This is a genomic window from Burkholderia metallica (genome assembly GCF_001718555.1).
Taxonomy (GTDB): domain Bacteria; phylum Pseudomonadota; class Gammaproteobacteria; order Burkholderiales; family Burkholderiaceae; genus Burkholderia; species Burkholderia metallica.
The window spans coordinates 112,758-168,130 of record NZ_CP013403.1 but is presented as its reverse complement, the minus strand read 5'-3'; the positions used below and the strand labels follow the sequence as shown (position 1 = coordinate 168,130).

At 67.8% G+C, this 55,373-nt stretch carries 57 protein-coding genes (1 of these 57 only partly in view); 33 read left to right on the top strand and 24 right to left on the bottom strand.

Annotated features, from left to right (window positions below; genetic code table 11):
- Positions 1-6: 6 nt before the first annotated feature.
- Both WJ16_RS20645 and WJ16_RS20640 read left to right on the top strand, forming a co-directional pair.
- Positions 7-1,032: a fatty acid desaturase gene (locus WJ16_RS20645; RefSeq protein ID WP_069258972.1), complete on the top strand. Its 1,026-nt coding sequence runs from the start codon at positions 7-9 to the stop codon at positions 1,030-1,032.
- Positions 1,033-1,215: 183 nt separating this feature from the next.
- A complete protein-coding gene (locus WJ16_RS20640; RefSeq protein ID WP_069258971.1) occupies positions 1,216-2,418 on the top strand; it encodes a benzoate/H(+) symporter BenE family transporter in 1,203 nt (400 codons plus the stop codon).
- 28 nt (positions 2,419-2,446) lie between these two features.
- Here the strand turns inward: WJ16_RS20640 and WJ16_RS20635 are convergent, their stop codons facing one another.
- Positions 2,447-3,334, bottom strand: coding sequence for an NmrA family NAD(P)-binding protein (locus WJ16_RS20635; protein WP_069258970.1), 888 nt, complete (start codon positions 3,332-3,334; stop codon positions 2,447-2,449).
- 252 nt (positions 3,335-3,586) lie between these two features.
- Complete coding sequence (locus WJ16_RS20630) at positions 3,587-4,504, bottom strand: AraC family transcriptional regulator (RefSeq protein ID WP_069258969.1); 918 nt, start codon at positions 4,502-4,504, stop codon at positions 3,587-3,589.
- 193 nt (positions 4,505-4,697) lie between these two features.
- Between WJ16_RS20630 and WJ16_RS20625 the strand changes: the two genes are divergently transcribed.
- Positions 4,698-4,901, top strand: coding sequence for a hypothetical protein (locus WJ16_RS20625; RefSeq protein WP_069258968.1), 204 nt, complete (start codon positions 4,698-4,700; stop codon positions 4,899-4,901).
- Between the two features lie 34 nt (positions 4,902-4,935).
- Here WJ16_RS20625 and WJ16_RS20620 read toward each other — a convergent pair whose 3' ends face one another.
- Positions 4,936-5,889 carry a LysR family transcriptional regulator gene (locus tag WJ16_RS20620; RefSeq protein WP_069258967.1) on the bottom strand — a complete coding sequence of 318 codons (954 nt, stop codon included), beginning with the start codon at positions 5,887-5,889 and terminating at the stop codon, positions 4,936-4,938.
- Positions 5,890-5,989: 100 nt separating this feature from the next.
- Between WJ16_RS20620 and WJ16_RS20615 the strand changes: the two genes are divergently transcribed.
- From WJ16_RS20615 to WJ16_RS20600, 4 genes are all read left to right on the top strand, one after another.
- On the top strand, positions 5,990-7,348 hold the full coding sequence (locus WJ16_RS20615; RefSeq protein WP_069258966.1) for an NAD(P)/FAD-dependent oxidoreductase: 1,359 nt from the start codon (positions 5,990-5,992) through the stop codon (positions 7,346-7,348).
- Between the two features lie 326 nt (positions 7,349-7,674).
- On the top strand, positions 7,675-8,109 hold the full coding sequence (locus WJ16_RS20610; protein WP_069258965.1) for an HAD family hydrolase: 435 nt from the start codon (positions 7,675-7,677) through the stop codon (positions 8,107-8,109).
- A gap of 182 nt (positions 8,110-8,291) precedes the next feature.
- Positions 8,292-9,917 carry a histidine-type phosphatase gene (locus WJ16_RS20605; RefSeq protein ID WP_069258964.1) on the top strand — a complete coding sequence of 542 codons (1,626 nt, stop codon included), beginning with the start codon at positions 8,292-8,294 and terminating at the stop codon, positions 9,915-9,917.
- Positions 9,918-10,155: 238 nt separating this feature from the next.
- Positions 10,156-10,530 carry a hypothetical protein gene (locus WJ16_RS20600; RefSeq protein ID WP_069258963.1) on the top strand — a complete coding sequence of 125 codons (375 nt, stop codon included), beginning with the start codon at positions 10,156-10,158 and terminating at the stop codon, positions 10,528-10,530.
- Here the strand turns inward: WJ16_RS20600 and WJ16_RS20595 are convergent.
- Positions 10,527-11,513 (bottom strand): sterol desaturase family protein, encoded by a 987-nt coding sequence (locus tag WJ16_RS20595; protein WP_069261053.1) that lies wholly within the window; start codon positions 11,511-11,513, stop codon positions 10,527-10,529. The genes WJ16_RS20600 and WJ16_RS20595 overlap by 4 nt on opposite strands.
- Positions 11,514-11,607: 94 nt before the next feature.
- Here WJ16_RS20595 and WJ16_RS20590 point away from each other — a divergent pair, with 94 nt between their 5' ends.
- Together WJ16_RS20590 and WJ16_RS20585 are read left to right on the top strand one after the other, a co-directional pair.
- The gene (locus WJ16_RS20590) at positions 11,608-12,654 is read left to right on the top strand and encodes an AraC family transcriptional regulator (protein WP_069258962.1); all 1,047 of its coding nucleotides are present in this window, start codon (positions 11,608-11,610) and stop codon (positions 12,652-12,654) included.
- Between the two features lie 74 nt (positions 12,655-12,728).
- Entirely contained in the window at positions 12,729-13,034 is a 306-nt protein-coding gene (locus WJ16_RS20585; RefSeq protein ID WP_069261052.1) for a hypothetical protein, read from the top strand.
- A 35-nt stretch (positions 13,035-13,069) separates the two neighbouring features.
- Here the strand turns inward: WJ16_RS20585 and WJ16_RS20580 are convergent, their stop codons facing one another.
- Positions 13,070-13,462, bottom strand: a complete 393-nt coding sequence (locus WJ16_RS20580) for a hypothetical protein (protein WP_236858359.1) — start codon at positions 13,460-13,462, stop codon at positions 13,070-13,072.
- Positions 13,463-13,780: 318 nt separating this feature from the next.
- On the opposite strand from WJ16_RS20580, the gene WJ16_RS20575 reads away from it, so the two are divergent.
- On the top strand, positions 13,781-15,355 hold the full coding sequence (locus tag WJ16_RS20575) for an EAL domain-containing protein (RefSeq protein ID WP_236858393.1): 1,575 nt from the start codon (positions 13,781-13,783) through the stop codon (positions 15,353-15,355).
- 96 nt (positions 15,356-15,451) lie between these two features.
- On the opposite strand, the gene WJ16_RS20570 is transcribed toward WJ16_RS20575, so the two are convergent.
- The 8 genes from WJ16_RS20570 to WJ16_RS20540 all read right to left on the bottom strand — a co-directional run bounded on the left by WJ16_RS20570 (position 15,452) and on the right by WJ16_RS20540 (position 18,377).
- The gene (locus WJ16_RS20570; protein ID WP_107310704.1) at positions 15,452-15,766 is read right to left on the bottom strand and encodes a hypothetical protein; all 315 of its coding nucleotides are present in this window, start codon (positions 15,764-15,766) and stop codon (positions 15,452-15,454) included.
- A gap of 50 nt (positions 15,767-15,816) precedes the next feature.
- On the bottom strand, positions 15,817-16,023 hold the full coding sequence (locus WJ16_RS20565; protein ID WP_069258959.1) for a hypothetical protein: 207 nt from the start codon (positions 16,021-16,023) through the stop codon (positions 15,817-15,819).
- A 9-nt stretch (positions 16,024-16,032) separates the two neighbouring features.
- Positions 16,033-16,245, bottom strand: a complete 213-nt coding sequence (gene rpsU / locus WJ16_RS20560; protein ID WP_069258958.1) for a 30S ribosomal protein S21 — start codon at positions 16,243-16,245, stop codon at positions 16,033-16,035.
- Positions 16,246-16,279: 34 nt separating this feature from the next.
- A complete protein-coding gene (locus tag WJ16_RS20555) occupies positions 16,280-16,489 on the bottom strand; it encodes a hypothetical protein (RefSeq protein ID WP_069258957.1) in 210 nt (69 codons plus the stop codon).
- A 47-nt stretch (positions 16,490-16,536) separates the two neighbouring features.
- Positions 16,537-16,815: a hypothetical protein gene (locus tag WJ16_RS20550; protein ID WP_069258956.1), complete on the bottom strand. Its 279-nt coding sequence runs from the start codon at positions 16,813-16,815 to the stop codon at positions 16,537-16,539.
- Between the two features lie 411 nt (positions 16,816-17,226).
- Positions 17,227-17,382, bottom strand: coding sequence for a hypothetical protein (locus tag WJ16_RS35340; RefSeq protein WP_167375390.1), 156 nt, complete (start codon positions 17,380-17,382; stop codon positions 17,227-17,229).
- A gap of 233 nt (positions 17,383-17,615) precedes the next feature.
- On the bottom strand, positions 17,616-17,819 hold the full coding sequence (locus WJ16_RS20545) for a cold-shock protein (RefSeq protein WP_069258955.1): 204 nt from the start codon (positions 17,817-17,819) through the stop codon (positions 17,616-17,618).
- A 273-nt stretch (positions 17,820-18,092) separates the two neighbouring features.
- The gene (locus WJ16_RS20540; protein WP_069258954.1) at positions 18,093-18,377 is read right to left on the bottom strand and encodes a hypothetical protein; all 285 of its coding nucleotides are present in this window, start codon (positions 18,375-18,377) and stop codon (positions 18,093-18,095) included.
- A 352-nt stretch (positions 18,378-18,729) separates the two neighbouring features.
- On the opposite strand from WJ16_RS20540, the gene WJ16_RS20535 reads away from it, so the two are divergent.
- The 3 genes from WJ16_RS20535 (at position 18,730) to WJ16_RS20525 (ending at position 22,830) form a co-directional block, all read left to right on the top strand.
- Complete coding sequence (locus WJ16_RS20535) at positions 18,730-21,108, top strand: DNA polymerase II (protein WP_069258953.1); 2,379 nt, start codon at positions 18,730-18,732, stop codon at positions 21,106-21,108.
- A gap of 153 nt (positions 21,109-21,261) precedes the next feature.
- Positions 21,262-21,594, top strand: coding sequence for a DUF4148 domain-containing protein (locus tag WJ16_RS20530; protein WP_069258952.1), 333 nt, complete (start codon positions 21,262-21,264; stop codon positions 21,592-21,594).
- A 108-nt stretch (positions 21,595-21,702) separates the two neighbouring features.
- The gene (locus WJ16_RS20525) at positions 21,703-22,830 is read left to right on the top strand and encodes a J domain-containing protein (RefSeq protein ID WP_069258951.1); all 1,128 of its coding nucleotides are present in this window, start codon (positions 21,703-21,705) and stop codon (positions 22,828-22,830) included.
- Positions 22,831-22,912: 82 nt separating this feature from the next.
- On the opposite strand, the gene WJ16_RS20520 is transcribed toward WJ16_RS20525, so the two are convergent.
- On the bottom strand, positions 22,913-24,289 hold the full coding sequence (locus tag WJ16_RS20520; protein ID WP_069258950.1) for a pectin acetylesterase-family hydrolase: 1,377 nt from the start codon (positions 24,287-24,289) through the stop codon (positions 22,913-22,915).
- A 64-nt stretch (positions 24,290-24,353) separates the two neighbouring features.
- Complete coding sequence (gene plcR / locus WJ16_RS20515) at positions 24,354-25,067, bottom strand: phospholipase C accessory protein PlcR (protein ID WP_069258949.1); 714 nt, start codon at positions 25,065-25,067, stop codon at positions 24,354-24,356.
- A gap of 358 nt (positions 25,068-25,425) precedes the next feature.
- On the opposite strand from plcR, the gene WJ16_RS20510 reads away from it, so the two are divergent.
- The 5 genes from WJ16_RS20510 to WJ16_RS20490 all read left to right on the top strand — a co-directional run bounded on the left by WJ16_RS20510 (position 25,426) and on the right by WJ16_RS20490 (position 31,769).
- Entirely contained in the window at positions 25,426-26,652 is a 1,227-nt protein-coding gene (locus WJ16_RS20510) for an amino acid deaminase/aldolase (RefSeq protein WP_069258948.1), read from the top strand.
- Between the two features lie 74 nt (positions 26,653-26,726).
- Complete coding sequence (locus tag WJ16_RS20505) at positions 26,727-28,133, top strand: D-arabinono-1,4-lactone oxidase (protein ID WP_069258947.1); 1,407 nt, start codon at positions 26,727-26,729, stop codon at positions 28,131-28,133.
- The gene (locus tag WJ16_RS20500) at positions 28,130-29,314 is read left to right on the top strand and encodes an MFS transporter (protein WP_069258946.1); all 1,185 of its coding nucleotides are present in this window, start codon (positions 28,130-28,132) and stop codon (positions 29,312-29,314) included. Before WJ16_RS20505 ends, WJ16_RS20500 begins: the two co-directional genes overlap by 4 nt.
- A gap of 138 nt (positions 29,315-29,452) precedes the next feature.
- A complete protein-coding gene (locus tag WJ16_RS20495) occupies positions 29,453-30,649 on the top strand; it encodes a porin (RefSeq protein WP_069258945.1) in 1,197 nt (398 codons plus the stop codon).
- A gap of 100 nt (positions 30,650-30,749) precedes the next feature.
- Positions 30,750-31,769: an AraC family transcriptional regulator gene (locus tag WJ16_RS20490; RefSeq protein ID WP_069258944.1), complete on the top strand. Its 1,020-nt coding sequence runs from the start codon at positions 30,750-30,752 to the stop codon at positions 31,767-31,769.
- 28 nt (positions 31,770-31,797) lie between these two features.
- On the opposite strand, the gene WJ16_RS20485 is transcribed toward WJ16_RS20490, so the two are convergent.
- From WJ16_RS20485 to WJ16_RS20460, 6 genes are all read right to left on the bottom strand, one after another.
- On the bottom strand, positions 31,798-32,703 hold the full coding sequence (locus WJ16_RS20485; protein ID WP_069258943.1) for a LysR family transcriptional regulator: 906 nt from the start codon (positions 32,701-32,703) through the stop codon (positions 31,798-31,800).
- Between the two features lie 76 nt (positions 32,704-32,779).
- Complete coding sequence (locus tag WJ16_RS20480; RefSeq protein WP_069258942.1) at positions 32,780-34,024, bottom strand: acyl-CoA dehydrogenase family protein; 1,245 nt, start codon at positions 34,022-34,024, stop codon at positions 32,780-32,782.
- A 33-nt stretch (positions 34,025-34,057) separates the two neighbouring features.
- Complete coding sequence (locus tag WJ16_RS20475; RefSeq protein WP_069258941.1) at positions 34,058-34,816, bottom strand: SDR family NAD(P)-dependent oxidoreductase; 759 nt, start codon at positions 34,814-34,816, stop codon at positions 34,058-34,060.
- A gap of 7 nt (positions 34,817-34,823) precedes the next feature.
- Positions 34,824-35,588 carry an SDR family oxidoreductase gene (locus WJ16_RS20470; protein WP_069261050.1) on the bottom strand — a complete coding sequence of 255 codons (765 nt, stop codon included), beginning with the start codon at positions 35,586-35,588 and terminating at the stop codon, positions 34,824-34,826.
- A 54-nt stretch (positions 35,589-35,642) separates the two neighbouring features.
- Positions 35,643-36,674, bottom strand: coding sequence for a phosphotransferase (locus WJ16_RS20465; RefSeq protein WP_069258940.1), 1,032 nt, complete (start codon positions 36,672-36,674; stop codon positions 35,643-35,645).
- 19 nt (positions 36,675-36,693) lie between these two features.
- Entirely contained in the window at positions 36,694-37,368 is a 675-nt protein-coding gene (locus WJ16_RS20460) for a histidine phosphatase family protein (protein WP_069258939.1), read from the bottom strand.
- Between the two features lie 209 nt (positions 37,369-37,577).
- On the opposite strand from WJ16_RS20460, the gene WJ16_RS20455 reads away from it, so the two are divergent.
- Both WJ16_RS20455 and WJ16_RS20450 read left to right on the top strand, forming a co-directional pair.
- On the top strand, positions 37,578-37,733 hold the full coding sequence (locus WJ16_RS20455) for a DUF3309 family protein (RefSeq protein WP_069258938.1): 156 nt from the start codon (positions 37,578-37,580) through the stop codon (positions 37,731-37,733).
- A gap of 172 nt (positions 37,734-37,905) precedes the next feature.
- A complete protein-coding gene (locus tag WJ16_RS20450; RefSeq protein ID WP_157126838.1) occupies positions 37,906-38,244 on the top strand; it encodes a hypothetical protein in 339 nt (112 codons plus the stop codon).
- Positions 38,245-38,376: 132 nt separating this feature from the next.
- On the opposite strand, the gene WJ16_RS20445 is transcribed toward WJ16_RS20450, so the two are convergent.
- Positions 38,377-39,390, bottom strand: a complete 1,014-nt coding sequence (locus tag WJ16_RS20445; RefSeq protein WP_069258936.1) for an NAD(P)H-quinone oxidoreductase — start codon at positions 39,388-39,390, stop codon at positions 38,377-38,379.
- Positions 39,391-39,563: 173 nt separating this feature from the next.
- Between WJ16_RS20445 and WJ16_RS20440 the strand changes: the two genes are divergently transcribed.
- The 3 genes from WJ16_RS20440 to WJ16_RS20430 all read left to right on the top strand — a co-directional run bounded on the left by WJ16_RS20440 (position 39,564) and on the right by WJ16_RS20430 (position 42,390).
- Positions 39,564-40,457, top strand: coding sequence for a LysR family transcriptional regulator (locus tag WJ16_RS20440; protein WP_236858358.1), 894 nt, complete (start codon positions 39,564-39,566; stop codon positions 40,455-40,457).
- Positions 40,458-40,562: 105 nt separating this feature from the next.
- The gene (locus WJ16_RS20435) at positions 40,563-41,300 is read left to right on the top strand and encodes a response regulator (RefSeq protein WP_107310687.1); all 738 of its coding nucleotides are present in this window, start codon (positions 40,563-40,565) and stop codon (positions 41,298-41,300) included.
- Positions 41,301-41,304: 4 nt separating this feature from the next.
- Positions 41,305-42,390 (top strand): ATP-binding protein, encoded by a 1,086-nt coding sequence (locus WJ16_RS20430; RefSeq protein ID WP_069258934.1) that lies wholly within the window; start codon positions 41,305-41,307, stop codon positions 42,388-42,390.
- Between the two features lie 43 nt (positions 42,391-42,433).
- On the opposite strand, the gene WJ16_RS20425 is transcribed toward WJ16_RS20430, so the two are convergent.
- Positions 42,434-43,120: a hypothetical protein gene (locus tag WJ16_RS20425; RefSeq protein WP_069258933.1), complete on the bottom strand. Its 687-nt coding sequence runs from the start codon at positions 43,118-43,120 to the stop codon at positions 42,434-42,436.
- Between the two features lie 191 nt (positions 43,121-43,311).
- On the opposite strand from WJ16_RS20425, the gene WJ16_RS20420 reads away from it, so the two are divergent.
- Positions 43,312-44,580 carry an MFS transporter gene (locus WJ16_RS20420; protein ID WP_069258932.1) on the top strand — a complete coding sequence of 423 codons (1,269 nt, stop codon included), beginning with the start codon at positions 43,312-43,314 and terminating at the stop codon, positions 44,578-44,580.
- Between the two features lie 264 nt (positions 44,581-44,844).
- Here the strand turns inward: WJ16_RS20420 and WJ16_RS20415 are convergent, their stop codons facing one another.
- Positions 44,845-45,792, bottom strand: coding sequence for a LysR family transcriptional regulator (locus WJ16_RS20415; protein ID WP_069258931.1), 948 nt, complete (start codon positions 45,790-45,792; stop codon positions 44,845-44,847).
- Positions 45,793-45,907: 115 nt separating this feature from the next.
- On the opposite strand from WJ16_RS20415, the gene WJ16_RS20410 reads away from it, so the two are divergent.
- From WJ16_RS20410 to WJ16_RS20370, 9 genes are all read left to right on the top strand, one after another.
- Entirely contained in the window at positions 45,908-46,963 is a 1,056-nt protein-coding gene (locus WJ16_RS20410; protein WP_069258930.1) for a 4-hydroxythreonine-4-phosphate dehydrogenase PdxA, read from the top strand.
- Positions 46,964-47,013: 50 nt separating this feature from the next.
- Positions 47,014-48,186 carry an L-rhamnonate dehydratase gene (locus WJ16_RS20405; protein ID WP_069258929.1) on the top strand — a complete coding sequence of 391 codons (1,173 nt, stop codon included), beginning with the start codon at positions 47,014-47,016 and terminating at the stop codon, positions 48,184-48,186.
- 8 nt (positions 48,187-48,194) lie between these two features.
- Complete coding sequence (locus tag WJ16_RS20400) at positions 48,195-49,112, top strand: dihydrodipicolinate synthase family protein (RefSeq protein WP_069258928.1); 918 nt, start codon at positions 48,195-48,197, stop codon at positions 49,110-49,112.
- Between the two features lie 134 nt (positions 49,113-49,246).
- A complete protein-coding gene (locus tag WJ16_RS20395; RefSeq protein WP_069258927.1) occupies positions 49,247-50,539 on the top strand; it encodes an MFS transporter in 1,293 nt (430 codons plus the stop codon).
- Between the two features lie 43 nt (positions 50,540-50,582).
- On the top strand, positions 50,583-51,530 hold the full coding sequence (locus WJ16_RS20390; RefSeq protein WP_069258926.1) for a YncE family protein: 948 nt from the start codon (positions 50,583-50,585) through the stop codon (positions 51,528-51,530).
- Between the two features lies 1 nt (position 51,531).
- Positions 51,532-52,491 (top strand): amidohydrolase family protein, encoded by a 960-nt coding sequence (locus WJ16_RS20385; protein ID WP_069258925.1) that lies wholly within the window; start codon positions 51,532-51,534, stop codon positions 52,489-52,491.
- Between the two features lie 189 nt (positions 52,492-52,680).
- Complete coding sequence (locus WJ16_RS20380) at positions 52,681-53,946, top strand: ABC transporter substrate-binding protein (RefSeq protein ID WP_418219887.1); 1,266 nt, start codon at positions 52,681-52,683, stop codon at positions 53,944-53,946.
- Positions 53,930-54,898 (top strand): carbohydrate ABC transporter permease, encoded by a 969-nt coding sequence (locus WJ16_RS20375; RefSeq protein ID WP_226243243.1) that lies wholly within the window; start codon positions 53,930-53,932, stop codon positions 54,896-54,898. Before WJ16_RS20380 ends, WJ16_RS20375 begins: the two co-directional genes overlap by 17 nt.
- Positions 54,886-55,373: the 5' portion of a carbohydrate ABC transporter permease gene (locus WJ16_RS20370; RefSeq protein WP_069258923.1), read on the top strand. Its footprint extends 355 nt past the window's final position; only the first 488 of its 843 coding nucleotides appear in the window; its start codon is at positions 54,886-54,888; its stop codon lies beyond the right edge, outside the window. Before WJ16_RS20375 ends, WJ16_RS20370 begins: the two co-directional genes overlap by 13 nt.

Below are 55,373 nucleotides of genomic sequence, written 5' to 3'. Positions count from 1 at the left end.
AACGCCATGGCCGAATACTTCGACGTCGACCACGCGCGTGCGATCGCCGCGCTCGACACCCGCTTCACCGCGCGCACCGAGTGGCCGACCTGGCTGCTGGTCGTCGCGATCTACGGCGGCTGGCTCGCCGTGCTGCTGCTCGTGCGCGACGGCACCCTGTCGCTCGCGGCCGCGACGCCGCCGCTGATCCTGCTCGGCGCGTGGCATCTGTCGCTGCAGCACGAGCTGCTGCACGGCCATCCGACGCGCTCCGCGCGCGTGAACCAGCTGCTCGGCTATCCGCCGCTGACGGTCTGGTATCCGTACACGCTGTATCGCGACACGCATCTCGACCATCATCGCGACGAAGACCTGACCGTGCCGGGCGTCGATCCCGAAACGAACTACGTCACGCGCGAGCGCTGGGCGCAGTTGCCGCGCTGGCGCCGCGCGCTGACGCTCGCCCGCAAGACCTTCGTCGGACGCTTCGTCGCCGGGCCGCCGCTGAGCATCGCCGCGATGGGCGTCGACGCATGCGCATCGTTTCGTCGCGGCGATTTCCGCTATCTGCCGATGTGGGCAACGCACGTCGCCTGCGTGGCCGCACTGCTCGCGTGGCTGCAATGGGTGATCGGCGTGCCATGGTGGTACTACCTGCTCGCGGTCACGTGGCCCGCGTTGTCGATCGCGATGATCCGCTCGCTGTACGAGCATCGCGCCGCGCCGCATCCGAAGGCGCGTATCGCGATCAACGAAGCCGGCTTCGCGATGCGGCTGCTGTACCTGAACAACAACTATCACCTCGTTCATCACGACCTGCCGAAGCTGCCGTGGTACGACCTGCCGCGTGCCTACCGGATGCGCCGCGACGCGTATGCGCACAAATGCGGCGGCTTCGTGATTCGCGGCGGGTATCGCGAGCTGCTGGCGCGCCACGCGTGGACGCCGACCGATACGCCCGTGCATCCGTTCGACCAGGGCACCGCATCGTTGTCGACGGGAAGCGGCGTGAAGGTGGCGGTGGTCGACGAGGTGTTGCAGATCAGTACGTGACGTGCGGCGAAGGCGACGATTCGTCCGCCCGCCATACCTTCCTTACGAAAATCTGACAACGTCTCTCGCGCCCGCGCATTGCCAATTACGGCGGCCATGCGCAGAATGGCGGCTCGTCCGGGGCTTCCAACAATCATTCGCCCCGGCTCCGTTCCCGGCCGCGCGCCGCACTTTCCCACGACGATGCAACCGAACACTCCGCCCGGCGCGATCCGCGCGATCGGCAACGACTGGTCCGTTTCCGCGACGACCGCGGGCTTTCTCGCGGTATTGATTTCCTACGCGGGCCCGCTCGCGATTTTCTTCCAGGCCGCGCAGGCGGCACATGTATCCGACGCGATGGTGTCGTCGTGGGTATGGGCGATCTCGATCGGCGCGGGCGTGTCGGGCCTGTTCGCCAGCTGGAAGCTGAAGGTGCCGGTCGTCACCGCATGGTCGGCGCCAGGCACCGCGCTGCTCGTCGGCCTGTTTCCGCAACTGACGCTCAACCAGGCCGTCGGCGCGTACATCACGGCCGCGCTGATCATCCTGCTGATCGGCGTGACCGGCTATTTCGACCGGCTCGTGCGCCACATTCCGCGCGGCATCGCGTGCGGGATGATGGCCGGCATCCTGCTGCCGTTCGGCACGCATGCGTTCGCGGCAGCGTCGCAACAGCCCGCGCTCGCGTTCGGCATGATCGCGGCCTACGTGATCTTCAAGCGCCTGCTGCCGCGCTACAGCATCGTGCTCGTCCTGCTCACGGGCGCCGCGCTCGCGACGCTGCTCGGGATGACGCATCTCGGCAGCGTGTCGGCGAGCCTCGCGCACCCGATCTTCATCGCGCCCGAGTGGACGCTCGGCACGACGCTCAGCCTCGCGCTGCCGCTCGTCGTCGTGAGCCTCACCGGCCAGTTCCTGCCGGGCATGACGATCCTGCGCGTGTCCGGCTATCACACGCCGGCGCGACCGATCATCACGGCAACCAGCGTGATGTCGCTCGTGGTCGCGTGCTTCGGCGGGATCACGATCGTCGTCGCGGCGATCACGGCCGCGCTCTGCACCGGCAAGGACGCGCATGAAGACCCGCGCCGCCGCTATGTCGCCGGACTCGCGAACGGCGCGTTCTACCTGATCGGCGGGCTGTTCGCGGGCACGATCGTCACGGTGTTCTTCGCGCTGCCGAAGGCATTCGTCGCGATCCTCGCGGGGCTCGCGTTGATCGGTGCGATCGGCGCGAACGTGCACGGGATCTTCGAGGACGAGAACCACCGGGAAGCGTCGCTGATCACGTTCCTCGCGACCGCGTCAGGCATGACGTGGCTCGGGCTCGGCTCCGCGTTCTGGGGCATCGTGATCGGGTCGCTTTCTTATGCGGTACTGAACAAGGTGCGGCGGCCGGCGTGATGCGCCGCGCGCGTCGCCGCCGCTTCTTTTACCGCGCGTGCCCGCGCACCAGTTGCGCGAGCGCGTCGGCCAGCGTCGTCGTCCCGTAAAGCCGCTCCGACACGCCCGCCTCGACGTCGATCTGCCCGGCGTTGTGCACGTCGTAGAGATCGACGATCAACTGCGCATGGCGTTCGCTCAGCCCCGCGCGCAACAGCGTCGCGGTCCACGTGTCGCGCGGCAGCTCATGCGCGACGATGGGCCGGCCGGCCGCCGCCGCGAGCGTCTCGGCGATCGCCGTCACGCTCACCCGCGTCGGCCCTTCGACGCTGACGATGCGCGGCCCGCTGCCGCCTTCGGGCGCATCGAGCAGCAGCCGCGCCGCCACGACGCCCACATCGGGCGCCCAGACGGTCGGGAACACCTTGCCGACCGGGTGATGAAAGCTCGGCAGCACGCCGGTGCCGAGCGCGACCGGCAGCACGCGCGTCCAGTTCTGCAGATGCTCGGCCGAACGCAGCAGCGTCAGCTGCGTCGAGATCGTCCTCAGCCGTGCCTCGAAGTCATGAAACAGGCGCGTGATGCCCGTATTGCCGTCGCGCTCCGCGCCGTAGTCCGACAGCGCGAGCAGTACCGGCGGCGGGTTGGCCGCGAGCGCGGCGGTCGCGACGTCGATCGTGCGCGTCATCGTCGCGGCCGGATCGGGGTCCGCGACGGGCACCGGGCACAGTAGCTGCACGGCCTGTGCGCCGTCGATTGCCGACGCGATCGCGTTCGCGTCCGTCAGTTCGGCGATCGCGACGTCGCAGCCGAGCCGCGCGAAACGTTCACGATGGCGGGCGTCGTGCAACACCGCGCGCACGGGATGACCGGCGTTGCGCAAGGTTGTTACGGCCGACTGGCCGACATGGCCGGATGCACCGAAGATCACGAACACGATTCGCTCCTGGGGGAATGAAGGTGGGGTGATTGTCGGGTGGCGCGGACGACACGGCGCACACGGAAGGATGAATACAGCAGGAAAAGATGACGGGGATCGATGGCCGTTGCCGTGCGCGTTGCCTGTCGCTTCGCATCGTGCGGTCTGCCGCCGGCCGAACGCGCGCGCGGCAATTGCCCGACAGCCTGTTGGAGCATCGCCTCGGAACCCAACTCGACACGTCGTCTCCCGCGCGGCGCCGTCGCGCCGTTACGCCACGCTCTCGCCGCCGTCACCGTCGTACGCCAGCCGCAGCCCCCCACGCGCCCCCGACCGCGCGATCTCCATCGGCGTCGCGCCCAGCACGCGATTCATCCAGTTCGCCATGTGGCTCTGGTGTGCAAATCCGGCTTCGAGCGCGATCTGGCTGATGCTGAGCCGGCCTTCGAGCAGCAACGCCTTCGCGCGCTCGACCCGGCGCCGCACGACGTACTGGTGCACGGGCATCCCGAGCGTTTCGCGGAACAGCACCTTGAAATGCGGCACGCTGATCGACACGAGCGCCGCGAGTTCGGCCAGTGTCATGCGCCGCTCGAGGTTCGCTTCGACATAGTCGATCACACGCGCGGCCGCCTTCGGCGCGAGCGTACGGCGGCGCTCGCGGAACGCCGGCCGGCCGTCGACCAGCCGCGCGACGAGCGCCGTGCACAGGCTTTCCGCATAGAGCGGATCGGACGCGTCTTCCGCTTCGAGTTCGGCGGCCATCGCCCATGCGATGTGCTGCAGGCGCGGGTCGCGCACCTGCAGCCGGCGGCGGATCTGCCCCTGCGACGGCTTCAGCTCGAGCTGCTCGACCGTGCGCCGCACGAACGCGTCGCTGAGCGCGATATGGAGGATCCGGCAGTCGGCGCTGTCGGTCCATTGGCCGGGCAGGCCGGCCGGAATCACGTCGACGTCGCCATGCGCCTGGATGCGCGACACGCGCTCGCCGTCGCACACGCAATCCGCGCGAACGGGCGACCCGATATGCACGCCGATCCGGTGATGCTCGGCCGCCGGAATCCGGTACGTGCCCGCGCGGATGTCCAGCAGCGACGCGCCGAAGCCCTGCCAGCCGAACCCGCGGCTGGAGCGCAGGCTGACCGGAACGCCGTTGTCCGTCGGCGCCGCGAGAATCGCATCGCTCATGGCCTTCCTCCCGTGGATGGGGTGTCGATCGCACATTGTGACGCGTTTTCGGGCCGCTTGCCGGGCCGGCAGGCGGCGCGGCCGGGTCGAGCAGAAAAAGATCATCCGTTTCTGCTCGGGGCCATCCTTGCGTGCGCGCCGGCCGCCGCGGCGGCGCTTACGATGGCCTCATCCGACACCTACGGAGACCGTCATGCCCCATCATCCATGCGTGGTTCGATCCGCGGCGTTCATCGCGCGCTCGCCTTCCGCCGCCCCCCGCCCGTCATCCGGCTCCCGCTCCCGCACCGCCCGCACGACGATCGCCGCCTGGTGCCTGCGCATCGTCGGCTGGTACCGGCTCGAACGGCTGCTCGCGTCGATCCCCGACAGCAACGACGACTTCGGGCTCGTCTGACCGGCCGCACGGCCGCCCGACCACCGTCGCCTGCCTACTTGCGGCGCCGCTCGTGCGGCGCGGCCGTCGCGCCGTCGATCACCGGCGCACCCTGCTTGATCAGGAAATCGCGGAACAGCCCCGTGACCTGCGAGATGCGGCGGTCGGCGAGCGTGACCACATACCATTCGCGCTCGATCGGATTGCCGGGGAACGGCAGTTGCCCGAGCAGCCCGGTGCGCAGTTCGAGCGCACACGCGTGCAACGACAGGAACGCAACCCCGAGCCCCGCTTCGGCCATCTGCTTGATCGCTTCGTTGCTCGACAGTTCGGAGCCCACATGGAACCGGTGACCGGCGTTCTTGAACAGGCTCTCGACGGTCGAGCGCGTCCCCGCGCCGCGTTCGCGCACGAGCAGGTGGGCGGATTCGAGATCCTTCAGCGCGACGCGCTTGCGCTGCATCAGCGGATGGCCGGGCGCCGCGACGAACACCATCGGATGCTTCGCGAACTCGACCGCATGCGTGCGCAGCTCCTTCGGCGCGCTGCCCATCACCGCGAGATCGATTTCATGCGTCGCGAGCATGCGGATGATGTCGTCGCGATTGCCGACCTTGAAATAGGTCTTCACATGCGGACGCGTCGCGGTGAATTTCACGAGCAGCGGCGGAATCAGGTACTCGGCCGTCGTGATCGCGCCGATCCGCAGCGTGCCGCCGAGATCGCCGGTCAGCGCGGCCACTTCATCGCCGGCCTCGCTCCACAGATGCAGGATCTCGCGCGCGTAGCGCGACACGATCTCGCCGGCCGCGGTCAGCTGCACGCCGCGCCCCACCCGCTGCAGCAACGCGGCGCCTACCGCCTCTTCGAGCAGGCGAACCTGCAGCGACACGGCCGGCTGCGTCAGGTTCAGCTCCTCGGCCGCACGCGACACACTGCCGAGCCGCGCAATCATGTCCAGCGCCTTCAACTGCCGGAACGTCGCGGTCTTTCCTATAAGTGAATACATATGAGTCGCTTATAAACATTAAATTGTTCGAGTGGGTTCGAAACTATATCGTCGGTTCTTGAGCAATGTCATCCGAATCGTCATTCAGCGGGAGCCCAACATGGACAACACCACGCCCCATCCGGCAACGGACCGCGCACCGCGCCTGCCGCGCATCGTGATCGTCGGCGGCGGCGCCGGCGGCCTGCACCTCGCCACGCGTCTCGGCGATACGGTCGGACGCCGCGGGCAAGCGGAAGTCGTGCTCGTCGACCGCTATCCGACGCACTTCTGGAAGCCGCTGCTGCACGAAGCCGCATCGGGCCATCGCGACCCGGCCTCCCACACGATCGAATACGCGGCGCAGGCGAAGGGCCACGGCTTCCGTTTCGTGCAGGGCGCGCTGCAACGGGTCGACCGCGCGGCACGCACGGCGACGATCGCGGCCGTGCACGACACGGACGGCACGGAAATCCTGCCGCAGCGCGAGCTCGGCTATGACGACCTCGTGCTCGCCGTGGGCAGCGTGACGAACTTCTTCAACGTGCCGGGTGCGGCGCGCCACGCGCTGCCGCTCGAAAATCTCGACCAGGCCGAGGATTTCCGCCGGAAGTTCCTCGCGGCCTGCACGAAGGCGAATCACGCGGCCGAGCAGCAACCCGCGCGGCGCGCGGTGCCGATCTGCATCAACGTGATCGGGGCGGGCGCGACGGGCGTCGAGCTGGCCGCGGCCTTGCGGCATGCGATCCAGCAACTGACGACGTACCGCTTCAAGGCACTGGTGTCCGCGCGCGACGTGCACATCCGGCTGATCGAAGGCGGCCCGCGCATCCTGCCGGCGCTCGACGCGCGGCTGTCCGGCAAGATGCACGCGCAGCTTCGCGCGCTGAACGTCGACGTGCTGACCGATACCCGCGTGGCGGAAGTCGGCGCAAACGCCGTGACGACCGCGACCGGCGAACGGCTCGCGAGCGACATCACGATCTGGGCGGCCGGCGTCGCGGGCCCCGCGATGCTGCGGGAGATCGGCGACATCGCGCTCAATCGCTCGAATCAGGTGATCGTGACCGATACGTTGCAGACGCCGGACGATCCGCACGTGTATGCGTTCGGCGACTGCGCCGCGTGCCCGACGGCCGGCGCGAGCGGGTTCCTGCCGCCGCGCGCGCAGGTCGCGTACCAGCAGGCCGTGTACCTGGTCGACGCGTTCGCGCGCCGCGCCGCCGGCAAGCCGGTGGCCGGCTTCACGTTCCGCGATGCGGGCACCGTCGTGTCGCTCGGGCATGCCGGCGCGGTGTACCAGGCCGACATCGGCGTGCGTCCGCGCTCGCTGATCGTCGACGGGTTCGCCGCGATCGGACTGTACAAGTTCCTGTATCGCAAGCACCTGTTCAGCGTGGTCGGCGTGAAGCGCGCGCTGTTCCAGTCGCTGAGCCACTGGCTGCAAAGCCGCAACCAGCCGTCGATCAAGCTGCACTGATCGCGCCGCTTCGCACGCGGCATCCCACGACGGCATATCGGGCGTGCATCGCTCGATATGCCGTCTTTTCATATGCATATGCCCGATGCATTCAGTTCGTGCGCCACGTCGGTGCATCGCATCGAAGGCCGTCGATGCGATGCAATTCAAGAGGAACGTACTGCATGACACGCATCCCGCGCCCACGTTGGCTCACCCCATGATTCATTAGTCGAATCGTATGAGTCGCATATAAATATTAATTGGTCGCGTTTTCCGGATCGACGCTAAGGTGTGTGGCATTCCCGTCGGCGAACGGATCATCACGTTTCTGAAGAGGAATCACCGTGGTTATCGAAGCCATCGTCACCCGTCTCGACGCTGCATTCGCGCAAATCGAAGCAACACCGGATTCACACGAATCGCGCCATCAACGCGACGCGATCATCCAGTGGCTCGACCGGGCATCGGAAGAAGGATATCGACTCGGTCTCGTCACGACGCTGCCGGCCGCCCGGCTCAGCGACATGTTCGAAGGCCAGTTCGGCCGCGCGAACCTCGATCGTTTCTCGGTCGTCGTCACGGACGCCAATCAGCAGGACTCCGGATCGAATCAGCATCCTATCGACATCGCGCTGCAAGCACTCGGCGTCCCGCCCGAACGCGCGGTGGCGATTGCGAGCAGCGAACCGGAGCGCCGCGAAGCCGAGCACTTCGGGCTGTCGCGCTGCGTGAACATCACCGACACCGTGCGCTCGATCGCATCGGCCGGCCTGCACTGAAGCACGGCCGCACACGGGCCGGCGGCGGCCGGCCTCGCGCGATCCGGCGGCAAACCGACGATCGCCCGACCGAATTCTGACATTCTGCTGTCAAAGTAGCTTGCAACACTTCCGGGCTTGACCGATCCCTCCCGGAGACGGGACGACGCGCACCCGCATCGTCCCGCCCGTTGCACACCACGATGACACGCCCGATCCGCACCGCCGCCGCCGTCGCGATTACCTGCCTGCTGCTCGCCGCCTGCGGCGGAGACGATTCGACACCGCCCACGGCCTCGGCCGACGACAACGGCTCGACGCCCGCACCGCAGCCGCAGCCGCAACCGCAGCCCACGCCGGCACCCGCGACTTACTACCAGACGAAGACGCCGTACCGTCCGCAGCAGGACACCGCGACGTACGAAGCGCCGCCCGCCGGCTACGCGCCCGTCTATACCGAGCTCGTCGCGCGCCACGGCTCGCGCGGGCTGTCCGGCTTCAAGTACGACGGCGCGATCTACGCGATGCTGGTCAAGGCCGAGGCCGACGGCGCGCTGACCGCGCTCGGCGCGCAGCTCAAGGCCGATACGTACGCGATGATGAAGGCCAATGCGCTGCTCGGTTATGGCGTGCAGGGCATCTCGACACCGGGGTACGGCAACCTCACGCAAACCGGCATCCGCGAGCACCAGCAACTCGCCGTGCGCCTCGCGCAGCGGCTGCCCGCGCTGTTCGCGGCCGGCAACCGGCAGGTCGTCGTCGTCAACTCGGGGCAGGACCGCGCGGTCGACAGCTCGACGTTTTTCTCCGCGTCGCTCGTCTCCGCGCAGCCGGCTCTGGCCTCCGCCATCACGCTGCCGCCCGCGCCGTCCGGCTACCCCGCGAACGCGCCGGCCGCGCAGCCGGCCGGCACCAACCGCTTCCTGCTGTACTTCCATTCGCTGAAGCCGGCCACGGATCTCGTGACCGATACGGGCGATCCGTACTACGCGACCTACCGGGCAAGCCAGTCGTACCAGGCCTATGCGAACGACGCGGCGGTCGCCGCGAAGCTTAGCGCGATCAAGGCCGCGCCGCAGGCGACCGACGTCGCGCAAACGGTGCTGTCCGCGCTCGTGTCGCCCGCGTTCATCGCGAAGCTCGGCACCGACGGCTATACGTTCGCGAACACGGGGACCTATGCGTTCACGTCGGCGGACGGCAAGTTCACCAACACGCTGAAGGGAGACGGCAAGACGAAGATCGCGACGGCTGTCGACGCGGTGAACGTGCTGTACAACCTGCTGCAGGTCGCGCCCGCGATGACGGCGGAAACCGGCGGCGTCACGATGGAGAAATACATCGGTGCGGAGCAGGCGCAGTATCTCGCGTATCTGCAGGATGCCGAGGATTACTACCAGAAGGGGCCGGGGATCCAGGAAGCGAACCCCGTCACGTACCGGATGGCGAAGGTGCTGCAGGACGATTTCTTCGGCGAAGTCGATGCGATCGCGCGCGGCGACCTGACCCGCGCCGCGAAGCTGCGCTTCACGCATGCGGAGATCGTGATTCCGTTCGCGTCGATCATGAACCTGAAGAACGTGTTCGTGCCGACGCCGCAGGCGCAGACGTACACGTATGCGAACAACCCGTGGCGCGGCGACCAGGTGTCGCCGATGGCCGCGAACATGCAGTGGGACGTGTATCGCAACGGCTCGCGTCTCATCGTGAAGATGCTGTACAACGAGCGCGAGACGGATTTCCAGGCCGCGTGCGACGGCGCGAAGATCGCACCGGGCAGTCACTTCTACGACTACACGGGGTTGAAGCAGTGTTACGGGTATCAGTGACGCCCGATTACCGGAGACTGCACCGAAGCCATCCGGCGCCATGTTGCCACGTCGTTGCGTCGGCCTTGCTCTTCAAGCCCGCATGCAAAACGCGTGACTACGACTCCGTCGAGACACGAACGCTTCAATACCGATAACCGGCAATCGCGAACACCGCGCGGTCAAAAAAAATAGGTGTTCGCGCTCTATCAAGTTTTGGCGCGCGTGGTCGTTACCCTGAATTTCGATCGGGAATGACATGCACTCAATCCTCACACGCTCGTTCGGCGGACTCACGCGCGCCTACTATATCCGTCACTTTCTTTTCAGCCTGATCTTTCCCGTGCTGTTCGTCTTCGCGTCCAGCTTCGGGAAATCAACCATGCCGGGAGGGCTGGTCGCGCTCGTGTCGAGTTACATGGCAGTCAGTTGCCTTCTCTATCCGTACGCCCGGTTCGTCTACGAAAGCGTCGTGAACTACATCGTCGGACGCAACATGTTCATCGTGAACGCATTACTGATGCTCGTCGTCAAGTTCATGACCATGTTCCTGTGCTGGTACCTGGCTATTTTTATTGCGCCGCTTGGCCTCGCGTATCTTTACTTCCGCAATCGCTCGCCACGGATCGGTTAAGAACGGGTAATGCGCATTGACGCCCCGCGCTCGGCCGTTTCGACCGGGCATCCCGACTCCTCGCCCTTGCGCTCGACGCTCCACGTGTGGATCGGCCGATGCCCCGGCCGCTCCCACTCGGGCGGCATCCACAGGTGTTTCAGCCGCTGCACGACCGGCCCGGGCGCGAGCACGTCTCGCCACATGTCGACGAATTCGTGCAGGTTCAATACCAGGAAGTTGTACGAACGAATCTGCTGCGTGATCCCGTAGTCGACCGGCTCCGTTTCCTCGACATACGTGCCGAAGAGGCGATCGAAGATGATCAGCACGCCGCCGTAGTTCCTGTCGATGTAACGCGGATTGCGGCCGTGGTGCGCGCGATGGTTCGACGGCGTGTCGAACACGTACTCGAACCAGCGCGGCAACCGTCCGATCGCCTCGGTATGCACGAAATACTGGTACGCGAGATCGACCGCGAGCAGGAACAGCACGACGGCAGGCGGAATGCCGAGCCACACCGGCGGCAGGTAGAACACGAACACGCCGACGAACGCGTTCAGCAGCGACTGCCGCATCGCGGTCGTGAAGTTCATCACTTCGCCGCTGTGATGCGGCACGTGCGCGGCCCAGAACCAGCGCACGCGGTGCGACGTGCGATGAAACCAGTAGTAGCAGAACTCCACGACGACGAAGATCGGCACGATCGTCGCGCCGTTCACCGGCACGTCGAACAGCCGGTGCCGATAGACCCACGCGAAGATCGCTCCCGTGAACAGGAGCCCCATCACCGTTTCGGCCACCTGATAACCGGCACCGAGCGACAGGTTCGCGACGATCTCCTTCCAGCGAAACGGCTCGCGGCGGCCGCGCCCCGTCATCACCGCATACTCGATCGCGAACGCGATCAGGAAGACCGGCGTCATGCCGATCAGCAGCACCTGCTTCCAGTCCACGTCGTTACCCAGGAACGCATGGAGCCACGTCATCAATTCGGTCGGCATGTTCGCGGCCTCGCTCAAGAACCGACCGGCAGTATGGCCGCGCGCGGGTCGTCCCGCGTTGACACTTGCCGACGATTACTTGACACTTTCCGCCATGCCCGCCGCCTCCCCGCTATCGACGCAGCGCATCTACTACTCGAGCACCTACGTGCGGCTGCTGTTCGACTATCTGTCCGAGCAGGGCCAGGACGCGGCACGCGTGCTCGGCGAGGCGCGGCCGCCCGAGGACGACCGCGGGCTCACGCTGTACGCGAGCGCGCACTGGCGGCGCCTGCTCGAAAGCGCCGTGCGCGCACTCGACGATCCGCTGCTCGGCCTGCATGTCGGCCAGCGGATCACGCCCGCCCACCTCGGCGCGCTCGGCTACGCGCTGCATGCGTGCCGCGATGCCGGCGCCGCACTCGCGCGCTGGCAGCAATACGAGCACCTGATCGCGAACGTCGCGCGCATGGAAGTGCGGGTCGGGCCGACGTCGGTCGCGATCGAATGGCACGACGCACCCGAGCCGCTCGGCCCGCTCGTCGACGAAGTCGCGCTCACGGCCATCGTCCAGTTCGCGCGCAACATCACCGGCACGCGTCACGGGCCCGACGAAGTCTGCTTCGTGTATCCGCCGCCCGGCGACACGCAACCGTACCTCGACTATTTCGGCTGCCCGGTACGGTTCGGCGAACCGGTGAACCGCCTCGCGTTTCCGCTGCACCTGCTCACCCAACCGCTGCGCCAGCCGGACGACGCGCTGCTGCAGATGATGGAGCGCCAGGCGGGCGCGCTGCTTGCCGAGCTGCGGCAGACGAACGATCTCGAACAGTCGGTGCGCGAAGCCGTCGCGCGCCTGCTGACGCAAGGCGACGCGAGCATCGAACAGATCGCGTCGGATCTGCACGTGTCGTCGCGCACGCTGCATCGCCGGCTTGCCGAACTCGGGCTCAACTTCCGGACCCTGCGCGAAGACACGCGGCGGCGGCTCGCGATCGACCACCTGAACGATCCGCGGCTGACGCTCGCGGAAGTCGCATGGCTGCTCGGCTATTCGGAACACAGCGCATTCACGCGCGCCTTTCGGCGCTGGACCGGCGAATCGCCGCAGCAGTGGCGCAGCCGGCAACCGGCGCGGGCAGCGAACGTCGCGCGCGGTTGAGTGCGACGCGCAGGCGTGCCGCCGACGAACTCGCGTCCGCCCGCGCGGTCGAACGAGCATCGCCGGAGAATCCCATGAAACGCATTGCCGCTGCCGCCATCCTGACCCTGCTGGCCGCCGTCAGCTTGCCGGCCGTCGCCGGTACGCCATCGGGCAGCGCCGGGCCGGCTCCCGTTCAGGCGCACGGGAAAAACTGCGTCCCGTCCCGCGACGCGATGCGCGACACCCGCTCGCCGTCGAAGGCGCCGCCGATCCGCGTATGCGTAGGCGATTCCGATACGCAACTGAACCTGCCGTGGTTCCTGACCGATGTCCTCACCGCCGTGGACACCCATCAGTCGGGCGGCGACCTGCTCCGCAAGATGCGCGACGATTTCTGAATCGCGGCTCCCACGACGCGCCGGCGCCGTACCGTTCACTCGCCGTCGGACGCCTGCAGCACCTGAATGAACGTGCCGACCATGCCGGCCCACATCGCAGGGTCGGCAATCCTGCGCAGCAGCGCGAGCAATTCCTTTCGTTCTGCTTTCGAAAGCGGCCCGTGTTCACCGTTGACGGTGTTGTAGCGCGGCGTACCGCGCGAAGCGAGCGCGCGGTCGAGCACGTAGTGACGGGCCTGCCGGTTCACGTCGATCCGGATCCACAGCGACCCGCCATCGGCTGCGGCTGCACCATCGGTCACGGTGACCGTGGGCACGGTATTTTTTTCCATCCCGACGCTCCGGACGCGCAAGAGTGTTTCTTTTTGAGACACAATCACAAAAGTACACGCATCGTTGAATAACAATATTTCGCAATAGCTCGTCACATCTTATACTTGCGGCGCACCATCCTCGTGCCAAGAGACGGTGTTCTTTCATCCCGGCCGCACGACCCTGCGGCCGGGGTTTTTTTCGGTCCGCTACGCCTGCCTGCGCCGTGTGCGCACGTTCATGGAGGCAAGCCGCCGAAATGAATGGCCGATCGCAACGGGGCTGCCGCACCTCCCATCGCGACCGTAGAATCGCTCGTATCGCGATACCGGCGCGCCCAACGCCCGACCCGGGCATCACGCGTGCGCGCCGTTCGTATGTCGACCGGTTCGACTTGCCTCTTTCTATACACAACACCAAAGGCAACCGCGGGAATGTCGGCGTTCACGCCAGGCTCGAAGGCAGTTTTCCAGCGCAGCGGTGCGTGGCCGCGAGTCGTCTTTTTCGTCATAGTAATCGTTTGCGTGCTCGTGCCCGCCTGCGCGATCGTGCTGGCCGACCGCTACGCGCGCGATACCGTCACCCGGCATGAACGAGTCGTCGCGGACGACATCGTCGCCTCGGTGGACCGCATCCTCGACGGCGCACGCCTGCGACATGTGGACGAGCTGACCGCGCTCGTCGGGCAGCCATGCCCGGCAGTCTTCCGGACGCTCGCCGAGATCGCCACACGCCTGCGCTACCTGCGCGCCGTCGCGCTGGTGCACGATGGCCGCGTCATGTGCTCGTCGGCACTGGGGTCGATCGACTTGCCGCTCGGCGCATACACGCACGAGCCCGAACCCGGATCGACGCTCGTCAGGCTGCTGCGCCAGACGCCGTTCCAGCAGGGCATCCCGGTGCTGCCCGTGTTCTACGCCACCGCGCCCGGTGCGGGTGTGCTCTACCTGATAGAAGGCGACTACGTGGCCGACGCGCTCGCGCACGGCGCGCGCTACGGGACGGAAACCGCGACGCTGTCGATCGCGGGATCGGGCCATCTCGATCAGCGCGGAAAGTTTTCGCCGGAATCAGCCGTGGAACCCGCAGGCGGAAGCAGGATCGTGTCGCCTCACTGGCCGTTCACGGTGCAGGTTGCCGCATCCGCACAGCATGCGTCGCAGGTCCGGCAGCGCTATCGGCTGATCGGCATCACGATCGCGCTGCTGGCGGACGGCCTCATGATCGCGGCCTACCTGCTGGCGATGGCGCCGCGCCGCCTGCTGCTGAAAGCCGTGCGCAACGCACTCAGGCGCGACGAACTCCATGTCGTGTACCAGCCGATCGTCGATGTCGACACGCGCAGGACCGTCGGTGTCGAGGCGCTGCTGCGCTGGCAGCATCCCAAGTGGGGGGCGATCAGCCCGGCCGCGTTCATTCCGCAGGTCGAATCGAGCACGGTGCTGCCGAAAGTCACCGAGTTCGTGCTGCGGACAGCGGTGTCGGAGCTGTCCGCGCTGACGCCGTCCGCACCGCTGCGCATCGCCGTCAACATCGCGCCGAAGGATCTCGAGCGCACGCGGTTCGTGTCCGTCGTCGAGGACGCGATCCGCGCGCTGCCGCCGGGCTTTACGCTGGTGCTCGAAGTGACCGAGCGCATCCTGCTCGAGAAGAACCCGCGGACCACCGCGATCTTCCATGCGCTGCGGGCAAAAGGCGCGCAGTTCGCGATCGACGATTTCGGCACGCATCACAGCAATCTCGACATGCTGTCGCGCTTTCCGTTCGACTACGTGAAGATCGATCGCCAGTTCGTGTCGCAACTGAACGGCGGCAGCGCAGGGTTGATCGAGGGGATCGCGTCCGTTGCGCACCACTACGATCTGAAGATCATCGCGGAGGGCGTGGAGACCGAAGTGCAGCATCGCGCGCTGCATGCGGTCGGGATTCAGTATGCGCAGGGATATCTGTATCAGCGGCCCCAGCGCATGGAGCATTTGAAGCAGGATTTCGTGCGGATGTCGGCGTAGCGGCGTTGCCGCGGGCCCGTTCGCCAGCCTGTCGCTGCGCGATCGCGATGCCGATGAACAGGGAACGCGAGTGCCGGCCGTGAGAGCGCAACCCGCTCAGACATGTTCCCGAAGATAGCGGATGCACTTCATCCGCACACTCGAGCGATCTGCCAGCGCATCGGGTGGAGCATCCGCCTCCGCCAGTTCGGCATTGCCGACCGGGCGGACCGACTTCGCGATCTGAAGAGAAGCATGGCCTATCCAGACACGATCGCGCCAGTCACATTTCGCACGATGGATGACCAGCCACCCTTGCAGCGATTCGACGAGTTGAAACGGCGACAGCCACTCGCGATTCTGCCTTTGCGTGACGAGTTGCAGCACCACCAGGAAATACAGCAGATCCACGTACTTCGTCGCGACGCGCATGGTTGGTCTTTTGGTTGACGATGCTCGCGGGTGTGTGTGCCGTCGCCAGCTCATCCCTGGATGCTGAGCGCTTTCTCGATCGCGGCAATCAACTTGAACGCATCGTCGCGTCCGATCAGAAAACCCCGGCTGGTGTACTCGCATCCGAACGCGTAGAAGCTCGGCAGCAGCGTCACCATGTCCTTCGTCCGATCGAGATCGACTTCGCATTTCGTCAGCGGGAAAAACGGGGGTACCTCGGCCGGCAGGTTGTACACGATGCGCTCCTAGTACATCTTGCGCGGCGGCAACATGCGCTTCGCCCGCAGACGCTGCCTGGCGACGGCGCTCGCCTTTTTCCGCTTGCGTTCCGTCGTGGGCTTTTCATAGCCGGTGCGACTGCGCAACTCCCGAATCAGCCCGGTTTTCTCGATGGTGCGACGGAATCGTCGCAGCGCGACATCGATCGGCTCATTGATCTTCAGCGTAACGGTCGTCATGGTTATCCTGTTTTTCGAATGGTTGAACGGAGGCCTAGCCGAGTCGTGTCATGACGGCGCTCGCTATCTCGTCGGACTCGAACTCCGAATATCCGGCCCCGATCGTCAATGCGCGTACCGCCACGAACATCTGTAGCTCCTGCTGATGGCACCGCGCTGAATCGCCTATTCCGGCGGGCAGGACGGCGTCGGTCCGAATGACCTCATTCCGCCTGATCAAACCGAGCAGTTCGTCGATGATCATTTAGACCTCCAAATTGAAGACACACCGTGGTGCGTCGACGGTTCACGTCAAGGCGTACCGGAAAGGAACCCTTGTTTGTCGCGATTGTCGTCGATGAAGTTTTCCGCGTAGCGCACCGAAGCACGACGCGCATCGCCGGCGCTACCGAACGGCCCGTTGTCGCGCAACCTGAACGTCTGGCTGGACGTCGACGTATCGCCGCGCAGGCAAATCTTGACCGCCGCATCGAAGCCCGCATCGTAGTTGTGCGAGCAGCCATCCGGCGCCGACACGTGGGGATAAATCAGTGGATAGATCTCGAATCCACGGTAGATATGCATGCTCATGACAGGCTCCTGACGTTCGGCCGCGACACATCGCACGGGCGAACACAGCCGGCCGGCATCCCGGTTGCGGGGCGGGCCAGGGGGATGAAAGGGACAACGTTGCAGCGCGGAGGCGGGGCGATGCAGCAGCGGATAGCGGGAGGAGCGAACGACCGGACGACGCGGTTCGATCGGATGGACCCATCATACGCGCATCGCCTGCCGAGCGCCCGACTTATTCCGGATTACGCACGACCGCGCAGGACAGCGCACGGCGATCCCGGCACACGCACGACGTCGGGCTGCGACGTATCGAGCGAAGGGCGCCGTCTGGTCCGGACGAAGACGGCCGCGATCCGGCCGCCGTCGCGCATCGCGTTCGTGGCGAAGCGGGCGGTCGCCGCCTTTCGTCGTACGGGAGGGGTCCGATCGCTATTGCGCAGCCGGCGTGCGTTTGGTCGGACGCGATTGCGTGGCCGAGGCCGGCTTGGGCGGCACCCAGTTCAGTGCCGTGCCGAGCCTGGGCAGCTGCATGGCCTGCTTGATGCGCGGCGGCGCCTTGTTGCTGCGGGATTGAATTCGGGTCATGCGGACTCTCCTGGTGCGCCGCGTGCACGATCGGACGAGCGCGGCTCGTCCGGTCATGCACGTGCTGCGAAGGCGGTTGACGCATCGGCCTTCACGCGGATTCGGCATCCCGATGCGAAACGGCCGGCCCTGGCGGGCCTGCATCGGGATACGTGGCGCCCGCGACAACGGCGCGGGGCGCAAGAAGCGGCGGTGCCGTGCCGCTTCGTGAACGAGGCGAAACGCTCAGGCGATTACAGCGGGGTAATGTTCGACGCCTGCAGGCCCTTGGGGCCGTTCTTCACTTCGTAGCTGACTTTCTGGCCTTCGGCGAGCGTCTTGAAGCCGTCGCCGCGAATCTCGGAGAAGTGCGCGAACAGATCGTCGCCGCCCTTGTCGGGCGTGATGAAGCCGAAGCCCTTGCTATCGTTGAACCACTTGACGGTACCGGTATCCATGTTGGATCTCCTGAAAATGGACGAGCAAATGCGCCCCAAGCGGACGCGGGAAATGGATCAAGGAGGGAGAGGACAACGAATACCGCAGGCTGCGGTCGATGATGAGCAGCAATCGCGCTTCTTGAAGACTTCAGCAAGCGACAGTACGTGCCATCACAGAGTGTGTCAAGCGCTTTCGACGAGGGGCAGATCACGCGGCAGCGGGCCGGCACTCGCCGTTCGATGCCCGGACTGGAGACGCGTGCGCCGACCGCAGACATTCCTGCGACCCCGTCAGAGGGTGGCCAGCAAACGCAGTTGATGCTCGGTCTCGGTTCCATTGATCAGCGCAAAGAACCCGGTTTCCCGACGCTCGACCACCGACAGGCCCTCGGCAGCGGAGAAGACGTTCCACGCGACGTCGTCGACATGGGCGAACCCGCCGCGCGCTCGCGCAAACGCGTGCAGCAACGGGCTCGCCTGGCGGCGCAGCACCAGGCGGTCCGCATTCAATACATAGGGGGGCGAGCCGGCACGCAGGACGAGATAGCAGGGAATGGAGCTGTGATCGATTTTCATGGGGCCGCCGTTTTGTCCGGATCCGGTTCGTGCAGGCCAGAATGCGGCCTGCTTCAAGGTCGACTGGAGCATCCACGCCGCTGCGCGACCCGACGCACTGACGATGTCGCCGCTGAATGCGACGACCGTTCACGGAACCGGCGACAAGGCTAGCCCCACTATACGCGCTGCCGCCGCCGCGCACACCTTCGCGGCAACCCGAACCCCTGCTTCGACCCGCCAACGCGGCACGCACCGAATCGCGCATCGCACCGCGCGTTCCTGCCGCCTGGTGCCATTGCGCGCGATCCCGGCACAGCCGTCGCCCAAGCGCTAAAATCCGCCGCCTGGGCATCCACGACGAGCAAGCGTTTTGACGGCGTTCGAGCAGGGTTTCATCCTCACCCGCCACTGGCGGGACACCGCATCCGGCATCGAGATCGAGTTCTGGCTGGCAACCGGAAACGGTCCGCGCCGCGTGCGGTTGCGCCCGCAGGAAGCCGTCGCGTTCATTCCGGCCGAACAGCAGGCGCTCGCCGAGCGCGCGCTGGCCGGCGAGCGCGATGCCGAGTTGCGCCCGCTCGCGCTGCGCGACTTCCGGCGGCGCCCCGTCGTCGGCCTCTATTGCAAGCGCTACCGCCATCTGACCGGCCTGCAGAAGCGCCTCGCGGCGGCCGGCGTCGACGTCTACGAAGCCGACGTGCAGCCGCCCGACCGCTACGCGATGGAGCGCTTCATCACCGCGTGCGTGGAGTTTCGCGGACAGCCCGGCCCCGACGGCACGCTGACCGCCGCCGAACTGAAAGCCGCGACCGGCTATCGGCCGGCGCTGCGCTGCGTGTCGCTCGACATCGAAACCAGCGTCCACGGCGAGCTGTATTCGATCGCGCTCGAAGGCTGCGGGCAGCGTCAGGTCTACATGCTCGGCCCGCCGAACGGCGACGCGCACGCCGACGCCATCGACTTCCGCCTCGACTACTGCGACAGCCGGCCCGCGCTGCTCGCGCGGCTCAACGAATGGTTCGACGAACACGATCCCGACGCGGTGATCGGCTGGAACCTCGTGCAGTTCGACCTGCGCATCCTGCATGCGCATTCGGAGCAGTACGGCATACCGCTGAAGCTCGGGCGCGGCGGCAGCGTGCTCGACTGGCGCGCGCACGGCCAGCAGCCCGACCACTTCTTCGCGGGTGCGGCCGGCCGGCTGATCCTCGACGGCATCGACATGCTGAAATCCGCGACGTGGACGTTCCCGTCGTTCAGCCTCGAATACGTGTCGCAGACGCTGCTCGGCGAAGGCAAGTCGATCGACAACCCGTACCAGCGGATGGACGAGATCCAGCGCCGCTTCGATCACGACAAGCCGGCGCTCGCGCGTTACAACCTGAAGGACTGCGAACTCGTCACGCGCATCTTCGACAAGGCCGACCTGCTGTCCTTCGCGCTCGAACGCGCGAGCGTGACGGGCCTCGCGGCCGATCGCACCGGCGGGTCGGTCGCGGCGTTCACGCACCTGTACCTGCCGCGCATGCACCGGCTCGGCTATGTCGCGCCGAACCTCGGCGACGTGACGGGGCAGAACAGCCCCGGCGGCTTCGTGATGGATTCGCGCCCCGGGCTGTACGACTCGGTGCTCGTGTTCGACTACAAGAGCCTCTATCCGTCGATCATCCGCACGTTCCTGATCGATCCGGTCGGGCTGATCGAAGGGCTCGCGAATCCCGGCGACGACGCGTCGGTGCCCGGCTTCCTCGGCGCGCGCTTCTCGCGCACCGCGCACTGCCTGCCCGACATCGTGCGCCGCGTGTGGGAAGGCCGCGACGATGCGAAGCGGCAGCGCAACGCGCCGCTGTCGCAGGCGCTGAAGATCATCATGAACTCGTTCTACGGCGTGCTCGGCTCGACGGGCTGCCGCTTCTTCGACCCTCGCCTCGCATCGTCGATCACGATGCGCGGGCACGAGATCATGCACCGCACGCGCGCACTGATCGAAGCGCAGGGGTACGAAGTGATCTACGGCGATACCGATTCGACGTTCGTGTGGCTCGGCCGCGCGCACGACGACGACGAAGCCGGCGCGAAGGGCCATGCGCTCGTCGAGCACGTGAACCGCTGGTGGCACGCGCACCTGCGCGACCAGTTCGGGCTGGAGAGCGCGCTGGAACTGCAGTACGAGCGGCACTACCGCCGCTTCCTGATGCCGACCGTGCGCGGCGCTGAAGAAGGCAGCAAGAAGCGTTACGCGGGCCTCGCGGCGGCGGCCGACGGCGGCGAGGATCTCGTGTTCAAGGGGCTCGAAACGGTGCGCACCGACTGGACGCCGCTCGCGCAGCAGTTCCAGCGCGAGTTGTACCGGCGCGTGTTCAGCCGTGAGCCGTACCAGGATTTCATCCGCGACACCGTGCGGCGCACGCTCGCCGGCGAATTCGACGACCAGCTCGTCTACCGCAAGCGCGTGCGCCGGCCGCTGCGCGAATACGAGCGCAACGTGCCGCCGCACGTGCGCGCGGCACGGATCGCCGACGAGTTCAACCTCGCGCATGGCCGGCCGCTGCAGTATCAGCGAGGCGGCTGGATCAGCTACGTGATGACGACGGCCGGCCCCGAGCCGCTCGAGACGATGCGCTCGCCGATCGACTATGCGTTCTACCTGAGCCGCCAGTTGCAGCCCGTGGCCGACGCGATCCTGCCGTTCCTGCGCGACGATTTCGAACGCGTGATCTCTGGGCAGGGGCAGTTGTTTGGCGACTGATGCAACGCCGCCGCGCTGCCCACTCTTGCTCGTTCGGAAACACTGCAGTCGCGGATTCTCCATTTATCCGGACGGTCCGGGTTCCTAAACTCGTGTCGTCGGTTCAGCCAAGCGAATGCGTGCAGGACCGTAACGAAACCGTCTGAGGAAATCGTGAAATCCATCATCGTCACCGTCGCCGGCGTCGCCGCTACCGCCACCGTTCTCCTCGCCGCACCGGCCGCGTCGTACGCGCAGTCGTCGGAGTCGTCACACTCGACGCTCACGCGCGCCCAGGTGCGCCAGGAGCTGTTCGACCTCGAATCGGTCGGCTACGACCCGATCGCCGCCGACGACGAGAACTATCCGGGCGACATCGTCGCCGCGCAGGAGCGCCTGGCCGCCAAGCGCGTCGCCGAACGCAGGCATGCCGAACCGGCCTATGGGTCGAACGGCATACCCGTTACGGAGTCGGGCGCGCCGGCCGTTGCGGCGGTGAAGCAGTAACGCGCCGCCGGTCGCATCGGGGATGCGCGCCCCGGCGTGCCTCCCGCAGCCCGTCCGGCTAAAATACCGGGCTGCTGCGCCTCCCGCCGCGGCCGGAGGACATTCAACATGACCGCACATCGCGGTGCCGCGGTCGTCATCGCACCCGGCCATGAGACAGCCAGCCTGTCGAACGCCCAGAAAACGTTCAATACGCTCGTCAAGCAGATCGAGAAGCGGCGCGAGCGTCTCGGCGCGTGGGAAGCCGTGATGCCGGCCTTCCAGAAGAAATTCGTCGACGAGCTGTTGCCGCTCGAACAGGCGTCGACCGCGCTGCGGATCCGGCTGCTCAACCAGCTCGACGACGCATTCCTGCAAAAAGGACTGAGCAAGGCCGAGCAGCACACGCTTTCCGCGATGATCGTCAACATGGCGCGCGACTTGCTCGACGTCAGCGACGACGCGCAGTTGAAGGCTATCCACGACCGGCACCGCGCAGCCGACCCCGGCAGCAACGCGGCGGCCGGACGCAGGCGGGCCAGACCGGAGGCGCCCGAACCGCAATCGACGCCCGACGTCGCCGCCGACGACGATCTCGACGCGCTGTCGCCCGACGAACTCATCGCGCGCGTGCAGTCCGAACTGGACGAACAGTTCGAGCGCGACATGGCCGAGCATGCGGCCCGCGAGGCGCAGCGCGCCAAGCGCAGGAAAGCGCCCCGGCAGTCCGCCGCGCTGGCGAAGCGCGAAGCCGAGCAGGCCGAAGCGAGCCGGTCGCTGCGCGAGGTCTACCGGAAGCTGGCGAGCGCGCTGCACCCCGATCGCGAAACCGATCCCCGCGAACAGGAACGCAAGACCGTGCTGATGCAGCGGGTCAACCATGCTTATGCGAACGGCAAGCTCCTTCAACTGCTGGAGCTGCAACTGGAGATCGAACAGATCGACCGGCACGCGATCAACGGCCTCGGCGAAGATCGGCTCGCGCGTTACAACGGCATCCTGGAAGATCAACTGCGCGAGCTGGATCAGGAAATTCAGGACGTCGAAACCGGATTCCGGCGAACTTACGGGATCGCACCGTCCGTCAAGGTCGCGCCCGACACCGTCATCCGCATGCTCGCACGCGACATCGCGAGCACGCAGCGCGGCATCCACGACCTGAATCTGACGCTGCGCGAATTCGACGATCCTGCGAACGTCAAGGACTGGCTGAAGGACCTGAAGCGCCAGCAGGCATTCCCGCGCGACGACGACTAGCTTCCGTCAGGCGGGCCTGCATCTGCCCGCCGACGATCGTACTGCGGTGCGGTCGCCCGCTCGGGCGAACCGCCGCTGCACATCACGCGCGATGCCCCGAAATCGGCCCCGCTTCGCCGGTCAGGTTGAACACGCTGTCGATCCACGCAAGAAACGTCGAGAACGTGAAATCCGACCACTGCTGCGTGCGGAACGCCTTCATCACCGGCGTATCGGCCGGGTCCTGCTGGTTCAGCAGGTTGTCGACGAACGTGCCGATATCCGCGTCGATGCCGTTCTCGTGGATCGCGGACCCGGTGAAGCTGACCGCCGTCACCTGATGGTTGGCGATGAAGTCGTCGCGCGCCCACGGCATGAAGTAGCCGAAGTTCGGCAGCGGGTTCAGCGTCTGCTTCAGCCCGTCCAGCTCCTGCCCGAACATCGCGAGCGACAGCGCATCCTTCGTCGCGTCGTCGGGCGCCGCGATCACCGCCGGCACGAACGCGCGATAGTGATACGCGGCGATGATTTTGTCGCGCTGGTAGCTGGAAAAACCGAAGCGGTCGTGCGGAAAGGTCGCCGACAGCGCCGCATACGCGCTTCCCATGTTGCCCGGATCGAAATGGCTGGTCAGCCGGCTGTTCACGGTGATCATCCCGTCGGGGGCCGTCATCCCCCACTCGGTGCGCACGCGGTCGTACAGCCCGGCCGACGGATGCGCGGCCGCGTCCGCGCCGAACGGCGTGTCGAACACCGTGCCGGCGTCGTCGAGCAGCGAACTATGCGCCTGCGGCTGCAGCGTGTTGCGCAGCGACGCGTAGTTCGCGAGCGTGCCGTAGCCGCCCGCGCTCATCCCGTACACGAGCAGCCGGTTCGGCTTGCCGAAGCCGTGCGACACCAGCCATTGCGCGACGGCCTGGATGTTCTTCAGCCCGCTGTAGTGCTGCAGCCGCCAGTCGCCGTTCGGCGACGTGTAGTTGCGCACCGCGCTGCCCATGTGGATATCTCCGGTGCAATAGGGCACGAAAACCTGTGTCCACTGCTGCGTCTCGACCTTCGGTTCGCCGACGAGAATGTGCGCGAGATCCATTCGCGTGAGCAGCGGCGACAGGAACGACGACAGCAGCGCCTCGTTCGCGGTGCCGTTCATGTAGTTGTGCGGAATGCCGTCCGGGTTGAAGCCGCCGAGGCCGGCCTCGGCGCCGGTCGACGTCTGCGTGCAGGTGCCGTAATCCCAGCACGCGCCGCCCGGTTCCATCATGTACAGCAGGTTGTCCGACTGCGCACGGTTGACGTAGAAGCGCATCGGCGTGCCGTTGCCGCACGACGCGCCGGTGCTCTCCGGCAACGTCACTTCGTACCACGAATAATACGGAATCGACGGGTCCGGCATCGTCGTATCGGCCGCGTGGCCGTTCAGTGCCGCGCAACCGAGCAGCGTGGCAAAGGCCGCGCGCAGCAGGCATCGTGCTGTGGACATCTCCCCTCCTTGTCGATGGACATGACGCGGCCGCCGAGCCGCCCCGGCGTCGCGGATTCGGCGCTCAGTGCGCGCCGGACGGCGAAGCGCCGTCGAACAGCCGGACGCGCAGCGCCTGCAGGCGCTGCGCGATGACGGCTTGTTGACGGTCGGGATCGGGAATGCTCGCCTGAACCTGCCGGACGACGTCGCGGCTCTGCTGTTCGTACGACAGATAGCGCGGGTCCTGCGCCGGCGACGGGCCGACCGTCTGCTGCGCATAGGCGTCCCATTGCGCGCGCATCGACCGGAGCGCCGCGCTGCGCGCCGCGGGGTCGGCTTCGGTATCGGTCAGCAGCGCGGCGCTCAGCGCTTCGGCCTGCACCGGCACGATCTCGTTGCGCGCGACATGGTCGGGCAGTTCGTCGAGAATCCGGCGCGCGAGCGTGGCGCGCTCCGCTTGCGGCACAACGTTGCGGCGATCGCCGTACGCGGCGACCTCGTCGCGAAAGCGCGCGAACGCGACGATGCGCTTTACCTCGGCATCCGCGTCGGGGCGACCCGCGAGGCTGCGGCGCAGCGCGTCGACGTCGAGCCGCCGCTCCTCGGGGCCGGGCGTCGCGGCGCCGGTGCCGAACGCATCGGCCGCGCCGGACTGCGCGCTCGCCGTCGCGGCCGGCGTGCCGGACGACGCGGCCTGCGCCGGTGTCGCCGCCTCGTATCGCCAGACTGCAACCGCGGCCACGCCGATCGCCGCGATCGCGCCCGTGCGCCGCCAGAGTGCCCTGTTCTTCTTCACGTCGCCTCCTCGTCACGTCATGCCGTTCTTCGCCGGTGCATCCGCGAGTAGGTTCTAGGTCGAATCCGGCATGCAGTCAAAAGCGGCGCTAGAACGCAGGCACTAAACCTGCGCGCATCGGCCACGCGCGGCGAAACGTTTGAAACGCGTTTCGTTGCGGCAGCCGCCGGCGCGCAACGTCGCGTGCACGCCCGTGCGGCGGCGGTCGCGCATCCGCACGGCCGATACGGATGGCCGGATCGGACCCGTCGAACGACCCGCTAAGCGCTTGGTCGTCATTTTGACCGGCCCTATGCTGATTTCCGACACGCGCCGAACGGTCGGCGCGACGCACCCCTCACCCAGCCGAGCCCGTTCCATGAGCCGTGCAGACCTTCCGCATCGCGCACCCGCCGCCGCCCACGACTATCCGGCCTATCGCGACGCGCTCGCGGGCCGCCGCCTGCCCGCCGCGTTCGTCGACCTCGACTGCCTCGACGCGAACCTCGCCGACCTGAAACGCCGCGCGCGCGGCCTGCCGATCCGGCTCGCGACGAAATCGGTACGCTCGCGCGAACTGATCGGCGCTGTGCTCGCCGCCGGCCCGTTCATGCAGGGGCTGCTGTGCTATTCGGCCGCGGAAGCCGCGTGGCTCGCGGACGGCGGGTTCGACGACATCGTCGTCGCCTATCCGAGCGTCGAGCCCGACGACCTGCGCGCGGTAGCCGCGCAGCTTCGGCGCGGCCGCTCGATCACGCTGATGGTCGACGACGCGGCGCAGGTCGACGCGATCGACCGCATCGCGCACGACGAACGCGTGACGATCCCGCTCGCGATCGATCTCGACATGTCGTCCGCGTATCCGGGCCTGTACTTCGGCATGTACCGCTCGCCGGTGCGCGACGCGGCCGGCGCACTCGCGCTCGCGAACCGCATCGCCGAGCGGCCGCACGTGCGGCTCGACGGGCTGATGGGCTACGAAGGACAGATCGCCGGCGTGGCCGACACGCAGCCGGGCAGCGGCGTGCGCAATGCGCTGGTGCGCTACCTGAAGCGCCGCTCGGCGCGCGAGGTCAACGCGCGCCGCCATGCGGCCGTGCAGGCGCTCGCGGCGGCGGGCCACGCGTTGCGCTTCGTGAACGGCGGCGGTACCGGCAGCTTCGAAAGCACGCTCGGCGACGCGTCGGTCACCGAGCTTGCGGCCGGTTCGGGCCTCTACGCGCCGGCGCTGTTCGATCACTACGCGGCGTTTCATGCGCAGCCGGCGGCCGGCTTCGCGCTGCCGGTCGTACGGATTCCGCGGCCGGGCATCGTGACCTGCTCGGGCGGCGGCTATGTCGCATCGGGCCCGGCCGGCAAGAGCCGCCTGCCGCGGCCGTGGTTGCCGGCCGGCTGCGCGCTGATCGACAACGAAGGCGCGGGCGAAGTGCAGACGCCGGTGCGCGTGCCGCACGGCGTCGCCCCGGCGATCGGCGAGCCGATCCTGTTCCGCCACGCGAAAGCCGGCGAACTGTGCGAACGCTTCAACACGCTGCTGCTGATCCGCGGCGGGCGGGTGGTCGGCGAAACGCCCACCTATCGCGGCGAAGGCAAGAGCTTTTTCTAGCGAGCGTCGCTGTCCGTCGTTCATGCAGCGCCCCCGTTTCAACCTGTTCAACCGACAACCACGGAGACAAAGCCATGTGGCGCAACTGGTCGGGATATGTCTGCAGTCCTGATGCAACCGTGTCGACGCCGGCGTCGCGCGCCGCGCTCGCGGCGGTGCTGCGCGACGCGGCGGCGGCCGGCGCCACCGTGCGCGCGGCCGGCGCCGGTCATTCGTTCTCGCCGCTCGTGCAGACCGACGACGTGATCCTGTCGCTCGATGCGATGCAGGGCGTGATCGACGTCGACCGCGACCGGCGCGTCGCGCGCGTGCATGCCGGCACGCGGCTGTGGGCACTGGGCCCCGCGCTCGCCGCGCACGGCCTCGCGATGGAGAACCTCGGCGACATCAACGTGCAGTCGATCGCCGGCGCGACCAGCACCGGCACGCACGGCACCGGCATCACGCTCGGCAACCTGTCGACGCAGATCGACAGCCTGACCTTCATGTGCGCCGATGGCAGCGAGATCCGCGCGAGCGCCGATTCGCATCCCGACCTGTTCGCCGGCGGCCGGATCGGGCTCGGCGCGCTCGGCGTGCTGACCGAGATCGGCCTGCGCCTCGTGCCCGCGTTCAAGCTGCGCCTCGAACGCGGCGGCATGCGGCTCGACGACTGCCTCGCGCAAGCGGACGCGCTGATCGCGACGCACCGCTCGTTCGAGTTCTACTGGTTCCCGCATACCGACACCGTGCTGACCAAGGCGTGGGACCTGACCGACGAGCCGGCCAGCGCGGTGCACTGGGCGAGCCGCGCGTCCGAGTCGTTCCTCGAGAACACGGTATTCGGCGCGCTGTGCGGGCTCGGGCGACGCGTGCCGTCGCTGTGTCCGGCGCTGAGCCGGCTGTGCGCGTCGACCGTGTCGGCCGGCCGGCACGTCGATGCGAGCTACGCGATGCTGTCGACGGTGCGCCGCGTGCGCTTCAACGAAATGGAATGGTCGGTGCCGGCCGAACGCGGCGCCGACGCGCTGCGCGAAATCCGCGCGTTCATCGCGCGCCGCAGCTTCCCGCTGATGTTCCCGATCGAATACCGCTGGGTACGCGGCGACGACATCTGGCTGAGCCCCGACTACGGCCGCGACAGTGTGCGCATCTCGGTGCACCAGTATCGCGGGATGCCGTTCGACGCGTACTTCTCCGGTGTGCAGGCGATCTGCCGCAATCACGGCGGGCGGCCGCACTGGGGCAAGGTGCATGCGATGAAAGCCGCCGAACTCGCGGCGTGCTACCCGCATTGGGACGATTTCCTCGCGCTGCGCGAACGGATGGACCCGCACGGCCGCTTCCTGACGCCTTACCTGCGCATGCTGTTCGGGCTGCCGCCACGCGCAGGCGCGAACACCGCCGTGCGCGCCGCCGCGCTCGCCCGAGGGGCGCACCCGATGCACGAAACGGCCGGCGTCGCGCAGGATCGGTCACGATCGAACCCGGAGGCTTCATGACCACCGCCACGCTGCACACCGCCGCCCAGTCGCGCCCCGATCCGTCGACGGGCGCCGTCGTCCGCCTCGCGCTCGCGTTCGCGGCGGCCACCAACGGGCTGATCCTGTCGCCGTTCCTCGTCGCGGCCGTGATGACGCGCTTCGGGCTCGACGAGGGCACCGCGACCGCGCTCGTCAGTGCCGAGATTCTCGGCATCGCGATCAGTTGCGCGCTGCTGTCGCACCGGATCGCGCGCGCCGCGCGGCCGTTCACGCTCGCCGGCATCGTCGGCACGATCGCGGGCCAGGCGCTCGGCGCGGCCGCGCCCGGCGTCGTATCGGCGGCCGCCGCGCGCGGAATGACGGGCCTGTTCGAAGGGATGCTGTTCGTCGTCGTCGCGTCGGGCGTATCGCAACGCGCATCGACCGACCGCCTGTGGGGGCAAATCAACCTGCTCGCGGGCGGCATCAACGGCGCCATCCTCGTGCTGATCTCCGCGTTGCCGGCCGCGTGGCTCGGCCGCTGGGTGTTCGCACTGCTGGCGGCCGTCGTCGCAGTGCTCGCGCCCGCGATCCGCGGCATCGACGCGTTCGCGAGCCCCGCCGCGCAAACCCGCGTGCGCGCCGGCACGCTGCCGTGGCGGCCGGTGATCGCGATCTGGGTCGTGACGGCGCTCGTCTACGGCGTGCAGGCATCGCAATGGGCGATCGCCGGCTTCGTCGGTGAGCGTGCCGGGCTGTCGCCGACGACGATCGGCATGCTGCTGTCGGTGTCGTCGCTGCTCGGCTTCGTCGGCGCGGCGATTCCGTCGCATCCGGCCAGCCACAAGCACCGCCTCGCGCTGATCTGGGCCGCGCAGCTCGCGATGATCGGGTCGATCGAATGGTTCTTCGGCGCGCGCGGCGGCAGCGCGTACTTCCTGAGCCAGTTCGTGCTGAACAGCGCGTTCTTCGTGATCGTGCCGTTCCTCACCGGGATGTTGTCCGACGTCGACCCGGACGGCTCGCTCGTCGCGCGCACGCTCGTCGTCACGTTCTTCGCGGCCGGCATCGGCACCGCGCTGTCCGGCGCGATGCTCGGCCGCTTCGGCGGCACGCGCGTCGCCCATCTGCTGTGCGTGGCGGTGGTGGCCGCCGCCCCGTTCGTGCGGCTTGCACTGCGCCGCGCGGCGCCCGGTGCCGTGGCCCGTGCGTCGTCCTGATCGCAGTGCGTCATGCCGTGGCCGCGACGCACCACGAGAATGGCCGCCACGGCCGTGGCCCGCGCAAATTTGGCTTTCTACAGTCGTTCACGACGGTGCCACGCCGTCCACCCCCAGCTCGATGCGGAGTCCAGAAGAATGAATCGTCCCGATAGCATTCGCGCAGCGTGCTGCGCGATGATGGTCCTGGCCAGTGCCGGCGCGCACGCGCAAAGCAACGTGACGCTGTACGGCGTGATCGACGCGGGCATCCGCTACGAAACGCACGGCGTGTCCTACGGCGCCGACGGTGCGCCGGCGTCGACGGGCCGCAAGATCTCGATGGCCGACGGCGGCGGCCTGACCGAAAGCTACTGGGGCCTCAAGGGGCAGGAGGATCTGGGCGGCGGGCTGTCCGCGCAGTTCAACGTGGAAAGCCACTTCGGCCCGAACAGCGGCGCGATCGTGCCGGCCGGCTCGCCGAACTTCTTCCAGGTCGCATACGTGGGGCTCACGTCGACGTCGCTCGGCCAGCTCGCGCTCGGCCGCCAGTACAACGTGCCGTTCGAGATGGTGTCGCTGACCTACGGCTCGAACCTGTGGGCCGGCCCGCAGGACCCGTACTTCAACCTGTTCAAGCCCGAGCAGACGATGCTCGCGGGGTCGCGCACCAGCAACATGATCCAGTACGGCGCGCAGCTCGGCGGCCTGTACCTGCTCGCGCAGTACGCGCCGGGCGGCCACGCGGGCGGCGGCGTGCGCGGAGGCCAGGCCGGTGCGGCGGCCGCTTACGCGCCGGACAAGGGGCCGTTCACGCTCGGCGCGTCGTTCATGCGCAGCTGGGACGACGCCACGCACGCGAAGTTCGACATCTACGGCGGCGGCGGGTCGGTAACGCTCGGCAACGCGACGGTGAACGCCGGCTACATCGAGAACGCGCGCGACAACGACTTCACGTCGTTCGAGAACGGCCCGTTCAGCCCGACCGATCTCGCGGCGCTCGGCATCATCTCGCCCGCGCAGGTGGTCGATCCGTCGGTGCCCGGCGGGTTCCGCCGCCGCAAGATGGCGCTCGCGGGGCTGACCTACCGGGTCACGTCGGCGTTCACGGCCGCCGTCAACGCGTGGTGGACCACGCAGTCCGGCTACACGCCGGACTTCGACGGCCGCGCGCGCCAGTTCCAGGTGATCGCCGGCTACAGCCTGTCGAAGCGCAGCATGCTCTATGCGGAAGTCGACTATGCGATCTACCGCGGCGGGCTGATCGGCGCGCAGCTGGTCGGCATCAACGGGCAGTCGCCGAGCACGAGCACCACGCAGCTCGGCGCGACGGTCGGCCTGCGGCACTATTTCTGACGCCGGGCCGCACGGGATGTGGGCGATCGCGGCAGGAGAAGCACCGGGTTTCCGGCCCGGCGGGACGAGTACAATCCATGGAAAAAAATACGGAGCATCCATGGACGAACCCGACCGTTACACGACGGCGAATCTGCCGGTCCATCTGTTGCGGTGCCTCGCGGAGACAAGCAAGGAGCTGGGCATCGACCCCACGCGGCTGTGCCTCGGGCTCGGCTTCGACGTTGCCGACCTGTCGAACCCGTCGTGCCGGATTTCCCTGCGCCAGGCGAGCACGATGATCCGCCGCGCGCTCGATATGGCGCCCGGGCGGGCGCTCGGCCTCGAACTCGGCACGAGCGAGACGATCGCGTCGATCGGCCTGGTCGGCTATGCGATGCTGACGAGCCCGACGCTGAAGGATGCGATCGTGGTCGGCATCGAACTGCAGCGCCATACGGGGCCGCTGATGCGCTTCGAAGTGGTGTCGGATGCGCGTACGCTGTCGATCCGCGCGACCAACGTGTTCCTCGAACCCGACATCGAAGCGTTCCTCGTCGAAGAGGCGTTCGGCAGCTTCATGAAGATCGGGCGCTCGCTCGTCGGCCCCGCGTTCCAGCCGAAGGTCGTCGATCTCAGCTACCCGCCGCCCGCCTATGCGGACCACTACACGCGCGTGTTCCCGTGCCCGGTGCGCTTCGAACAGGAGCAGAACCTGTTTTCCTGCGACGCCGCGCTCGGCAACCGCCCAATCACGACCCACGATCCGCTCGCGCATCGCCAGGCGCTCGAATTCCTGCAGGATGCGCTGCCGCCCGAGCCCGAAGGCACCGAATTTCTCGAATCGATCGAACGGATCATGCGGCGCGACCTGCGGCATGCGCCGTCGCTCGCGGCGATCGCCGCGCAGCTGTGCATGAGCGAGCGCACGTTGCGGCGGCGGCTCGCCGATCAGGGCGTGTCGTATCAGACGGTGATCGACACGATCCGCCGCAAGCGTGCCTTCACGCTGCTGAGCAACCCGCGACTGTCGATCGAGGACGTCGCGCACGAAGTCGGCTTCAGCGACGCGCACAACTTCCGGCGCGCGTTCAAGCGGTGGACCGGGCACGGGCCGCGCGAAGGGCAGCGCCCCGCGTAAGCAATAATCGCAGGCCGCCGCGTGCGCGTCACGCCGCGTCGCCGATCCCGCCCATCAGCGTCATCAGCTGCTCGCGCAACCACCGGCTGCCCTGGTCCTGATCGGCGCTGCGATGCCAGTAGCAGAAGTATTCGAGGCCCGGCATCTCGAACGGCAGTTCGAGAATCCGCGCCGGATAGCGCTGCAGCAGCCGCAGCGGCGCCGTCAGCGCGAGATCGCTGCGCATCGCGATCAGCGGCGCGACCATGTAGTGCTGTACGCGCATCTGGATGGTGCGGCGCAGCCCGAGCCGCGTCAGTTCCGCGTCGACGTGCCCGCTTCCCTTGCGGCGGCTCGATACGTGGATGTGCCCCATCGCAAGATAGTCGTCCATGGTGAGCGTGTCGCCGCTGAACGGATGATCGTCGCGGATCATGCATGCATAGCGGTCGCGCACGAGCAGCGCCTGATGCAGATGCGGATCGCCGATCAGCGGCGCGTCGATCGCGAGGTCGACGGAGCCGTTCGCGAGCGCGGTCGCCACTTCGCGGCGGTCCATCGTGTAGCTGCGCACGTGCATGCCGGGCGCATGCGTCTGCAGCAGTTCGCCGAGCGCGGGCAGCAGCAGCGCTTCGGTCAGGTCGCTCATGCTCATCCGGAACACGCGCGTCGACGACGCCGGATCGAACACGTCGCCTTCGTGCGCGCTCGAATCGAGCAGTTGCATCGCCTCGCGCACGCGGCCGACGATGTTCTCGGCCAGCGGCGTGGGCATCATCCCGGCCGGCGTGCTGACGAACAGCGGATCGTTCAAGGTCTTGCGCAGCCGCGCCAGCGCGTTGCTGACGGCCGGTTGCGTGAGGTTCAGCACCTCGGCCGCCCGCGTCAGGTTGCGCTTGGTGTAGATCGCATCGAATACGACGAACAGGTTCAGGTCAATCTTCGAAAGGCGCATCGCCGGATCTCCTTGCCGGCATCTTACGGCGTGCGCCTCTCGTTCGTCCACGGCCCGGCGCATCGCGGCGCGACGCTCAGGCGCGCGGCGGCGGCGTCAGGTACGCGGCCGTCGAGCCCGGCTCGCCCTCCTTGATTTCCATCCGCGCGATCGCCTGCAGGTGCACCTCGTCCGGGCCGTCCGCGAAGCGCAGCGCGCGGCCCCAGGTCCACAGGTCGGCGAGCGGCGTATCGGGGCTCAGGCCCGCGGCACCGAACACCTGCATCGCGCGGTCGCACACGTTCGTGTACACGGTCGGCACCAGCGCCTTGATCATCGAGATTTCCTTGCGCGCGGCCTTCGCGCCGACCTTGTCGATCATCCACGCGGCCTTCAGCACGAGCAGCCGCGCCTGTTCGATCTCGATGCGCGAACGCGCGATCCAGTCGCCGACCGTGCCGTGCCGGTTCAGCGGCTTGCCGAACGCGACGCGCGACTGCGCGCGGTCGACCATCAGCTCCAGCGCCAGCTCGGCCGCGCCGATCGAGCGCATGCAGTGGTGGATACGACCCGGCCCGAGGCGGGCCTGCGCGAGCGCGAAGCCGCTGCCTTCCTCGCCGAGCAGGTTGCTCGCCGGCACGCGCACGTTGTCGAATGTGATTTCGCAGTGCCCTTCCGGCGCGACGTGATTGACCACCGTGATGTTGCGCACGATCGTCACGCCCGGCGTGTCGCGCGGCACGAGGATCATGCTCTGCTGCCGGTGCGACTCGGCCTCGGGATCGGTCTTGCCCATCACGATGAAGATCTTGCAGTTCGGATGCGCGGCGTTGGTGATGAACCACTTGCGGCCGTTGATCACGTACTCGTCACCCACGCGTTCGATGCGCGTCGTGACGTTCGTCGCGTCCGATGACGCCACGTCCGGCTCGGTCATCGCGAACGCCGAGCGGATCTCGCCGCGCAGCAGCGGCTTCAGCCACTGCTCGCGTTGCTCCGGCGACGCGAACATGTGCAGCAGCTCCATGTTGCCGGTGTCCGGCGCGTTGCAGTTGAACACTTCCGACGCCCAGCCCACGCGGCCCATGATCTCGGCGAGCGGCGCGTATTCGAGGTTCGTCAGGCCCGTGCCCGGCTCGTCGTCCTTCAGGTGCGGCAGGAACAGGTTCCACAGCCCTTCCGCCTTCGCGCGCTCCTTCAGCTCCTCCATGAACGACACGGGGTACTGGCCCGCGTGCACTTCCTCGTTCCACTGGCGGATGCGCGGCACGATGTGCGCGTCCATGAATGCGCGCACGCGGCTGCGCAGTTCTTCCACTTTCGGGGTATAGCCAAAGTCCATGATCGACTCCTCGATTCCGTTCGTTCGGTTCGGTCAGAAGGCCGAGACACCGCCGTCGACGGCGACGGCCTGCCCGGTCAGATAGGTGTTGTCCTTCGCGCACAGCGACAGCATCGTCGCGACGATTTCCTCGGGCCGGCCGAGCCGCTTCATCGGCGAGCCCTGTGCGAGAAAGTCCTGCCGATCGCCGATATCGCTGTCGGTGACCATCGGCGTCGTGCTGTAGAACGGGCACACCGCGTTCACGCGGATGCCGTGGCGCGCGTATTCGATGGCCGCCGTCTTCGTGAGCCCGACCACCGCATGCTTCGACGCCGCGTACGCGGCCAGCTTCGGCGCGCCGCCGAGCCCGGCCATCGACGCGACGTTCAGGATCACGCCTTCGCGCTGCGCGAGCATCTGGCGGATCTGGTGCTTCATCCCGAAGAACACGCCCTTCGCGTTCACCGCGAAGCTCAGGTCGAGATCGGCTTCGTCGGTGTCGATCAGCGCCTTCATCGGCGGCGCGATGCCCGCGTTGTTGATGCCGACGTCGAGCCGGCCGAAACGCTCGGCGGCCGCATGCACGAGCGACGCCACCTCGGCCTCGACGCGCACGTCGCAGCGCTGCGCGATCACGTCGGCGCCGGCCGCGCGCAGCGGCGCGGCCACGCGTTCGAGCGCGTCGCCGTTCAGGTCGCCGAGCGCCAAGCGCGCGCCCATCGCGGCCAGCTCGCTCGCGAGCAACGCGCCGAAGCCGCTCGCGGCGCCGGTGATCATCACGGCCTGGCCGGCGTAGCTGTCGATTCTCATCGCGCGCTCAGATCGTCAGGCCGCCGTCGACGACGATGCACTCGCCGTTCGTGTAGCTCGCCGCGTCCGACACGAGATACAGCACGGTGCCGGCCATTTCGCGCGGCTCCGCATGACGGCGCAGCGGAATCTTGCCCATCCAGGTTTCGTAGATGTCCTTGTCGGCGAAGAGCGCGCCGGCGAATTTCGTCTTCGTGAGACCCGGCAGCAGCGCGTTCACGCGGATGCCGAGCGGCCCGCATTCCTTCGCGAACGCCTTCGTCATGTTGACGACCGCGGCCTTCGTGATCGAATAGATGCCCTGCCGGTCGCCCGGCTGCAGCGCGTTCACCGACGCCGTGTTGACGATCGCGCCGCCGCCGTGCGTCTTCATCAGCTTGCCGGCTTCGACCGACATGAAGAAGTAGCCGCGGATGTTCACGTCGACGGTCTTCTCGTAGGCGGCGAGGTCGGTATCGAGGATGTGCCCGAAATACGGATTCGCGGCCGCGTTGTTCACCAGGATGTCGAGGCGGCCGTGCTTGCCGCGGATGTGCTCGAACGTCGCGGCGATGTCCTCGAGCCGCCCGACGTGGCAGGCGAGCGCCTCGGCGCGGCCGCCGGCCGCGACGATCTCGTCGGCCACGGCCCGGCAGTCGTCGAGCTTGCGGCTCGACACGATCACGTGCGCGCCCTGCTCGGCGAGCAGTTTCGCGATTTCCTCGCCGATGCCGCGGCTCGCGCCCGTCACCAGTGCGATCTTGCCCGTCAGGTCGAACAGATTCGTTGCCATGTTGCTGTGCTCCTCCATTGATATGGTGTCGTGCCGCGCGTCGTGGCGGCCGCTTCAGCGATGCGCGTCGATCACGCCGACGGCCAGTTCGGCGAGCCGCCCGGCCATCGCGCCGACGCGCAGCGCCTGTTCGCTCGATGCGTTGCCCTGCAGCGCGCGCGCCTTCACGCCCTGCGTGATCGATGCGAGCCGGAAGAAACTGAACGCGAGGTAGAAGTGCCAGTCGCGGATCGGCTCGATGCCGCGCAGTTCGCAATAGCGCGCGACGATCGCCGCTTCGTCCGGCACGCCGAGTGCGGCGCGATCCTGGCCCGCGAGCCCGCGCACCTGCCCGCCGGACGGCAGCCGCAGGCACATGCAGAGATACGCGAGATCGGCGAGCGGGTTGCCGAGCGTCGACAGCTCCCAGTCGAGCACGGCTTGCACGCGATAGCTGTCGCGCGCGAACATCAGGTTGTCGATCCGGAAATCGCCGTGCACCAGCGTCGGCCGGCCCGTGTCGGCGGGGCACGCCTTCGGCAGCCAGTCGATCAGCGTCTCCATCGCGTCGAGGCGCTCCGTTTCCGCCGCGCGGTACTGCTTCGTCCACACGCCGATCTGGCGCTCGAAGTAGTTGCCCGGGCGGCCGTAGTCGGCGAGGCCCACCGCGTCGACGTCGACGTCGTGCAACGCGGCCATCGTCTGCAGCAGCGCGTCGTAGCAGGCCGCGCGATCGGCCTTCGGCAGCTCGGGCAGCGCCGGGTCCCAGAAGATCCGGCCGTCCTCGAAGCTCATCACGTAGAACATGCTGCCGATCACGTCGCGGTCTTCACAGAGGTGATACGGACGCGCGACCGGCACCGCGGTGCCCGACAGCGCGCTCAGCACGCGGAATTCGCGGTCGACCGCGTGCGCGGACTTCAGCAGTTCGCCCGGCGGCTGACGGCGCAGCACATAGCGGCCGCTCTTCGCGTTCAGCAGGAAAGTCGGATTCGACTGGCCGCCGGCAAACTTCTCCGTGTCGACCGGGCCTTCGAAGCCCGGCACGTGCGCTTCCAGATAGCGGGTGAGGCGGGCTACGTCGAGTTGCTGGGTAGGATTCGTCATCGTCGCGATCGTTCGTGGGTCAGCCGTAGGTTCGCAGCGCGTGTCGTTCGGGATCCTCCAGATGCGGGATCCCATTGAACGACGCGAGGTGGAACGCATCGGCGTTGAAGAAAAACTGCGAAAGGCTGCTGTTGCGGATCTGCAGGTTCAGCGCGATCGCGCTCGCCGGCGGGGCGGCCAGCACCTGCTGCACGGTGACCGCGATCGGGCCGCCGGAGCTCACCGCCAGCACGCGCTGGCCGCCGCCGTGGCGGATGGCCGCGCGCGCATCGGCCACGCGCTGCTGGAAGTGCGCCCAGGTCTCGGGCGCCGAATCGTCGAGCTTGTCTTCCGACCAGAGCTGCAGCACCTGCCGGAGCGCGCGGAAATGCTCCTTCATCGAGCCGGCCGCGAGGCGGGCGATGTCCGGGTAGTCGTGCGCGGCAGCGGCGAACAGCCCATGGAAGTCGTATTCGTTCAGGCCCGGATGGCGCTCGACCGGCGCGCCTTCGCGGCCCATGCCGCGCAGGATCGCGTCGACCGTCTGCGCGTGGCGGTGCTGCGTGCCGCAGACCACGCGGTCGAACGCCAGGCCCTGCTGCGCGAAGTATTCGCCGAGCCAGACGCCCTGCTGCTCGCCCGCCGCGGACAAACGGTCGTAGTCGTCCGCGCCGAAGGACGCCTGCCCGTGCCGTACCAGAAAAAGTTCAGCCATCGCCTGTCCGCCAGATCAGAAGGATTCAGCATAGGGGGCCGGCACGCATTTTTAAACTTTATTTTCTGAATCGCCCGGTATTCATTTTGTGAATTCGGTGTCTGCCGAATCTTGCCGACGCCCCGCGCGCCGTCGCCGCGGCACACGAATTGCTCCACTCGGCTTCGGCGGGAGAACCGCGATGTCCAATCCATTCCAGGAGGGGTGCGATGCTCGGTACGATCCTTATCGTCATACTGATTCTGCTACTCATCGGTGCATTTCCTGCATGGCCTCACAGCCGAAGCTGGGGCTACTGGCCTTCGAGCACCGTCGGGCTGATCGTCATCATCGTCGTCATACTCGTGCTGCTGGGTCGCATCTGACGCCGCAGCACGCCGGCCGGGCAGGCCGCGCCCCTTATGAAACAATGGCGAACGGCCCGGCCGGGCATACCGGAACGTGTTCATCGCGACACCGGGATGGCCGGCGTTCGATTCATCGGAACGACGCGCGTCACGCGGCGTCGATCACCGTCATCCGTAAGAGACGCAAGCCATGAATGCAGACGGACAAGCACGCGTCGCCCCCGTGGCGAATCTGGAAGGATGGTGCAATTTCGATGCGCACTCATCCGAGTGCGATGCGGATCATGCGCGCATCCAGGCGGAGCTGGAGACCGAAATACACCCGGCGCATCCGTTTTACCGGCGCCGTCTCGAAGTCGTCGCGCACGCCCTGGGTTGCGACGATGTGCTGTGTACGCACGTCGACGAACCCGGACGCTATTCCGTGCTGCATCTCACCTGGGGCGGCCGCCCCGAGATCGGCTCGTGTCCCACCATCGATTTCGATGGCGACCGGCAGGCGGTCGCGAAGTATTTCGACTGTTCATAGCGGGGCATCCGCGCGTGCGGCGTCGTGGCGTCACGCTTGCGGTCGTTCGCAGCCAGATCGCCCCGAGGGTCCGGCAGTTGCGAAGCGCTGCAACTCAGCCGCCCACGTCTGCCGGGCTGAATCACGGCCCGCTCACGCGGCATGCTTGCCCGCTGCGGCGAAAGCCGGCGTGCGCAGCACGATCTTGCCGATGTGGCGGCCGGAATCCATCAGCACGTGGGCCGCGCTCGCATCGCGCAGGTCGAAGGCCTGATACACCTGCGGCGTCACCGTGCGCTGCCTGATCAGCGGCCACACGGCCTCTTCCAGTTCGCGGATGATCTGCGCCTTCTCCGCGTAGGTGCGCGAGCGCAGCGTCGAGCCGATGTGCGTGAGCCGCTTGGTGAGCATCGGAAACAGGTCGAGCTCCTTCGCGGGCCCGTTGATCACGCCGATCTGGACAATGCGGCCGTTCATCGCCGCTGCCGCGAAATTGCGTGCGACGTAGTCGCCCGCGATGATGTCGACGATCACGTCGACGCCCTTGCCGTCAGTGAAGCGCTTGACCGCGTCGACGAAATCCTCGTCGCGGTAGTTGATCGCGAGATCCGCGCCGAGCCGCAGGCTCGCGTCGCGCTGCGCGTCCGAGCCCACCGTCGTGATGATGGTCGACGCGCCGAACGCCTTCGCCAGCATCGTCGCCGTCGTGCCGATGCCCGACGCGCCGCCGTGAATCAGCACGCTTTCGCCGGCCCTGAAGCCGCCCCGCTGGAACAGGTTCAGCCAGACCGTCATGAAGGTTTCGGGCATCGCCGCCGCTTCCGTCATGTCGAGGCCCTCGGGAATCGCGAGCGTATTGCTCTCGTTCGCCACCGCGTATTCCGCGTAGCCGCCGCCCGGGATCAGCGCGCAGACTTCGTCGCCGATCGCAAAGCGCGTGACGTTGCGACCGATCGCGACAACTTCGCCGGCAACCTCGAGACCGGGAATGTCGGACGCGCCGGGCGGCGGATCGTACAGCCCCTTGCGCTGGAAGACGTCGGGGCCGTTCACGCCCGCGGCGTGAATGCGGATCAGCACTTCGTCCGGAGCCGGCGACGGCACGTCGCGCGCGGTCGGCACGAGCACGTCGGGGCCGCCGGGATGCACGATTTCGATCGCCGTCATGCGGGCGGGCAGGGGTTTCATTTCATCAGTCACGATATGATCCTCAACGTTCGTCGATGCGCGGTCGATTCGCGGATCATCCTCGAATCGCGGCATCGCAATGGGTGTGAAGACAGTCTAGGGACGGTGCCGCTCGCAGGCACGCAGTGAATTGCCGAACGAGGAATGCAAAAATGCATCAGTCAGCACAAGCGATGAACTGGGACGACGCGCGCGTGTTCCTCGCGATCCATCGCGAACGCACGTTGCGCCGCGCGGCGCAGACGCTGGGGGTCGACCAGGCGACGGTCGGGCGCCGGCTCGCGCAGCTCGAGCACATGCTCGGCGCCACGCTGTTCCTGCGCTCGTCGAAGGGCTACCTGACCACGCCGGTCGGCGAGCTGGCGCTGCGCGCCGCCGAGGCGATGGAGCTGCACGCGCACGAACTCGTCCGGCTGACGCAGGGCGTCGACCGGCGGCTCGCCGGCGAGGTCAAGATCACGACGACCGATGCGCTCGCGCTCGAATTCGTGATGCCGTCGATCGCGCGGCTGCATGCGAAGCATCCCGACGTATGCGTGTCGCTGAACACGTCGACTCACGTCCTGAACCTGGCGAAGCGCGAGGCCGACATCGCGGTGCGCACCGTGCGGCCCGACAATCCCGACCTCGTCGCGCGCCGCCTCGCGTGCTGGGACATGGGCCTGTTCGCTTCGCACGACTATCTGCAACGGCACGGCGAGCCCGCGCCAGGCAGCGCGTTCGCGGGGCACGACCTGGTCGTCTACCAGCCGTACGTCGACGCGAGCCGGAAGCCGGCGATCGCCGGCGTACCGATCGACGCCGGGCGCATCGTCGCGCGGATGAATTCGAGCCTGATGATGCGCGCCGCGCTGCGCGCGGGCCTCGGCATCGGCGAAATCCCGGTGTACATGGGCGAACGCGACGGCCTCGCCCGCGTCCTGCCCATGCAGATGCGCGAAGCGCCCTATGAGGTCTGGCTCGTCACGCATCGCGACCTGCGCCACACCGCGCGCATCCGCGCGACGATCGACGAGATCGTGTCCGCGTTCGACACGCATCGGTAAAACACGCCGGCACCCCCCGCGCGCACCGCCGCCCGGCCTCCGTTCGACGGCGTTTCCCATGCGGTAGTATGGCGACTCGATGGAAACCCCGACGGATTCACACGAATGTCCCTGCCTGATCTCCCGCCCCTTTCCAGCGCCGGCCCGGACGCGCAGGCGCTCGTCCTCATCGCCGAGGACGAACCCGAGATTGCCGAGATCCTGACCGCCTATCTCGCGCGCGGCGGCCTGCGCACCGTGCATGCGGCCGACGGCCGCCGCGCACTCGAACTGCACCTGCAGCTCAAGCCCGACCTCGTGCTGCTCGACGTGCAGATGCCGCACGTCGACGGCTGGAAGGTGCTCGCCGAAATCCGCCATCGCGGCGACACGCCGGTCATCATGCTGACCGCGCTCGACCAGGACATCGACAAGCTCACCGGCCTGCGCATCGGCGCCGACGACTACGTGGTGAAGCCGTTCAATCCCGCCGAAGTCGTCGCGCGCGCGCAGGCAGTGCTGCGCCGCTCGATGGCCGGCGCGCGCCAGGAAGAACAGCGCGTGCTGCGCGTCGCGCCGTTCGAGATCGACCTCGAACGCCACGAAGCCACGCTCGAAGTGGGCAGCGAACGGCACACGCTCGCGCTGACGCTCACCGAATTCAAGCTGCTCGCGCAGCTCGCGCGCGCGCCGCGGCGTGTGTTCAGCCGCGCCGAGCTGATGGCGACCTGCCTGCCGGAAGGCGACGCGCTGGAGCGCACGGTGGACAGCCACGTCAGCAAGCTGCGCAAGAAGCTCGACGACCTCGGCGTGCAGGGCGTGCCCGTCAGCGTGCGCGGCGTCGGCTACAAGCTCTGGAGCTGAACCCGTGAAGCTCGACGGCCTGAGCCGGCAGATCGCGCTGACCATGGCCGGGATGGTGTTCGGCGTGACGCTGCTGATGGTGCTCACCGCCATTGCTTTCTACTACGTCGCGTTCAACTACTGGCCCGCGCACTTCAACACGAAGAGCTGGCTGCCGACCACGCCGGAATGGCTGTGGCTGATCGCGACCACGTCGGTCGGCCTCGTGCTGTCGGTCGCGGTGGCCGTCAATCTCGCACGCCGCATCCTCGTGCCGTTGAACTCGGTCACCGACAGCATTCGCCGCGTCGCGCGCGGCGATCTCGACGCGCGCGCCGTCGCGGGCGACCGCTCGCTGCACGAAGCCGCGCTGCTCGCGGACAACTTCAACGCGCTCGCCGACGAACTGCAGCGCGTGACCAACGAGCAGGCGATCTGGAACGCCGCGATCGCGCACGAGTTGCGCACGCCCGTCACGGTGCTGCGCGGGCGCCTGCAGGGGCTCGCCGAAGGCGTGTTCAAGCCCGACGAAGCGCAGTTCCGCAGCCTGCTCGCGCAGGTCGAAGGGCTGACGCGGCTGATCGAGGATCTGCGCGTGGTCAGCCTCGCGGACAGCGGCCACCTGAGCATCGAGATCCGCGACACCGATCTTGCCGCCGAGGTGCGCGCCGTGGTCGACGTGTACGCGCACGCGATGCAGGCCGCCGGCCAGCACCCGGTGCTCGATCTCGACACGCGGCGCATGCGCTGCGACCCGGTGCGCATCCGTCAGGCGCTGCTGGCGCTGCTGGAAAACGCGCGCCGCCATGCGGTGCCCGGCGCGATCCGCATCCAGACGCGTATCGAACAGCGGATGTGCCGGCTGCGCGTCGAGGACGACGGCCCCGGCATCCCGGCCGACTTCGCGCCGCACGTGTTCAAGGCATTCCGGCGCGCAGACGGCACGCAACGGGGCGGCAGCGGCCTCGGGCTCGCGGTCGTCGCGGCGATCGCGCATGCGCATCACGGCGAGGCCGTCTGCATGCCGACCGGCGCGGGCGGCACGCGGTTCGAAGTGCAATGGCCCGACAACCTCGCGCCGACGCCGGACAACGCGCGCTTTCCGGCTTGAGAAGCGGGCCTCAACGCTTTCGCGCTTTCACCTCCTTACGCTTTCACGCTCGCGGTTCGCGCCCGATCTCTTCGAGCGGCGGGTGGAACCCGAGCACCGTGTACTCCCGCACGGACACCGTCCCTTTCCCGGCCGCGCCCTGCACGACCACCGCGCGCACGGCGCCGGCCCGGTCGAATTTCAGGCGGGTGCCGACGGTCGCGTTGCGCAGCGCCTCCAGCTCCTCGATCCGCGCGATCGCCAGCTTGCGCACCGCGCCGGATACGTACACCGGCAGGAACACCAGCGCGATGAAGATCGACACCGTGTCCTTCGATGCGCTGTCGAGCACCGGCTGACCCGACATCACGAGCGACAGCGACGTCGCCGCGACGAAGATCGCGAGCACGGTCGCGCCTACGCCGAGCGACGAGAACCGCTCGGCCGCCTTTTTCATGCGGGCCTTCACGAGCGCGCGCGTGGCCGCGGACGGCACCAGCCATTCGCGCTGCGCGCCGTGATATCCGGCGAAGCCGAGGAACAGCGTCGCGACGGCGCTGATGCCGATGCTGGTGTACAGCGCGTCGAACAGCATGCAGAGGAATTCGAGGACGAACACGATCACCGGCGGCCACAGCAGCAGACGGAACGAATAGCCGCCGCGGCCATGCCCGCGGATCCACCATTTCACCGGCGGCCACTCCCAGAAGCGGCTCTCGCGGCGGAGTGAAAGTTCTTCGTCGTCGGTCAATTCTTCACCTGTGATGCTCCGTTGCGCCGGATGCGGCCGACGCCGCCGACGCGCGTGAAACGGCAATGAACACCTGGGGTTATCGATTGATCCCAAAGATTCATTGGACAGTGTCTCCACCGCCGCGCGATGCTGGCCCGACCAGTGAACGCGGCGTCATCGCCATGCCGCGCACGAGAATGGAGTGAGACATGCCCAACGACCACCGTCAACGGCGCCACACGCTGTGGCTGCTTTGCGCGCTTTCGTTCATCCTCTACGTCGACCGCGTCAACCTCGCGACCGCGGCCGGCGCGATCAAGGCCGAACTCGGCCTGTCGAATACCGAACTTGGCGTCGCATTCTCCGCGTTCGCGTATTCCTATGCAATCTGCCAGATCGGCGGCGGCTGGATCGCCGACCGGTTCGGCGCCCGCATCACGCTGATCGGCTGCGGGCTGATCTGGGTCGTGTCGACCTTCACCACCGGGTTCGTGCACAGCCTCGGGCTGCTGTTCGCCGCGCGCCTGCTGCTCGGCATCGGCGAAGGCGCGACGCTGCCGGCCCAGGCCCGCGCGATCACCCACTGGTTCCCGCGCGAGCGGCGCGGCGTCGTGCAGGGCTTCACGCATTCGTTCTCGCGGCTCGGCAACGCGGTCACGCCGCCGATCGTCGCCGCGCTGATGACCTGGCTGTCGTGGCGCGCCGCGTTCTTCGTGATCGGCGCGGTCACGCTGGTGTGGCTCGCGTGGTGGATCGTCGGCTTCCGCGAACATCCGCTGGGCGACGCAGCCGCCGGCGGCCGCCCGCATCCCGCACGCCCCGCGCCGCCGGCCGGCCCGACGCCGTGGGGGCCGCTGTTGCGCCGGATGGCGCCGACCATCTTCGTGTACTTCTGCTACGGCTGGACCGCGTGGCTGTTCTTCACGTGGCTGCCGACGTTCTTCCTGAACGGCCAGGGGCTGAACCTGAAATCGACCGCGCTGTTCGCGTCCGGCGTGTTCTTCGCGGGCGTGGCGGGCGACACGCTCGGCGGCTGGCTGTGCGACCGCATCTACCGGAAGACCGGCAATCTCGCGCTGTCGCGCCAGAGCGTGATCGTCGCGAGCTTCGTCGGCGCGCTCGTGTGCCTGCTGCCGCTCGCGCTCGTGCATTCGACGGCCGGCGTCGCGCTGTGCCTGTCGGGGTCGTTCCTGTGTCTCGAACTGACGATCGGGCCGATCTGGGCCGTACCGAGCGACATCGCGCCGACCCACGCCGGCATCGCGAGCGGGATGATGAACGCGGGCTCCGCGATCTCGGGCATCCTGTCGCCGATCCTGTTCGGCTATCTCGTCGATCGCACGGGAAGCTGGACCGTGCCGTTCATCGGCTCGGTCGCGATGCTGCTGATCGGTATCGTCGCCGCGCTGCGGATCCGGCCGGAGCGCACACTCGCGGAATCGATGCCGGCGCTCGTCGATGCGCCCGCCGCGCCGTAGACGCACTGACACCGCTCGCTCAGGGTTCGCCTGCGTCAGCCGTCCGGGCGGCGGCGCCGTCACGCGTCACCGTGTGCCGCGATGGCGGCGTGCGACCGGCCCGGTTTGCCTGGCTGGTTCGGCTGGTTCGGCCGGCGCGGCTGACTTGGCGGGTTCTTCCGGCGTGGCTCACTCGGCTGGTTCGGCCGCTCCGGCTGCCGCGGCTGGTTCGGCCAACGCGGCCGGCGCGGCGGGCTCGGCCGCCTCGGCTGGCAAACCACCCCGTTACACGCGGCCGTCATCGCCCGCCCCGTCCTGGTGAAACAGCGCGAGAAACTGCTGCGCGGGGATGCTCAGCGGCCGGTCGCGCCGCACGAGGCTGCCGTACGACGGCAGCTTCTGTTCGAGCGTGTAATCGATGATCGCGACGAGCCCGTGCGCCGCATTGCGCCGCGCCACCGTCAGCGGAATCACGCCGAGCATCGACGAGCGGTCGACGAGATTCATCGTCGTCAGGATCGACCCCGTTTCGACCAGCCCGCGCGGCATCGGCTGATGCCGGGCGTTGAACTCCCGCTCGACGACCTCGCGCGCCGGGCTGCCGGCCGGCTGCAGGATCCACGTGTAATCGAGCAGCGCGTCGAATTCCACCGCCCCCGCACCCGCGAGCGGATGGTCGCGGCCCGCGATGATCGCGAGCGCCTCGTCGTCCACCACGCGGAAGTCGCAATCGGTCCCGACGTGGCGCCCGATCACCACTTCGAGCACGCCTTCGCGCAGTTGCGGCATCAGCCGGTCGCTCGTATCCACCGCGATGTCGATCGCGAGCAGCGGGTAACGCGCCTTCAATTGCACGAGCGCCTCGGTGAGCCGCCCCGGCGACGCCGCCATGATGCTGCCGATCGCGAGCCGCCCCGCGCTGCCGAGCTGCAGTTCGCCGAGCTCGCGGTTCAGCGCCTCCACGCTGCCGCGGATCCCGCGGAAATAGCCGAGCACGCGCGCGCCGGCCGGATTCAGCACGAGCCCGCGCCCGACGCGATCGAACAGCCGCTGGCCGAGTGCACTCTCCAGTTCGGCCAGCATCTTCGTCGCGGCCGGCTGCGTGAGGCCCATCTGATCGGCCGCCGCGCGCAGCGTCGAGCATTCGTCCACGGCCAGCAGCAGCGCGATCTGCCGCATCCGCAGCCGGTTCAGCAACTGCGGGGTCGAGTCTCGTCGGTCGATCGAGCCCATCTCTGATTACTCCAGGTTATCGATTCATCAAGAGTTTTCAATTTACCGACTCATTCCGTCTACCTAGCATCAACCCCATAGACAAACGGCCACGCGCCGCCACCGGAGACACCGTATGACCGCCCCCTCGCCCGCCGCCCCCCTGCCCGTCGTCGCGCTGACGCTCGGCGACCCCGCCGGCATCGGCGCCGAACTGATCGCGAAACTGCTCGCGCGCCCCGACGCAACTTCCCGCGCGAATCTCGTGCTGATCGGCGATCGCTGGCTGTGGGAAGCCGGCCAGCGCGTGGCCGGCGTCGCGGTCGACGTCGAGCCCGTCGCGTCGCTCGCCGCCGCGCGCGGCCGGCGCTCGACCGCGCGCGCCGCGTTCGTCGCCGTCGACACGATCGCCCCGGCCGACGTCACGGTCGGGCAGCCCGGCGCAGCCGGCGGCCGCTCGACGCTGACCGTGCTCGACCTGTGCCTCGACGCGGCGCTCGCCGGCGACATCGACGCGATCTGCTTCGCGCCGCTGAACAAGTACGCGATGAAGCTCGGCGGGCTGAAACACGAGGACGAGCTGCACCACTTCGCCGAAGCGCTCGGCGTGACCGGCTACTTTTGCGAATTCAACACGCTCGGCGAGCTGTGGACCGCGCGCATCTCGTCGCACATTCCGCTGAAGGATGCGCCGCGCTACCTGAGCATCGAGCGGATCGAGCAGGCCTCCGAACTGATCTACCGGTCGCTGCTCGCGAACGGTGTCGCGGCGCCGAAAGTGGCGATCGCCGCGTTCAACCCGCACGGCGGCGACGGCGGCAGCTGCGGCCGCGAGGAAGTCGACATCATCGAGCCGGCGGTGCGCAAGCTGCAGTCGCGCGACTGGCCGACCGACGCGCCGTTCCACGGCCCGTTCCCCGCCGACACGATCTTCCTGAAGGCGCAGGCCGGCGACTACCAGGCGATCGTCACGATGTACCACGACCAGGGGCAGATCGCGATCAAGCTGCTCGGCTTCTCGCGCGGCGTCACCGTGCAGGGCGGGCTGCCCGTGCCGATCACGACGCCCGCGCACGGCACCGCGTACGACATCGCGGGCCGCGGCACGGCCGACGTCGGCGCAACCTGGCAGGCGCTGCAGATCGCGTGCCGGATGGGCGCCGCGCGCCGCACTGCCACCGTTTCGGCGTGACGTTCGCGCGCCTCCCGCACCCGACAACACCAATTACCGGAGACACCATCATGAAAATCCGTTCCGTGCGCGCACGCGTATTCCAGTGGAAAGGCAAGACCGTTCCGCCCCAGGGCAACTTCTGCTCGAACGCGATGGATCTGCTGTACGCGCCGCAGGAAACGATGAGCACGTTCCGCTTCCATTCGTGGACGGTCGTCGAGGTCGAGACCGACGACGGTATCGTCGGCCTCGGCAACGTCGCGCTCGCGCCGCATGTCGCGAAGGTGATCATCGACCAGTACCTCGCGCCGCTCGTGATCGGCCACGACCCGTGGGACTACGAATACCTGAACCAGCGGATGTATCGCGCGACCCACGCGTGGGGCCGCAAGGGCATCGGCATGGCCGCGATCTCGGCGGTCGACATCGCGATCTGGGACATCCTCGGCAAGAGCGTCGGCAAGCCGGTGTTCAAGCTGCTCGGCGGCCGCACCAAGGAAAAGATCCCCTGCTACTACTCGAAGCTCTACCGCACCGACCTGAGAGAGATGCAGGACGAGGCGCAGCGCTACCTGAAGGAAGGCTTCCGCGCGTTCAAGATGCGCTTCGGCTACGGGCCCGCACACGGGCAGCAGGGCGTGACCGAGAACCTGAAGTCGGTTGCGGCGATCCGCGAGGTGATCGGCTACGACAACGACCTGATGCTCGAGTGCTACATGGGCTGGAACCTCGAGTACGCGAAGCGCATCCTGCCGAAGCTTGAGAAATACCAGCCGCGCTGGCTGGAAGAACCGGTGATCGCCGACGACATCGACGGCTATGCGGAGCTGAACCAGCTGACGCGCATCCCGATCTCCGGCGGCGAGCACGAGTTCTCGCTGTACGGCTTCAAGCAACTGCTCGACCGCAAGGCCGTGTCGGTCGTCCAGTACGACACGAACCGCGTCGGCGGGATCACGATGGCGCACAAGATCAACGCGCTGTGCGAGGCGTACAGCGTGCCGGTAATTCCGCATGCGGGCCAGATGCACAACTATCACCTGACGATGAGCACGCTCGCGTCGCCGATGAGCGAGTACTTCCCGATGTTCGACGTCGAGGTCGGCAACGAGCTGTTCTATTACATCTTCGACGGCGAGCCGGTGGCCGAGAACGGCTTCCTGCAGTTGCGCGACGACGTGCCCGGCCTCGGCCTCACGCTGAAGACCGAGTTCCTCGACCAGTTCGACATCGTCGAGTGAGGCCCGCCATGCACGCACGCTACCAGGGCGTCTTTCCGGTCGCGCCGACGATCTTCGACGCGACCGGCGCGCTCGATCTCGACGGCCAGCGCCGCTGCCTCGAGTTCATGATCGATGCCGGTTCGCAAGGCATCTGCATCCACGCGAACTACTCCGAGCAATTCTCGCTCGGCGACGACGAACGCGACCTGATCACGCGCGTCACGCTCGAGCACGTCGCGGGCCGCGTCCCGGTGATCGTCACGACGTCGCACTTCAGCGCGCGGATCTGCGCGGAGCGCAACCGGCGCGCGCAGGCGCTCGGCGCCGCGATGGTGATGGTGATGCCGCCGTATCACGGCGCGACATTCCGCGTGCCGGAGGCGCAGGTGCGCGCGTTCTTCCGCGAGGTGACCGACGGCCTCGACATTCCGCTGATGATCCAGGACGCGCCCGCGAGCGGCGTCGCGCTGCCGGCGCCGCTGCTCGCGTCGCTCGCCCGCGAGATCGACGCCGTGTCGTACTTCAAGATCGAGACGGCCGGCGCAGCGTCGAAGCTGCGCGAGCTGATCGCGCTCGCCGGCGACGCGATCGAGGGGCCGTGGGACGGCGAGGAAGGCATCACGCTGCTCGCCGATCTCGATGCCGGCGCGACCGGCGCGATGACGGGCGGCGGCTATCCGGACGGGATTCGCCGGATCACCGACGCGTATTTCGCCGGCCGCCGCGACGAAGCAGTCGAGCAGTACGCGCGCTGGCTGCCGCTGATCAACTACGAGAACCGCCAGTCCGGCTTCCTGACCGCGAAGGCACTGATGCGCGAAGGCGGCGTGATCGCGTGCGACGCACCGCGCGCGCCGTGGCCCGAACTGCATCCCCAGGTGCGCGCCGGGTTGCTCGACACGGCGCGTCGGCTCGATCCGCTCGTGCTGCGCTGGGGACGCTAGGCGCCCGGCATCGGTTCATCCGCGCAACGCCGCAGGGCGTTGCGCATCGGCGGCCGGTGCGATACCGGCGCGTCACGGCGTGACGGCGGTCCATCAGAAGACCGCCGCCGCCCATTATCCGGACTGGAGACACCATGACCCTGTTGAACCCGGCCACCCCGGCATACGAAGCCGACGAAGCCATTCCGCGCCGCCGCTGGCTGCGCGTGATTCCGCCGCTGCTGCTCGCCTGCATCATTTCCTACATGGACCGCGTGAACATCGCGTTCGCGATGCCCGGCGGGATGAACGCCGATCTCGGCATGGACGCGACGATGGCCGGCCTTGCCGGCGGCATCTTCTTCTTCGGCTACCTGTTCCTGCAGATTCCCGGCGGCCGGCGCGCGGCGCTCGGCAGCGGCAAGACCTTCATCGCGTGGTCGCTCGTGAGCTGGGCCGTGCTGTCGGTGCTGACCGGGCTCGTCACGCACACCTGGCAACTGCTGACGCTGCGCTTCCTGCTCGGCGTGGCCGAGGGCGGGATGCTGCCCGTCGTGCTGACGATGGTCAGCCACTGGTTTCCCGACCGCGAGCGCGGGCGCGCGAATGCGATGGTCATCATGTTCGTGCCGCTCGCCGGCATGATCACCGCGCCGCTGTCCGGCTTCATCCTCGCCGCGTACGACTGGCATCACCTGTTCTTTAGCGCGGGCGCGCTGTCGCTGCTGTGCCTGGTCGTATGGCTGATGTTCGCCGACGACGGCCCCGAGACCGCGCGCTGGGTGTCGCCGCGCGAGAAAGCCTACATCCTCGACGCGCTGCGCGACGAACAGGAACGCAAGCGCGCAGCCCGCACGCCGGCTGCCGCGTCGTTCGGCGAGATGCTGCGCAACCCGACGATCTGGCTGCTGATCGCGATCAACTTCTGCTATCAGGTCGGCATCTACGGCTATACGATGTGGTTGCCGACCCTGCTGAAAAACCTCACGCACACCGGGATGGGCAAGATCGGCCTGCTCGCGATGCTGCCGTACGTCGCGATGGTGATCGGGATGTTCGTCACGTCGTATTTGTCTGACCGAACCGGCAAGCGCCGCCTGTTCGTGCTGCTGCCGCTCGTCGGCTTCGCCGCGTGCCTCGCGCTGTCGGTGCTCACGCACGCGTCGATGGCCGTGTCGTTCGCGTTCCTGATCGGCTGCGGCTTCTTCCTGCAGGCGGCCGCCGGCGTGTTCTGGGCGATTCCGCCGAAGCTCTGCAGCGTCGAGACGGCCGGCAGCGCGCGCGGCCTGATCAACGCGCTCGGCAATCTCGGCGGGTTCTGCGGCCCGTATGCGGTCGGCGTGCTGACCCAGCACGTGAGCGCGGCGGCCGGCGTGTACAGCCTCGCGATCACGCTCGCGGTGGCCGGCCTGCTCGCGCTGACGCTGCCCAAGCGCTGCGAGGACTGATGGCCGATACACTGGACAACGAACGAATCGACGGAGACACACCATGAACGACATCCTGTTGCTGGTGCAGAAATGCGCCCATACCTTCAGCTTCTACGACCTCGACACGAAAACCGCGCTCAGGCACGTCGTGCTGCCGAACTTCCCGCACGAGTTCACCGTCGACGTGAACGAGCGCTACGCGTACGTCGGCATCTTCGGGATCGAGACCGCATGGTCGCGCGGCCATGAAGGCGATCACCGGATCGCCGAGATCGACCTCGTCGAACGCACGCATACGCGCATGCTCGACCTGTGGCCGTACTACCGGCCGCACGGGATGGCGAGCGACCGCGACGGCCGGCTGTACGCGATGAGCGAGGCGCACGACATGCTGCTCGTATTCGACGAGCCGACCAAGCAGCCCGTGCCGAACATGGCGGTGCCGTCCGGCGGCGTGAAGACGCACCTCGTCACGCTCACGCGCGACGCGAGCCGTGCGTACGGCGTGCACCTGTTGTCGAATACGGTCACGCAATTCCATCCGCGCGACGCGACGGTCGCGCCGCGCGCGGTGATGCCCGGCCCGCGCCCCGAAGGCAACGCGCTGTCGAGCGACGAGCGCACGCTGTTCGTCGCGAATCGCGGCGACGACACGCTCGTCGCGATCGACACCGAAACGATGACCTGCGGCCGCCGCGTGAAGACGCGCAGCGATCCGAACCGCATCTACCGCACGAGCGCGCCGGACGGCCGCGACCTGTTGCTGCTGACCAATTCGGGCGAACGGTCGATCTCCGTGTTCGATGCGCGGCAGCTGGAGGAGATCGAGCGCATCGCACTGCCGGCCAACCCGACCGCGCTGTCGTTCCATCCGTCGCGGCGCGTCGCGTACGTGTCGTTCCAGGACGACTACGTGCGCGAGCTCGACCTCGATACGTGGCGTTTCGTCGGCGCGCTGGCGACGCTGCGCGAGCCCGATGCGTCGTACGTGCTCGCCGGAGCCCGCTGACATGCACGCCCCGCCGCCGCCCGACGGCCTGCCGGATGCGCTCGTCGATGCGCACCACCACCTGTGGCGGCTCGACGCGGGCGCGCACTATCCGTGGCTGCAGGAGGACTACGATCCGGCGCGCTTCATGTTCGGCGACTACGCGGCGCTGTGCCGCGATTTCGGCGTGGACGATCTGCGGCGCGCGGCGCAACGCACACCGATCGTCGCCAGCGTGCACGTCGAGGCCGAACGGGCGCGCGGCGAGGCGCTGGCGGAAACGCGCTGGCTGCACGAGGTCGCGGCGTCGCACGGGTTGCCGTCGGCGGTCGTCGCGTGGGTCGACCTGCTCGCCGGCGATGCGGATGAACGGCTCGCCGAGCAGGCCGCATGGCCGCGCGTGCGCGGCGTGCGCTTCAAGCCGCGCACCGCGGCCGCGCCCGATGCGCTCGTCGACGGGCCGGGCACGCTGCGCGATCCGCGCTGGCCGGCCGCGCTCGAACGCGTCGCCGCGCACGGGCTGTGCTGGGATCTGCGCGTGCCGTTCTGGCATCTCGACGACGCGGCCGCGCTGCTGGCCGATGCACCGGATGTCGACGTGGTGCTCGAACATGCGGGGCTGCCGTGGGATCGCTCGGACGCGGGGCTCGCGCGCTGGCGGCGCGGGATGGCGGCGCTGGCCGCGTGGCCGCGCGTGGCCGTGAAGATTTCCGAACTCGGCTTGCGCGATGCGGCGTGGAACGACGCGGACAATGCACGGATCATCCGCGACACGATCGCGATCTTCGGCGCGCAGCGCTGCCTGTTCGCGAGCAACTTCCCGGTGGCCGGCCTGCGCGTGTCGTATCCCGCGCTGCTGCGTACGTTCGCGCGTTCGATGACGCACCTCGACGACGCCGCGCGCCGTGCGATCTGGCATGACAACGCGCTGCGGGTGTACCGGATCGCACTCGATGCGTCGGCTCGCCCGATCACCGGATAACGCACGCTGCCTGCCTCGCCCCCGCACCCCACGACCACATTTTGTGCATCGCACGACGCACGCTGAGCAAAAAGTATCGGTCCGCGAATTCTTTTGATGTGGTGATCGCATCGCCCCCGTCACACCATTGTTCCTGCCGTCATCGGCGGCATTCGAACAAGCAGAATCAAGGAGACACGGGTGAACAAGATGCGAATCGTCGCAGCCGGCCTGCTGCTCGGCGCCTGTCTGCCGGGCGTCGCGGCCGCGCAAACCTGCAAGGTGCCGACCCTTCGGGTGCTCGCGCAGAAGAGCCTCGGCCTGTCGGTGATGGAAAAATCGCTGGCCGACTACGAGAAGAAAAACGGCACGAAGGTCGAGATCAGCTACTTCGGCGAAAACGACCGCCGCGCGAAATCGCGGCTCGACGCGTCGACCGGCGCGGGTTCGTACCAGATCTACTACGTCGACGAGGCGAACGTCGCCGAATTCGCGTCGGCGAACTGGATCGTGCCGCTCCTCAAGTACTACCCGAAGGAATACGACTACGACGACTTCCTGCCCGGCCGCCGCGCGGTCGCAAGCTACAACGGCGTCGCGTACTTCGCGCCGCTGATCGGCGGCGGCGACTTCCTGTTCTACCGCCGCGACCTGCTCGACGCCGCGCACATCCCGGTGCCGAAGACGCTCGACCAGCTCGTCGCCGCGATCAGGAAGCTCAACGCGCCGCCGAAGCTGTACGGCTGGGTCGCGCGCGGCCAGCGCGGCTCGGGGATGAACGTATGGCGCTGGTCGCCATTCATGCTCGGGATGGGCGGCGCGTGGACCGACAAGGCCGGCCAGCCCGCATTCAACTCGCCGGCCGCGGTGAAGGCCACGCAACTCTACAGCGAACTGTTCAAGTACGCGCCGCCGGGCGCCGCGACCTACGACTGGAGCAACGCGCTCGAAGCGTTCCGCTCGGGCAAGGTCGCATTCATGATCGAATCGACGCCGTTCGCCGACTGGATGGAGGATGCGAGCAAGTCGAGCGTGGCCGGCAAGGTCGGCTACACGCGCCCGCCCGCGCCGCTGCCGTCGGCCGCTTACGGACACGGCTTCGCGATCTCGGCGGTCGGCGCGAAGGACGACTGCACGCGGATGGCCGCCGGCCGCTTCATCGCGTGGGCGACCAGCAAGGACCAGGAGCAGGCGCGGCTGCGCAACGGCGTGTTCAGCGACTACAACCGGTCGAGCACGATCGCGAGCCCGTACTTCAGGCAGCACGTCGCACCGCAGATCCAGGCCGGGCTGAACGACACCAACCCGGTCACGCAGGTGACGATCTGGCGCACGCCGCAGTGGCCGGACATCGGCGACAACCTCGGCATCGCGCTCGAACAGGTGTTCACCGGCACGCAGACGGACGTGCGCGGCACGCTCGACGATGCGGCCCAGTACGCGAAGGACGCGCTCGAACATGGCGCTCGCAAATGACGGCGCCGGCGGACGCGCGCTCGACGTCCGCCCGGCCCCTTCCCCGCCTGCCGCACCGTCCGCCCGGCGCGGCCGCGCGCGCCGCGACCGCACGAGCCTGCCGTGGGTGTTCCTCGCGCCGACGCTCGCGCTGCTCGCGGTCCTGAGCCTCGTCCCGACCGTCGCCGCGATCAACCTCGCGCTGCGCAACCGCGTGCTGCGCTATCCGGACAGCGAATACGTCGGCCTGCGCAACTTCGTGCGGCTCGCCGCCGACCGGCGCTTCCTGAACGCGATCGAGGTGTCGGTGCTGTGGGAAGTCGTCACGGTGGCCGGCGCGGTGATCGTCGGGATCGCGCTCGCCGTGTTCCTGTTCGAGCGCGTACACGGCCGCTGGCGCCGCGTCGCGTCCCTGGTGCTGATCATGCCGGTGCTGCTGCCGCGCGTGTCGGCCGCGTTCATCTGGAAGTTCATGTATGCGCCGCTCACCGGCATCCTGAGCTGGCTGCTCGGCACGATCGGCATCGAAAACACCGCGTTCCTCGCCGATCCTCATCTCGCGCTGTACGCGGTCGCGCTCGTCGACGTATGGCAATGGGGGCTGTTCTTCGCGGTCGTGATCCTGAAGCTGCTGGAGACGCTGCCGCCCGAACCGCTCGAAGCCGCGCGGCTCGACTACGCGACGACGTGGCAGGTGCATGCGTACATCGCGCTGCCGATGCTGAAGGCGCCGCTCGTGAGCCTCGTGTTCATCAAGATGGTCGAATCGCTGCGCTCGTTCGACCTGATCTACGTGATGACCAAGGGCGGCCCCGGCATCGCGACCGAGACACTCGATCTCTACGCGTACCAGCAGGGCATCGGCCTCGCCGGCAAGGTGTCGTATGCGTCGAGCATGGCCGTGCTGATGATGGTCGCGACCACGCTCGTCTTCACGCTCATCTGGAAGAGGGTCAACAAATGGGACGACTGATGGCCCGCCGCGGCGGCGGCGGCGCAAGCATTTCGACCGCATCGACCGTCGCGATCGCCGGCGCGATCCTGCTCGTCGCCGCGTTCCCGCTGTTCTGGGCAGTGCTCAATTCGCTCAAGCACCTGCTCGACATCGTCACGCCCACGCCGCGCTTCTTCTTCACGCCGACGCTCGCGAACTACGAGCAGGTGCTGTCGAGCCCCGAGGTGCTGATCGGGCTCGGCAACAGCATCGCGATCGTCGGCGCGGCCGTGCTGATCGGCGCGGTGCTCGGCGTGCCGGCCGCGTATGCGATCGCGCGCTATCCGGTGCGCGGCAAGCGCGACATCCAGTTCTTCCTGCTGTCGCTGCGCTTCCTGCCGCCCGTGGCGGTCGCGCTGCCGCTGATCGCGATCTGGGTCGATCTCGGGTTGTACGACACGAAGCTGTCGATGATCGTCACGTACCTGCTCGTCACGCTGTCGACCATCACGTG

What these genes read in the sequence shown, in the direction of transcription:
- WJ16_RS20645 (WP_069258972.1), top strand. Translation starts at nt 7, where the DNA reads ATGGCCGAATACTTCGACGTCGACCACGCGCGTGCGATCGCCGCGCTC.
- WJ16_RS20640 (WP_069258971.1), top strand. Translation starts at nt 1,216, where the DNA reads ATGCAACCGAACACTCCGCCCGGCGCGATCCGCGCGATCGGCAACGAC.
- WJ16_RS20630 (WP_069258969.1), bottom strand. Translation starts at nt 4,504, where the DNA reads ATGAGCGATGCGATTCTCGCGGCGCCGACGGACAACGGCGTTCCGGTC.
- WJ16_RS20625 (WP_069258968.1), top strand. Translation starts at nt 4,698, where the DNA reads ATGCCCCATCATCCATGCGTGGTTCGATCCGCGGCGTTCATCGCGCGC.
- WJ16_RS20620 (WP_069258967.1), bottom strand. Translation starts at nt 5,889, where the DNA reads ATGTATTCACTTATAGGAAAGACCGCGACGTTCCGGCAGTTGAAGGCG.
- WJ16_RS20615 (WP_069258966.1), top strand. Translation starts at nt 5,990, where the DNA reads ATGGACAACACCACGCCCCATCCGGCAACGGACCGCGCACCGCGCCTG.
- WJ16_RS20605 (WP_069258964.1), top strand. Translation starts at nt 8,292, where the DNA reads ATGACACGCCCGATCCGCACCGCCGCCGCCGTCGCGATTACCTGCCTG.
- WJ16_RS20600 (WP_069258963.1), top strand. Translation starts at nt 10,156, where the DNA reads ATGCACTCAATCCTCACACGCTCGTTCGGCGGACTCACGCGCGCCTAC.
- WJ16_RS20595 (WP_069261053.1), bottom strand. Translation starts at nt 11,513, where the DNA reads ATGCCGACCGAATTGATGACGTGGCTCCATGCGTTCCTGGGTAACGAC.
- WJ16_RS20590 (WP_069258962.1), top strand. Translation starts at nt 11,608, where the DNA reads ATGCCCGCCGCCTCCCCGCTATCGACGCAGCGCATCTACTACTCGAGC.
- WJ16_RS20585 (WP_069261052.1), top strand. Translation starts at nt 12,729, where the DNA reads ATGAAACGCATTGCCGCTGCCGCCATCCTGACCCTGCTGGCCGCCGTC.
- WJ16_RS20575 (WP_236858393.1), top strand. Translation starts at nt 13,781, where the DNA reads ATGTCGGCGTTCACGCCAGGCTCGAAGGCAGTTTTCCAGCGCAGCGGT.
- WJ16_RS20570 (WP_107310704.1), bottom strand. Translation starts at nt 15,766, where the DNA reads ATGCGCGTCGCGACGAAGTACGTGGATCTGCTGTATTTCCTGGTGGTG.
- rpsU (WP_069258958.1), bottom strand. Translation starts at nt 16,245, where the DNA reads ATGACGACCGTTACGCTGAAGATCAATGAGCCGATCGATGTCGCGCTG.
- WJ16_RS20555 (WP_069258957.1), bottom strand. Translation starts at nt 16,489, where the DNA reads ATGATCATCGACGAACTGCTCGGTTTGATCAGGCGGAATGAGGTCATT.
- WJ16_RS20550 (WP_069258956.1), bottom strand. Translation starts at nt 16,815, where the DNA reads ATGAGCATGCATATCTACCGTGGATTCGAGATCTATCCACTGATTTAT.
- WJ16_RS35340 (WP_167375390.1), bottom strand. Translation starts at nt 17,382, where the DNA reads ATGACCCGAATTCAATCCCGCAGCAACAAGGCGCCGCCGCGCATCAAG.
- WJ16_RS20545 (WP_069258955.1), bottom strand. Translation starts at nt 17,819, where the DNA reads ATGGATACCGGTACCGTCAAGTGGTTCAACGATAGCAAGGGCTTCGGC.
- WJ16_RS20540 (WP_069258954.1), bottom strand. Translation starts at nt 18,377, where the DNA reads ATGAAAATCGATCACAGCTCCATTCCCTGCTATCTCGTCCTGCGTGCC.
- WJ16_RS20525 (WP_069258951.1), top strand. Translation starts at nt 21,703, where the DNA reads ATGACCGCACATCGCGGTGCCGCGGTCGTCATCGCACCCGGCCATGAG.
- WJ16_RS20520 (WP_069258950.1), bottom strand. Translation starts at nt 24,289, where the DNA reads ATGTCCACAGCACGATGCCTGCTGCGCGCGGCCTTTGCCACGCTGCTC.
- WJ16_RS20510 (WP_069258948.1), top strand. Translation starts at nt 25,426, where the DNA reads ATGAGCCGTGCAGACCTTCCGCATCGCGCACCCGCCGCCGCCCACGAC.
- WJ16_RS20505 (WP_069258947.1), top strand. Translation starts at nt 26,727, where the DNA reads ATGTGGCGCAACTGGTCGGGATATGTCTGCAGTCCTGATGCAACCGTG.
- WJ16_RS20500 (WP_069258946.1), top strand. Translation starts at nt 28,130, where the DNA reads ATGACCACCGCCACGCTGCACACCGCCGCCCAGTCGCGCCCCGATCCG.
- WJ16_RS20495 (WP_069258945.1), top strand. Translation starts at nt 29,453, where the DNA reads ATGAATCGTCCCGATAGCATTCGCGCAGCGTGCTGCGCGATGATGGTC.
- WJ16_RS20490 (WP_069258944.1), top strand. Translation starts at nt 30,750, where the DNA reads ATGGACGAACCCGACCGTTACACGACGGCGAATCTGCCGGTCCATCTG.
- WJ16_RS20485 (WP_069258943.1), bottom strand. Translation starts at nt 32,703, where the DNA reads ATGCGCCTTTCGAAGATTGACCTGAACCTGTTCGTCGTATTCGATGCG.
- WJ16_RS20480 (WP_069258942.1), bottom strand. Translation starts at nt 34,024, where the DNA reads ATGGACTTTGGCTATACCCCGAAAGTGGAAGAACTGCGCAGCCGCGTG.
- WJ16_RS20475 (WP_069258941.1), bottom strand. Translation starts at nt 34,816, where the DNA reads ATGAGAATCGACAGCTACGCCGGCCAGGCCGTGATGATCACCGGCGCC.
- WJ16_RS20470 (WP_069261050.1), bottom strand. Translation starts at nt 35,588, where the DNA reads ATGGCAACGAATCTGTTCGACCTGACGGGCAAGATCGCACTGGTGACG.
- WJ16_RS20465 (WP_069258940.1), bottom strand. Translation starts at nt 36,674, where the DNA reads ATGACGAATCCTACCCAGCAACTCGACGTAGCCCGCCTCACCCGCTAT.
- WJ16_RS20460 (WP_069258939.1), bottom strand. Translation starts at nt 37,368, where the DNA reads ATGGCTGAACTTTTTCTGGTACGGCACGGGCAGGCGTCCTTCGGCGCG.
- WJ16_RS20455 (WP_069258938.1), top strand. Translation starts at nt 37,578, where the DNA reads ATGCTCGGTACGATCCTTATCGTCATACTGATTCTGCTACTCATCGGT.
- WJ16_RS20450 (WP_157126838.1), top strand. Translation starts at nt 37,906, where the DNA reads ATGAATGCAGACGGACAAGCACGCGTCGCCCCCGTGGCGAATCTGGAA.
- WJ16_RS20445 (WP_069258936.1), bottom strand. Translation starts at nt 39,390, where the DNA reads ATGACGGCGATCGAAATCGTGCATCCCGGCGGCCCCGACGTGCTCGTG.
- WJ16_RS20440 (WP_236858358.1), top strand. Translation starts at nt 39,564, where the DNA reads ATGCATCAGTCAGCACAAGCGATGAACTGGGACGACGCGCGCGTGTTC.
- WJ16_RS20435 (WP_107310687.1), top strand. Translation starts at nt 40,563, where the DNA reads ATGTCCCTGCCTGATCTCCCGCCCCTTTCCAGCGCCGGCCCGGACGCG.
- WJ16_RS20420 (WP_069258932.1), top strand. Translation starts at nt 43,312, where the DNA reads ATGCCCAACGACCACCGTCAACGGCGCCACACGCTGTGGCTGCTTTGC.
- WJ16_RS20415 (WP_069258931.1), bottom strand. Translation starts at nt 45,792, where the DNA reads ATGGGCTCGATCGACCGACGAGACTCGACCCCGCAGTTGCTGAACCGG.
- WJ16_RS20410 (WP_069258930.1), top strand. Translation starts at nt 45,908, where the DNA reads ATGACCGCCCCCTCGCCCGCCGCCCCCCTGCCCGTCGTCGCGCTGACG.
- WJ16_RS20405 (WP_069258929.1), top strand. Translation starts at nt 47,014, where the DNA reads ATGAAAATCCGTTCCGTGCGCGCACGCGTATTCCAGTGGAAAGGCAAG.
- WJ16_RS20400 (WP_069258928.1), top strand. Translation starts at nt 48,195, where the DNA reads ATGCACGCACGCTACCAGGGCGTCTTTCCGGTCGCGCCGACGATCTTC.
- WJ16_RS20395 (WP_069258927.1), top strand. Translation starts at nt 49,247, where the DNA reads ATGACCCTGTTGAACCCGGCCACCCCGGCATACGAAGCCGACGAAGCC.
- WJ16_RS20390 (WP_069258926.1), top strand. Translation starts at nt 50,583, where the DNA reads ATGAACGACATCCTGTTGCTGGTGCAGAAATGCGCCCATACCTTCAGC.
- WJ16_RS20385 (WP_069258925.1), top strand. Translation starts at nt 51,532, where the DNA reads ATGCACGCCCCGCCGCCGCCCGACGGCCTGCCGGATGCGCTCGTCGAT.
- WJ16_RS20380 (WP_418219887.1), top strand. Translation starts at nt 52,681, where the DNA reads ATGCGAATCGTCGCAGCCGGCCTGCTGCTCGGCGCCTGTCTGCCGGGC.
- WJ16_RS20375 (WP_226243243.1), top strand. Translation starts at nt 53,930, where the DNA reads ATGGCGCTCGCAAATGACGGCGCCGGCGGACGCGCGCTCGACGTCCGC.